We start from the raw sequence: 55891 nt of genomic DNA on the forward strand, positions 1-55891 counted from the left end.
GGTGGGCGATCCCCGCGGTGACCTGTGATGTTCACCCCACTGCGCGACGCCCGCCGGGGGCCGTCGCCTACCGTGAGAGTCGGCCTGATCCGGTGGAGAGGGCCCAGGAGCACCACACCGGCGCGAAGGAGCAGGCGATGGCGGAGCAGGCGTTGATCACGGGCATGGGCGGCAAGGAGCCGGACATCGACGTGGACGCTTATCTGGCCCCGACCTCCGTGGTGATCGGCGAGGTGACGCTCGCCGCGGGCTCCAGCGTCTGGTACCAGGCCGTGCTGCGCGCCGACTGCGGTCCCATCACACTCGGCCCGGACAGCAACATCCAGGACAACTGCAGCGTGCACACCGACCCCGGGTTCCCGCTCACCGTGGGCGCGCGGGTCTCGGTCGGCCACAACGCGGTGCTGCACGGCTGTGTGATCGAGGACGACGTGCTGGTCGGGATGGGCGCCACGGTGCTCAACGGCGCGCACATCGGCGCGGGTTCGCTGGTCGCGGCGCAGGCGCTCGTGCCGCAGGGAATGCAGGTGCCGCCGGGCTCGCTCGTCGCGGGGGTGCCGGCGAAGGTGAAGCGGCCGCTGACCGCCGAGGAGCTGGAGAGCATCCGCTTCAACGCGGCGGGGTACGTGGAGCTGGCGAAGGCGCACCGCGAGGCGCACGGCGGCTGACGCCCGCCCACAGGCCGCTGGAAGGCACCCGGGCCGTCGCCCCTCCCGTTCCCGGAGGGGCGGCGGCCCGGTCTCCTGTGCGTACGGCGGTGGTCAGCCGTTGGGGCGCAGGGTCCACACGACGGTCATCTCACCGGTGACCGCGCCGTCGGCGCGGGTGATCTCGATGGCGACGGGGAATTCCGGCCGCTGGCCGGCGTCCAGCTCGGCGACCACGTCGGCGATCGGGCGGCCGAGGGTCGCGGTGGCGGTGACGTCGCCCATGGCGAGCTTCTTGTAGCCGATCTCGGCCTTCACGGCGAGCGGCACGGCCCGCGACATCTGGTCGCCGAAGGCGGCGATGACGATCGCGCCGCTGGCGGACTCGGCGAGCGTGAACATCGCTCCGGCGTGCGGGCCGCCGACGTGGTTGTGGTAATCCGCCTGGTCGGGCAGCCGGACGACGGCCCGCTCCGGGGTGGTCTCCAGAAATGCGAGGTTGAGGGTCCGGGCCATCGGAACCGTCGCGACGAGCATCTCGCCGACGGTCATCTGTTCAGCGCTCATGCCCGAAGGTTACTCACCAGTAGAACCGTTTGGCCATCCCCTTGTGACGGCTCCGGTACAGGGCGGCCGTAGAAGTGGGCGCACGGCCCATCTATGGTTACTGGCCATGTGGCCAGGAACGCAGCCGCCCGGGGGCGAGCAGAACCCGCAGGACAAGAACCAGAACCCGTACCAGCAGCCGGGGTACCAGCAGCCGAATCCCTACCAGCAACCGGGATATCCGCCGCAGGGCCAGCCGGGGCAGCCCGCTGAGCCGGGCTACGGGTACCCGCAGGGCCCGCCCGGCGGGCAGCCGGGCTACCAGCAGCCCAATCCCTACCAGCAGCCGACGGTCCCGCAGTACGCCGTCCCGGGTCCGCCCGGCGGGCCGACGCCCGGCGACGACAAGAAGAAGACGACGATCGTGGCGATCGTCGCGGCGCTGGCCGTCGTGATCGCGGCGGGCGTCACCGGATTCCTCGTGCTCGGCAAGGACGACGACGACAGCAAGAACGTCGCCGACGACAAGAAGTCCGCGTCGCCGAGTGCCAAGCCCAGCGAATCGGCCACCGACGCCGCGCCTCCCGGGGAGAACCCACGGGGTTCCGACAGCGACCCCAAGCCGCTGATCCCGGGCTGGAAGGTCGTCACCAACCCCAAGTGGGGCACGCAGTTCGACGTTCCCGGTGACTGGGAGGTCGCCAGTTCGGGAACGTTCGCCGGCTTCGAGGACGCCAAGAAGGAGGACGGGTCGCCGGTCGCCGGCTTCTCCGCACCTGCCTACTACAAGAGCAAGTGGTGCGTCGACGACTCCGACGGGGACGGCAGCCAGGAGGACACCGGGCTCGCCGGCGTCGGGACGAAGGGTGCCCAGGGCGCCAAGAACACCGACGAGGCCGCGCGGAACGAGGCCGCCAACTGGGTGTGGGCCGCCTACTCCCAGCTGGACCCGAAGTCCAAGGTCAAGATCGGCAAGGCCAAGCCCTTCACCACGAAGTCGGGTCTCTCCGGCAGCGTCGCGCAGGCCACCGCCCTGGAGCTGGCCAACAAGGAGAAGTGCGACAGCGACGGGAAGTCGATCGCGTTCTCCTTCAAGAACTCCAAGGGTGACTTCTCGACCTGGGTCCTGTACGCCGCCACCGGCGTCAAGGACGAACTGCCGGACACCACCATCCAGCAGATCCTTAGCACGGTCCGCCTCGCGGGTGAGCCCACGAGCTGACACCCGCACCGCGTTCCCGCGCCACCCTTCCGCACCGCCCCGCCCGCCGGGCGCCTCAGCCCACGCTGAAGGCCCCGGCGGGCGGTTCGGGCGAGGCGACCGCGTCGGCGTCCGCCACCGGGCGGGCCCCGTCGATGAACCGGGCCAGCGCGGCACCGTGGGTGACCCGGGCGGGGAAGGCGTCCGCGGCGCAGCGGCGGACGAGCGGGTCCACATCGACGGGCGTGTACGAGGCGAGCAGCACGACGTTGCCGAAGCGCCGCCCGCGCAGCACCGCCGGTTCCCCGACCAGCGCCAGCTCCGGGAAGACGGCGGCGAAGTTCGCCAACTGCGAGCGGAGGAAGGCGAACGGCGCACTGTCGGCCAGGTTGGCCGCGTAGATCCCGTGCGCGCGCAGGGCCCGTCCGGCCGCCCGCGCGTACTCGACGGACGTGAGGTGCGCCGGAACCCGGGAGCCGCCGAAGACATCCGCGATCAGGAGGTCGGCGGAGGCGGGGGCCGCCGCTTCCAGCCGCGCCCGGGCGTCGGCCGCGTGCAGGGTGATGCCGCTCCCCTCAGGCAGCGGCAGATGTTCCCGCACCAGCCCCAGCAGCCCCCGGTCGGCGTCCACGACGTCCTGCCGTGAGCCGGGGCGGGTCGCGGCCACATAGCGGGGCAGGGTCAGCGCGCCACCGCCCAGATGCAGGACGTCCAGGGGCGCGCCCGGCTCCGCCGCACCGTCCACGACGTGGGCGAGCCGCCGCACGTACTCGAATTCCAGGTGGGACGGGTCGTCGAGGTCGACGTAGGACTGGGGCGCGTCGTCGACCGTGAGCAGCCAGGCCCGGTCGCGGTCCACGTCGGGCAGCAGCCGGGCGGTGCCGCAGTCGACCTCGCGGATGACGGGTATCGGCTCGTTCACCTCTCCATTGTCGCCGCCGTTGCCCGCCACCCCCGAACCGAGGGGTGGCAGGCAACGGGCGGTCTCAGAGCAGCTCGGTGACCGTCCCCGCGCCGACCGTGCGGCCGCCCTCGCGGATCGCGAAGCCGAGGCCGGACTCCAGCGGCACGTCACGGCCCAGCTCCACGGTCATGGTGACCGTGTCGCCGGCGCGCGCGACCGCCGCCTCGCCGAGGTCGACGTCACCGACGACGTCCGCCGTACGGATGTAGAACTGCGGCCGGTAGCCGGTGGCGACCGGGGTGGTTCGGCCGCCCTCCTTCGCGGACAGCACGTACACCTGCGCGGTGAACCGGCGGCTGGGCGTGACGCTGCCGGGCGCGGCCACGACATGGCCGCGGCGGACCCGGTCGCGCTCCACCCCGCGCAGCAGCAGCGCGACGTTGTCCCCGGCCTCGGCGGACTCCATCGGCTTGCCGAAGGTCTCCAGTCCGGTGACGACCGTCTCGACGTCCGCGCCCAGGACCTGCACCTTGTCGCCGACGCGGACGGTGCCGCGCTCGACGGCGCCGGTGACGACGGTGCCCCGGCCGGTGATGGTCAGGACGTTCTCGACGGACAGCAGGAACGGCGCGTCGGTGTAGCGCACCGGCATCGGTACGTACGTGTCGACGGCGTCCAGCAGTCCTTCGACGGCCGCCGTCCACCGTGGGTCGCCCTCCACCGCCCTGAGCCCGGAGACCCGGACCACGGGGACGGTGTCGCCGCCGTACCCGTGCGCGGAGAGCAGCTCGCGGACCTCCAGCTCGACCAGGTCGGTCAGCTCGGGGTCGCCCGCGTCGGCCTTGTTGAGGGCGACGACGATGTGGTCGACGCCGACCTGACGGGCCAGCAGGACGTGCTCGGCGGTCTGCGGCATGATCCCGTCGAGCGCGGAGACGACGAGGATCGCCCCGTCGAGCTGCGCCGCTCCGGTGACCATGTTCTTGATGTAGTCGGCGTGTCCGGGCATGTCGACGTGAGCGTAGTGGCGGGTGTCGGTCTCGTACTCGACGTGCGCGATGTTGATGGTGATGCCGCGCTGGGCCTCCTCGGGGGCCCGGTCGATCCGGTCGAAGGACACGTAGGAGGTGGAGCTGCCGCCGCGCTCGCTGAGGACCTTGGTGATGGCGGCGGTGAGGGTGGTCTTGCCGTGGTCGACGTGGCCCATGGTGCCGATGTTGAGGTGCGGCTTGGTGCGCACGTAAGCCGTCTTGGACATGGCTGATTCCTTCTGAAGCACTCGAAGCTGAGAAGAGATGAAGACCCCAGGGCCCCGCCGACCCTCCCCTTGCGGGGTCCGCCGGACTGTCGGGGGAGGGTCAGCTTCGGGCGCCGCCGAAGGGCGCTGCGGCAACGGCGAACGCCGATGCGACTGCTGCTGCGGCACCTGCTGCCGCGGCCGGGGCGAGTGCCTCGGCGACCGCGTCGTTCACGGCAGCCTTCGGCGCGTCCGCGACTGCGGACGGCGCTGCGAGGAAGGCGTACCGGAACATGCCCCTGATCATGGCCGGGCACGGCGGCCGGGTCGAATGGTTTTCGGACGGCTACGGGGTTTCTGAGGCTCAGAGGTTCTTGAGCGCCTCGCGCACGGAGAGCGGCGACAGGCGGGTCCGCGCGCCGTCGACGAAGTCGCGTACGGCGGCGGGGTCGGTCTTGGCGTACTCGCGCAGGGCCCAGCCGATCGCCTTGCGGATGAAGAAGTCGGGGTGGTCCGCGCGGCGCAGGCAGTAGCCGAACAGCCGGTCGGCGTCGGTGGCTTCCTTGTAGCGCAGCTGGTGCAGCAGGGCGGTCCTGGCGGCCCAGAGGCTGGGGTCGTCGATCCACCGGTCCATCGCCCGGACGAGCGCCGGGTCGGCGGCGACCAGGGGGCCCGCGACATGCGCGGCCAGCAGGTCGACCGTGTCCCACCAGGGGACGGTGGTCACCAGGTGGTGCAGGACGGGCAGGAAGGCGGAGGTGCAGCGGCCCGCGTGGCGGCGCAGATAGTCGACGGCGAAGTAGTGGTACTCGCGCTCGGGCAGCAGCCAGCAGCGCAGCGCGATCGCCGTGCAGTCCCGCTCGTCCGGCCGCCCGGTGCCCGCCAGCACGGTCCGTGACAGGGCCCGGCGCTCGGAGGTGGGGATCCCGAGAAAGGGTGCGACGTGCTTCATGTACGCGGCGGCGCCCTCGGCCCGTACGGGGTCGGCGGCGGGGGCGTAGGCGGCGACGAGCCGTTCCAGGACGGTGTCGGCGAGGGTGCTGACCGGCGGGGCGGGGGCGTCGGCGGCAGGGTCGGCGTCGGGGGTCACGCGACGCACATTACGGCGATCACACATCCTTTTCGGTTACTCTCCCCGAATGTTCGACCCCGTCCCCGCCGCCCGGCCCGCCTCGGGTCCGGCCCTGCGCCTCTCCCGGGCGCTGTTGTCGCCGTGGTCCCGGTTCTCGCTGCTCGTCGTCGTCCTGTTGGGCGCCGCGTCGACGATGCTGCTGTTCGAACCACAGCGGCTGCTGGAGTCGGGGTGGCCGACCCAGCTGACCGGCGGCACGGCCGCGATGCTCTTCGGTCTGGCGTACGGGGCGCTGACGGTGGCGTTCGTGCCGCGCCCGCTGCTCAACATCGCCGCGGGCGCGTTGTTCGGCGCGCAGACGGGTCTGGCGGCGGCGCTGGCGGGCACGGTGCTGGGTGCGGGCGTGTCGTTCATGCTGGGCCGGGTGCTGGGTCAGGACGCGTTGCGGACCCTGCTGCGCGGGAGGCTGCTCACCGCGGCGGACGGGGTGCTGAGCCGGCACGGCTTCCGGTCGGTCCTGGCGCTGCGGCTCTTCCCCGGCGTGCCGTTCGCCGCCGCCAACTACTGTGCGGCGACCTCCCGGATGGGCGCTCCGCCGTTCCTGCTGGCGACCGGTCTCGGGTCGATCCCGAACACGGCGGCGTACGTGATAGCCGGCAGCGAGGCCGCGTCGCCGACCTCGCCGGTGTTCCTGGCCGCCATGGGCTTCATCGTGCTGTCCGGTCTCGGCGGGGCGCTGGTGGCCTGGCGCCGACGCCATCGGCTGGGCCGGGCCACGCCGGAGGACTGAGCGTACGGCGGCAGGTGGATGACCGGTGCAGTCGGCCTGACGTTCACCTTCAGGCGATACGCTGCCCGCGACCCCGATGTCCTTGACCGCACTCCGCACTTTGCACGCAGCCGACGGGCCCCAGCCGCCCGTGGCCGATGCACGATCACCTCCGGGATGGCCTAAGCCCCATGAGCTGGTTCGAATCATTCGTCCTGGGACTTGTTCAGGGACTCACCGAGTTCCTGCCGATCTCCTCCAGCGCGCATCTGCGGCTGACGGCCGCGTTCGCCGGCTGGCACGACCCGGGGGCGGCGTTCACCGCGATCACCCAGATCGGCACCGAGACGGCGGTGCTCATCTACTTCCGCAAGGACATCGCGCGCATCCTGTCGGCCTGGTTCCGCTCCCTGACGGACCGTGCGATGCGCAGCGACCACGACGCCCAGATGGGCTGGCTGGTCATCGTCGGATCGATCCCCATCGGCGTGCTGGGCCTCACCCTCAAGGACCAGATCGAGGGCCCGTTCCGCGATCTGCGGCTGATCGCGACGACGCTGATCGTCATGGGCATCGTGCTCGGCGTCGCCGACCGGCTGGCCGCGCGCGACGAGACGGGCGGCAAGCACCGGGTGGTGAAGGAGCGCAAGACGCTCAAGGACCTGGGCGTCAAGGACGGTCTGATCTACGGGTTCTGTCAGGCGATGGCGCTGATCCCCGGCGTCTCCCGCTCGGGCGCGACGATCAGCGGCGGCCTGCTGATGGGCTACACCCGCGAGTCGGCCGCCCGCTACTCGTTCCTGCTGGCGATCCCCGCGGTGCTCGCCTCGGGCGCGTACGAGCTGAAGGACGTGGGCGAGGGACATGTCTCCTGGGGCCCGACGATCTTCGCGACCCTGGTGGCCTTCTTCGTCGGCTACGCCGTCATCGCGTGGTTCATGAAGTTCATCACCACCAAGAGCTTCATGCCCTTCGTCATCTACCGCATTCTGCTCGGCATCCTCATCTTCGCCCTGGTCTGGTCGGGCGCGCTGAGCCCGCACGCGGGTGAGTCGGCGGGCTGACCCGAGGGGTGTGCGCCCCGCCCGGGAGCAGCCGGGCGGAGCGATCCAGCAGCGCAGCAGCCAGCAGCGCGGATAGATGGTTCCACCGTACGGCGGGGGTCTGACAACGCCTGGGGGTCAGGGCCGGCGGGGCGTCAGGCCGGTGGCGGACAGGATCGCGTCGACCGTTTCGGCCACCGTCAGCTCCGCGCTGTCGATCCAGATCTTCTCGTCGGCCAGTTCGTCGCGCATCGCCGTCTCCAGGAACGACCAGTCCGTCGTGAGGGTCTTGTCCCGGGCGAGATTGCGCTCCCGGGCCTTCGCCGCGCCCGGGGCCAGGATGACATGGTGCAGCGGTCCGCCGGAGAGCGTGGCGCGGTAGAAGTCGAGGTGGGCGCGGCGTACGACGACGTCGTCGATGACCGGGAGGAAGCCCGCGGCGAGGAAACTGTCCGCCAGCAGGCAGGCGTTGCGGGCCCGGAGGAAGATCTGGCGGTCCGCCTCCTCGTCCCGGTCGGGCGAGGGCCAACGGCCGCCGGAGACGATGAGTGCCTGGAGGGCGTCCACCTCGATGTGGGCGGAGGCGGCGAACCGGGCGGCGAGCGCCGAGGCCACCGTGCTCTTGCCGCTGCCGGGGATGCCGGTCAGCAGGACCGCGCCCGCCGCCGGTGGTTTCGTGTCCACCGGTACTTCCGCCCAGGCCATCCCCGTACTCCCTCGTCCCGTCAGTACACGTCCCGTACGTATCTGCGGTCCGAGGCTAGCTGTTTGACCTGGGCGGCCGCGGTGTCGGGTTCGAGCCCCCCGTGGGCGACGGCGATGTCGCGCAGCGCCCGGTCGACGTCCTTGGCCATGCGGGAGGCGTCGCCGCAGACGTAGAGGTGGGCGCCGTCGCGGAGCCAGGACCAGAGCTGGGCTCCGTGCTCGCGCATCCGGTCCTGGACGTAGACCTTGGCCCGCTGGTCGCGGGAGAAGGCGGTGTCCAGCCGGGTGAGGGTGCCCGAGCGGCTCATCGCGTCGAGTTCCTCGCGGTAGTAGAAGTCCGTGGCGCGGTGCTGCTCGCCGAAGAACAGCCAGTTGGCCCCGGAGTGGCCGAGCGCTCGGCGTTCCTCCAGGAAGCCCAGGAACGGGGCGACCCCCGTACCGGGACCGACCATGATCATCGGGGTGGCCGGGTCGGCGGGCGGGCGGAAGCGGTCGTTGCGCTGGACGAACACCGGTACGGGGCTGTCCGGTTCCGCGTCCGCGAGGAACGTGGAGGCGACGCCCTTCCGTATCCGGCCGAGGGCGCTCTCGTAGCGGATCACGGAGACCGTGAGACGCATCCGGTGGGGGTCCTCCAGAGGGCTGGAGGCTATGGAGTACAGCCGGGGGCGCAGCGGTCCCAGCACCTCGGCCCAGGCGGCGGCCGTGGCCCGTACCGGGTGTTCGGCCAGCACGTCGACGGCCTGCCGCCCCCACGTCCACCGGTCCCGCTCGCCCTTGTTGTCGGGGCGCAGCAGCTTCTTCAGGGTCCGGTCCCCCGTGTGGTCGGCGACCAGGCGCAGCAGGTCCGGGGTGATGCGGGTGATGTCGAGGTGGCGGTGCAGGGCCGTCTCCAGCGCGACCGGGCCGTGCCCGTCGATGTCCACCTCGGCCGCCGGGTCGAGCCCGGTGACCGCGAGCCACTCGGCCACCAGGTCCGGGCAGTTGAGCGGCCGTACGCCGAGGGCGTCCCCGGCCGTGTACGTCAGGGGGGTGTCGGCGTGCCGCGTGTCGATCGTGAAGGCGCGCACCTCCTTCGTCGCACCGGGCAGGCTCAGGAGGCGGTTCCCGGTGAGGAGAGCGGTGACGGGCTCGGGCCTGGAGGGGCGGGCGGGCTGCTTCTCGGCCGGTGACGCCGGTGCCGCTGTCGGTGTGGCTTCCGGCCCCGTCGTTCCTTCCGGTGTCGTCGTCTCCAGTGCCGCCCTGACCTCCTCGAACCACTGGTCGAAGGGCTGCTCGTACTCCGGTTCGCAGTCGGTGCGCGGAACCAGCCGCTCCGCGCCCAGTTCGCCGAAGCGTTCGTCCAGGCGACGGCCGTGGCCGCAGAAGTCGTCGTACGTGGAGTCGCCGAGCGCCAGTACGGCGTAGCGGACGCCTTCCAGGCGCGGGGTCCCGGGCGTGTTCAGCGACTCCCAGAAGCCGGAGCCGTTGTCGGGGGCGTCGCCGTCGCCGAAGGTGCTGGTCACGACGAGGAGGTCGGCCGGGCTCGGCAGGGCGTCGGGCGTCCCTTCGTCCATGCCGAGGAGCGTGGTGCGGTACCCCTCGGCGGCCAGCGTCCGGGCGGCCGTCGCGGCGACCTCCTCGGCGTTGCCGGTCTGCGAGGCCCACAGCACGACGACCGGGCGGCCGCCCTGTTCCACCGGGGCGCTCTCCGGCGCTGCGGGCGCGACCCCGGGGCCCGAGGGCTCCGGGAGCCGCGAGTGGGCGCCGGCCAGCATGCCGTTGACCCACAGGGCGGTCTCCGGGGCGAACGGGGCGCCCGCCGGGAGGACCGGGGTGCCTGCCGGGCGGGCGCCGAGGCCCGCCAGGAATCCGGCGAGATAGCGGCGTTCCGCGTCGCTGAGGACGGGCGGGGCGATCTCCGCGAGCCCCAGGGCGTCCACGAGTTCAGAGGTGTGCGCGAGACCTGAGGTGCCCGCGAGGTCCGAGGTGTCCGGCAGGCCTTCTGTGATGACCGCCGGGGCCGCGACCTTCGCCAGCCGGACCGCGCACACCTTCAGCTCCGGCTGGAACGAGATCGGGTCGACCGCGTCGTTCGTCACCGCGTTCACACCGAGGTACTCGCCGAACAGGTCGTTCCAGTGGAACGGCGCGAAGCACTCCCCCGCCGCGACCCGGTCCGTGATCCGCGCCGGGAGCACCGCGCGCCCGCGCCGCGAGGCGACCTCGACGCCGTCGCCCTCGGCCAGCCCCAGGGCGGCCGCGTCGTCGGGGTGGATCTCCACGAAGGGAGCCGGGTCCAGCCGGTTCAGTTTGGTGATCTTGGCGGTCTTGGTGAGGGTGTGCCACTGGTGCTGGAGACGGCCGGTGTTGAGGACGAACGGGAAGTCCTCGTCGGGCATCTCCGCCGGCGGCAGGTGCGGGCGGGCGCGGAAGACGGCCCGGCCGTCCGGCAGGGGGAAGGCGAGCCTCGGGACCGTTCCGTCGGGTCGTACGGTCAGCTCCTGGCTGACGCCGTCGTTGAGGTAGCGCACGGAATTGCGGGCCGGGCCTTCGGCGTCCGCGCTCGGCCACTGGACGGGCGTCCCGCGCAGTCGCTCGTACGTCACGCCCCGCAGGTCGTAGCCGGTGTGCGGGTTCCAGGCCCGGGTGATCTCGGCGAAGATCTCCTCGGCGCTCGTGTAGCCGAAGGCCTCCTCGTACCCTAGGGCGCAGGCGACCTCCGCGATGATCCGCCAGTCCGGCCACGCCTCCCCGGGCGGGTCGGTGGCGCGGCGGGAGAGGGTGAGGGTGCGCTCCGAGTTGATCATCACGCCCTCGGACTCGGCCCAGAGCGCGGCGGGCAGGACGATATCGGCGTACGCGTTGGTCTCGGTGTCGGCGAACACGTCCTGGGTGACGACGAATTCGGCGGCTTCCAGGCCCTCGATGACGGTCCGGCGGTTGGCGACCGAGGCGACGGGGTTGGTGCAGATGATCCAGCAGGCCTTGATCTCCCCCTCGGCCATGCGCCGGAACATGTCGACGGTGCCGCTGCCCGAGCCGTCCGCGCGCAGGGTGCCGGGCGGGACGCCCCACAGCTCCTCGGTGAAGGCGCGGTCCTCGTCGGACAGGACCGATCGCTGGCCGGGCAGCCCGGGGCCCATATAGCCCATCTCGCGGCCGCCCATGGCGTTGGGCTGGCCGGTGAGGGAGAACGGGCCGCTGCCGGGGCGGCAGATCGCGCCGGTCGCCAGGTGCAGGTTGATCAGGGCGTTGGTGTTCCAGGTGCCGTGGGTGGACTGGTTGAGCCCCATCGTCCAGCAGCTCATCCACTCGCCCGCCTCGCCGATCCAGCGGGCGGCCTGCCGGATGTCGTCCTCCGGAATGCCGGTGATCTCGGCGACCACGGCGGGCGGGTAGTCGCGGAGGAAGGCGGGCATCTGCTCCCAGCCCTCGGTGTGCTCGGCGATGAACGCGGAGTCGGTGTGCCCGTTCTCGACGAGGAGGTGCAGCAGGCCGTTGAGGAGGGCCAGGTCGGTACCGGGCCGGATCCGCAGGTACAGGTCCGCCTTGGCGGCGGTGGCGTTGCGCCGGGGGTCGACGACGATCAGCTTCGCACCCGCCTTGACACGCTCCATCATCCGCAGGAAGAGGATCGGGTGGCAGTCGGCCATGTTGGCGCCCGTGACGAGGAAGACGTCGGCGTGGGCGAAGTCCTCGTACGAGCCGGGCGGCCCGTCCGCGCCGAGGGACAGCTTGTAGCCGCTGCCCGCACTCGCCATGCAGAGCCGGGAGTTGGACTCGATGGTGTTGGTCCGCAGGAACCCCTTGGCCAGCTTGTTGGCGAGGTACTGCGCCTCCAGCGTCATCTGGCCGGAGACGTAGAGGGCCACCGCGTCCGGGCCGTGGGTGTCCAGCACGGACCGCAGCCGGCGCGCCGTCTCCGCGATGGCGGCGTCCCGGCCGAGCGGGGCGGGCTGCTCGCTGCGGTCGGCGCGGGCCAGGGCGGTCGTCAGCCGGCCGGGGGCGGCGAGGAGGTCCGCGCCGGTCGCGCCCTTGGTGCACAGCCGGCCGGCGTTCGAGGGGTGCTCCTTGTCGCCGGACGCCTTGACGACGGTGCGGCGGCCGTCGGGTCCGGCGGCGATGTCGAGGACGATCCCGCAGCCGACACCGCAGTACGAGCAGACCGTACGCACCCGGTCGGTGGCGGGGGCGTCCGGCGGCGGGGTCGGCACGGTCATGTGCGGGGCCCTTCGGGGGCGGGCGTTCCCGGAGGGACGCGGGGCGGGCGGCGGTCGCTCCCGAATCTAGGAAAGGCCCGTTACCCAGGGATGACACCGGGCGGACAACGCCGGTTACGTCGCCTGCACACCCGCCGGGAACCTCCGGTGAGGCTGCCCGGCAGTGGGCCCCCGGCGCCGGGAACCTCCGGTGAGGCCTCCTGGCAGCGGGCCCCGGCGTCGCCCGGTGATCACGGGGAAGGGCCGGGCAGGACATCGGACGGTGATCACGCGGGAACTTCCCGGCCGGGGCGGCCGACTACTGGAGAGACACCGGGTGCGGACGACGTCCCGGTGACGGAAGCGGCGGCCGGTGCGACTGCACGGCCGCCGGGATGACCGCCGCAGTACACCCACGGGGCCCCGGGCCCGGGAGGAGACCGCGAGGCATGCACTGGTACGAGGACGACGCGCTCTGGTCGGATTTCGCCGCGACGATGTTCCCACCGGCACGGGCCGAGTCCGCCGCCGCCCTGGTCGCGTCCTCCCCGCTGCTGGACTTCCCACCGGGTACGAGAGTCCTGGACCTGTGCTGCGGCCCCGGCCTCTTCGTGGTGCCGCTGGCGGGGCGCGGATACGAGGTGACGGGCGTCGACCTGTCCCCGTCGATGCTGGAGAGCGCCCGTACCGCCTGCGACGCGGCGGGCGCAGCGGTCCGGCTGGAGCGCGCCGACATGCTCACGTACCGGGAGCCGGGCGCCTTCGACGTGATCCTGAACGTCTTCACGTCGTTCGGCTACTTCGACGCGGCCGAGGACAACCTCCAGGTGCTGCGCAACGCCCACGAGAGCCTCGCGCCGGGCGGGCAGCTGCTGGTGGACGTGATGGGCAAGGAGGTGCTGGCGGGCTGGATCGGACGGCCGAAGGCGGTCGATCTGCCCGACGGTGCCTACGTCGTCCAGCGTGACACCGTGCTCGACAGCTGGCGGCGCCTGCGCACGGACTGGACGCTGGTGCGCGGCACGACGGCCCGCACCGCCTCCATCACCTCCTGGCTCTACTCGGCGGCCGAGCTGCACGCCCTCTTCGAGAGCGCGGGCTTCACCGACGTTGAGTGCTTCGGCGGGTTCGACGCGTCCGGCTACGACCAGCGCTCGGACCGGCTCATCGTGCGCGGGCGGCGCAAGTGAGGGCGGGGGCGGACGCCCGTCCGCGCACCGCGACCACGCCTGCCGCCACCGTGCACGGCCACATCACCGACGCGGTGAAGACCCCGGACCTGATCCGGCTGACCGACGACATCGTCCTCGCCCGCTTCGAGACGATGAAGGTGTACGCCGCGCTCGGCGCGGTCCGCTCGCTGCTGCGCCGGGGCCGGGTGGTCGCCGGGCAGACCCTGGTCGACAGCTCCAGCGGCATCTACGCGCTGGCCCTCGCCATGGCCTGCCACCGCTACGGGCTGCGCTGCCACATCGTCGCCTCCACCACGGTGGACGCCACCATGCGGGCGCAGTTGGAGATCCTCGGCGCGACGGTGGACGCGATGCCGCCCTCGCAGAGCCTGCGCCTGGACCAGGAGCTGCGCGTCCGCCATGTGCGCCGGCTGCTCGCCGAGCGGCCCGACTTCCACTGGATGCGGCAGTACCACGACGGGGTCCACCACGAGGGCTACCGGGAGTTCGCGGAGCTGCTGGCCGGGGCGCTGCCGGACGGTCCGCTGACCGTGGTGGGCGCGGTGGGCACGGGTGCGTCGACCGGTGGACTGGCGCGTGCGCTGCGGGAGTCGGGGAGGTCGGTGCGGCTGGTGGGCATCCAGCCGTTCGGCAGTGTGACCTTCGGCAGCGAGCGGTTCGAGGACCCGGAGGCGATCATCGCGGGAATCGGCAGTTCGATCCCGTTCGGGAACGTCCGCCACGAGCTGTACGACACCGTCCACTGGCTGGACTTCCGCCATGCGATGGCCGGGGCGGTCGGACTGCTGCGGGAGCACGCGGTGTTCGCGGGTCTCTCCACCGGGGCGGCCCATCTCACGGCCTCCTGGGAGGCGGCCCGTGATCCCGGGCGGCTGCATCTGGTGCTGGGCGCCGACACCGGGCACCGGTACGCGGAGCGGGTGTTCGCCCGCCATGCCGAGGCGCTGGACCCGGCGGGGCTGCGACCCCGGATCATCGCGTCGCCGGACGAACTGCGGCCGCCGTGGTCGGTGCTGGAGTGGGCCGGGCGCGCCGCTCCGGAGGCCGCCAGGACCGCCGAAGGCTCCTGGACCTCCGAGGGCGGTATCCCCTCCCCGTCCCCGTCTCCCTCCCCTTCCTCCGTACCGAGCGTGGAGCTGCTGCCATGACGATCGTCGCACTGGAGTCCCTGTCCTTCGGCCTGGGGCGGATGGCGGAGGCCGCCGCGGATGCGGGGCACCGGCTGTGCCTGCTGACGGGTGACCGTGCGGTCTACCGGCACGAGTTGGCGGTGCTGCCGCCGGAGGCGCTGGACGTCGTCGATGTCGACACGTGGGACCAGGACGCCGTCCGCCGGGCGCTGGCCGCCGTGCCGGACCTGGCCGGTCTGATCAACACGACGGACACCTGGAGCCTGCCGGCCGCCGAACTGGCCCGCGAACTCGGGCTCCCGGGGCCGGATCCGGAGTCCGTGACACTGCTGCGGGACAAGCGCCGGGTCCGGGAGACGCTCCACGCGCACGGGCTGAGCCGCAGTACGGCCCTAGCTGTCCCGCCGGGTCCCGAAGGCGCCGGGGAGGTGCTGCGGGCAGTGGGGCTGCCCGCGGTCCTGAAGGACTCGGCGGGCACCTCGTCCCGCCATGTGTGGATCGTGCACGACGAGGAGGCCCTGCACCGGGCCCTGGCGGAGGCGGCCGAACAGCGCCTGACAGGAACGCTGTTCGCCGAAGGGTTCCTCGCCGGGCCCCTGTACAGCGCGGAGACCCTCAGCTGGGACGGGACCACCCGGCTGCTCGGGGTGCTGAGCCGCCAGACGTCCCGGGCGGCGGTGGTGCGGGAGGAGACGGCGGCGTTCCCGGTGGCACTGCCGGAGGCCGAACGGGCCGGGATCGAGGCGTGGGCGGGCCGGGTCCTGGCGGCGGCCAGGCATGAACGGGGCTTCGCCCATGTGGAGTTCATCCTGACGGCCGACGGGCCCGAACTGGTCGAGATCAACCGGAGGATCGGCGGCGCTCTGGTCGGCGAGGTGCTGTGCCGCACGCTGCGGACCAACGTCTACACGGCGATGACGGACGAGGCGCTGGGCCGCCGCCCGGCGCTGCTGGACGCCCCGCTCGACACCGAAGGCCCCGCTTACGGCTTCGTGTTGGTGTACCCGGAGCGGCCCGGGGTGCTGAAGGGCTGGCTCGGCATCGACGAACTCGCCGCGTTCCCGGGGTCGGTGGAGTGGTTCCCGGTACGCGAGCCGGGCGAGAGCGTCGTCCACGTCGGCGACCAGCGGGGCTGTACGGGCATGGTGCTGGCCGAGGGGCGGACGGCGGAGCTGGCCCAGCACCGGGCATGGAGCGCGGCCGTCCGGGTCCGCCCGGTCGTCGCGGACGAGCCGTGAGCCCGGGGCGGTGAGGCCGCTGCGCGCGGAGGCGCCCCCCGGGTCCCGCGTACGGCAGCCGTTCTCCGGTCCTCAACGGTTCCTGCTGGCGGGCTCGTTCCTGATCACGCTGGGCAGCTTCGCCGTGCTGCCCTACATGTCGGTGCTGCTGCACCAGCGGCTGGGTATCGGCCTCGGCACGGTCGGTCTCGTGCTGGCGGTGGCCTCGCTGATCCAGTTCGCCGGGGGTGTCGTCGCGGGTCCGGTGGTGGCGCGGATCGGGCTGCGGCGCGCGATGCTGCTGGCGCTGGCGCTGCGTACGGCGGGGTTCGCCGCGTTCGTGCCCGGGCTGACCAGTCCGGTCCTCGCGGTCGGGGCGCTGCTGCTGGTGTCGGCGGGCGCGGCTCTGTATCTCCCGGCGAACAAGGCGTACTTGGTGGAGGGGGTGCCCGAGGCGGGCCGCCCTCGGCTGCTGTCGGCGAGCAGTTCGGCGTTCAACGCGGGGATGGCGCTGGGCCCACCCGCCGCCGCGCCGCTCGTCCTGGGCTCCCCCGGGGTGCTGTTCACGTGCGTCGCCGGGCTGTTCGCGCTGATCGGGGCCGGGCACGCGCTGCTGCCGCACGGGGTGCCGGACCGGCCGCCGGGCGATGCCGAACCCACCCCAGCGGAGGCACGCGACACCGGTGAACGGGCCTCCGGACTCTCGCCGTTCCTGGTGACCGTACTCAGCGTGTACGCGTTCATGTTCTTCCAGCACTACCTGGCGTTATACGCGGTCCCTCGGACGTCGGCCGCCTTCTACGGGGCCGTTCTGACGGGGTACGCGGCCCTCCTCGTCGTCGCCCAGCCACTGCTGGCGGAACGGGTCGCCGCGCTGAGCCACCCGGCCGCGCTGCGGTGGGGGTTCGGGGCCATGGCGGCGGGGATGGCGGCGATCGGGGTCGGCGGACACGCGGGGATCGCGGTGGGCGGGGTGCTGCTGTGCCTCGGGGAGATCGTGCTCTTCCTCAAGAACGACCTGGAGGCGCTGGCCCGTTCGACCGCCGCCCCGGCGAGCGTCTTCGGGCGGCAGCGACTGGCGGCGGGCATCGGTGCGTTCGCCAGTGGGGTGGTGGGCGGTCAGCTGTACGGGGCGGCCGAGGCGGCGGGCTCGGCGCGGGCGTTCTGGGCGGTGGTCTGCCTCCAGTGCCTGCTGCTGCCGTCGGCCTTGCTGCTCCGCCGCCGTACCGCCCGGGGCCGTGCGGGGCCCCGGGCGGAGGGTGTCTGAACCTCAGTGGGGGTGTCCGGCCCTGATCCGCCGGACCCGTCCTAGCCCGCTCGGACGAGGTCGGCGGGGTCGGCCGGTTCCGCGCGCCACTGTCCGGCGAGTTCGCGGCGGGCTCGCGCCACCCGGGAGCGGACCGTACCGATCGGGCAGCCCGCGGCGGCCGCGGCCTCCTCGTAGGACGCGCCCAGCAGTTGGGTGAGGACGAAGGCCTGGCGGCGGGCCGGGTCCAGTCGGCGCAGCGCGTCCAGCACCGCGGCGGACTCCTCGAACCCGGGCAGATGGCGGGGCTGGGCGCGTTCCGCCGCGGTCTGCCAGTCCGCGGTGTCGGCGGTCCGGGGGCGGACGGCGGCCGCCCGGTGCCGGTCGATGACGACGCGCCGCGCGATCGACATCAGCCAGGTCCGGGCGCAGGACCGCCCCGCGAACCGGGCCAGTCCGCTCATCGCCCGCAGGTAGGTCTCCTGGGCCAGGTCGTCGGCGCCCGGGGCGTCGGAGCTGAGGTAGGCGACGAACCGGCGGACGTCCTCGTAGGTCGCCCGGACGAACCGGTCGGCAGCCTCCTGGTCCCCGCCGCCCGCGGCCAGCGCCCAGTCGGTGATCTGCCCGTCGTTCTGCCGGGCGGCCGGGAGACGGGGGTGGGGCGGCCGGGTGGCGGACACCTGGAGGACCGGCGGCCGGGAGACGGTGGGCCGGGCGGGCGGCACGGCGGGCGGTGATGCGACGGCGGGCGGTGATGCGACGGCCGGCCGGACGGCGGTCAGGGGCACGGCGGCGGGTTGCGCGGCGGCGGCCGACAGGGCGGGGGGCCGGACGGGCGGCGCGGCAGCCGGTGATGCGGCGGCGGCTGGTAGTGCGGGAGCAGGAAGTGTCACAGCAGTCCTTCGCGTCCTTGCGGAGCCGCGGCAGCGGTCGCCCGGCTCCGGTGACCGGTTCGGTTCCGGGCGCGCCGCTGGGGGCGGGCCCGGGGAACCGGCATGCCTGTCACGGGTGTGTGCGAGGGCGCACACCCGTACCGCCTCCGGCGCGCAGAGGCCGGAGGGCGGATGGAGGTCAGAGGAAGCGGAGGGAGAGCGGGGGCCCGCGCCGGGAGATGCCGTGCAGGGCGAGAAGGTCCTGGGGGCGGCGGCCGGCCCGGCGTCGGGTGCGGCGCCGGGCGGGCGGCACCGGGGCGGGCGGCGTCGCGGACCACAGGCGCCAGGCGGTCCGCAGCGGGGCCCGAACGAACAGCACCAGGCAGCGGCCCAGTCGGGCGAGCGCGACCTCGCCGCGCCACAGCCACCAGCCGCAGACCAGCCCGGCCAGCGCGTGGGCGACGGCCATGCCGAGGGTGAACACCGTTCCGTCGAAGGCGGCCAGAAGCCCCATCAGGTCCGACGAGCCGCCGATCGGGACCTCGTGCGCGGAGTGGCCCATCGCCCCCGCCCCATGGTGTCCACCGCCCGCGTGGTGCGCGCCGGCGCCGGACGGCAGCCAGGATCCGGCAGTGGAGAAGTAGGCGTGCAGCCCCAACTGGCCCAGTACATGGGCGGCGACGGTCGCCGGAGCGCTCCGTTCCCACGCGGCGAGCCACCATCCCGCCCCGCACACCGGCAGCAGCGCGGCGGCCTGGACGAGCAGGGGCAGGGGCGCGCCGGACATCAGCGCGTGGCCGAGCCCGGACACGGCGACGCACACGACCGCGAACAGCGCGGTGCGCCCGAGTCGGAGTGCGGTTCCGGCTCCCATGGCAGCCATGGTGCCAGCCGTACCCACCCCGGCGAGAAGAGCACCAGATGCCGAAACAACGGGAGTTCGCCTCGTTTGCCCCACCAGCACCACGTGTGATCCATGTCACATGAAGCTGCGGGGAACTTTTCCTCCCCGCCGCCCGACTGCTCCAACAACGCGTCTGCGTACGCCTCGTGGCCCGGGGCCGCCGCATCCGCCCCCATCCCCGCCCCGAAGAGGCCGCATGACGAACCCGCCCCCCGCCCCCGAACCGGCAGCGGCCACCGAGACGCCTGAAAGCACCGCATCCGGCGATCCTCAGGTCCCCGGCCCCCGGCGGCCGGGAGAGCCGAGACGGCCGACGCTCCGCTCCGACCTGCGGGCCTCGTGGCCCGACGGTCTTGTGGCGCTCGTCATCACCGCCGCGGTCTTCGTCCTGCTCTACATACGCATCCGCAACAAGACCTCCTCCACGGTCACCGTGATGCCGTTCATGGCCGACGCGGGCGGCTTCTGGATGTACTTCCTCAGCCAGGCGTTCGGCTGGTCCGCCCTGCTCTGGGCCTGGGGCACGGTCATCCTCGGGCTGATGCTCTCCGGACCGCGGCCGGGCCGCCTGCCGCTGTCGGGCCCCCGGCTGGAACGCCTGCACCGCACCACGAGCCTCAACACCATCGCCCTGATCGCGGCCCACGCCCTGCTCTTCGCGGCCGAACTGGTCCGGCACGACACGGCCGCCTGGAACTCCGCCGTCGCCACCGCCTTCGTGGAGGTCTTCGTCCCCGGCGGCTACGACTCCGGGACCGGGCGGATCGCCATCCCCGTCGGCCAGGCGGCGCTCTACCTCGCGATCCCGCTCGGCCTGCTCTTCTACGTACGCCACCGCATCGGCCCCAAGACCTGGCGGGTCCTGCACCGCTGCGTGATCGTCGTCTACGTCCTCAGCGTCTGGCACACCCTGCTGTACGGGACCAACGTCTGGTACGACGGCTGGTTCCGCACCGGTGTCTGGCTGCTCCAGCTCCCGATCGCCGCCCTGCTGCTCCTGCGGCTGCTGCGGCCCGCCCGCCGCTCCGAGAAGCTGCCGGGCAGGCCCGGGGAGACCGCCAAGGCCCGTACGGGGTGGGCACTGCGACTGGGCGGGCGGCTCGCGGTGGTGGCGATCGTGGTGGCCCTGGTCGCCGTCGTGGCCAGCGGCAGGGACGGCGGGCGCAGCGTGCCCCCGGACGACACCTCCTCCACCCACAACCACGACTGACGGGCCGCCGGACCACCGGGGGCCTCTCGGGCACCAGGGACGAGTGCTGTCGGCCCGGCGACGTACGCTCGGGGTCATGACCACCAACGATCTTCCCGTGATCGCCGCCGTCGACGGCTCCACGCACAGCCGGCAGGCGCTGGACTGGGCCACCCGCGAAGCCGCGCGGCGCGGACTGCCGCTGCTGATCGTCCACGTCCGCCCGCTCACCCGGCAGGTCGACGAGGAGACCGGACGGCGCGAGGCCGAGGCGCTCCTGGCCGAGTCCGTACGGCGGAGCGCGCTCATCGCCCCCGAGCTGCGGCCCTCCACGCTGGCCCCGCTGGACTTCCCGTCGGCGGCGCTGGTCTCGCTGGGCCGGGACGCGTCGATGGTCGTGGTCGGATCGCGCGGACTCGGCGGCTTCCGCTCGCTGATGATCGGTTCCAACAGCCTCGCCACCGCGTCGATGGCGAGCTGTCCCGTCGTCGTGGTGCAGGACGACCGCCCCGAGGGGGACGAGGACCGGGGCTCCGACGCGGACGCCTTCACCGACATCGTGGCGGGGGTCGCCGCCGACGAGAGCAGTGAGGCGGTCCTGGAGTTCGCCTTCGCCACCGCGGCCTCCCGGCCGGGCGCCCGGCTGCGGATCGTCCACGGCTGGACGATGTTCTCCTCGATGCTCGCGGGCGGCCCCGTCCTCGACCGGCAGGAGGCGGCGGGGTCCGCCGCCCGGACGCTGGCCGAGCTGACCTCGGGCTGGCACGAGAAGTACCCGCAGGTGGAGATCGTCCGGGAGCCGGTCAACGGTTCCGCCTCGCGCACCCTGGTGACCGCGTCGGCGACGGCGGCCCTGACGGTGATCGGCCGCCGCAAGGGCGGCGAGTCGCTCGGGCTCGGGCTGTCCCCGGTGGCGCAGACGGCGGTCACGCACGCGCTGGGACCGGTCGCCGTCGTCCCCTGCTGAGGCTGTTCCGTTTCTGGGGCTGTTCCGTTTCCGGGGCTGTTCCGTATCTGGGGCTGTTCCGTCTCCTGTCGGCGCAGGACTCTTGGCCTGGCGGGCGGCTTGACCGAGACTTGACCGATGACACAGCGTGTGGCGCTCGCGACCGTGCTGGACCGGCTTGCCATCGACGCGTTGATCACCGGGTATGCGGTGGCCGTCGACGACGGGGCCTGGTCGGACTACGGTGCCCTGTTCACTCCGGACGGCCGTGTGGACTACCGGGGCGCGGGTGGCGTGGAGGGCCCGGCCGAGGAGGTCGCCCGGTGGCTGGAGGAGACGATGCGTCTCTTCCCCGTACGCCAGCACCTGATCGTCAACCGCCGGGTCGATCTGGAGGACCTGGGCGGCTACACGGGCGACCGGGCCGAGGTGCGGGCCGACTACCTCAATCCGATGTGCCTGGCCCGGCAGGCGGCGAGCGGTCCGGACGCGGGCGCGCCGGGCGAGGCGGGTGCCGCCACGCCCGACTTCGTGACCGGCGGCCGCTACACCTTCACGCTGCGCCGCGCCGAGCCGGGCTGGCTGATCCGTACGGTCACCGTCCGCGAGAAGTGGCGCCGGGCCCCGTAGAGCCTGCCGTCGTCCGAGTCCCGCCTGCCGGGCCGCCGCCCGGCCCTGGAGCCTTCTGCCGTGCCCCGCTCGGCCCGCGTCCTGTGTCCGGCGGGGATCACCTCCCCCACACTGGGTATCCAGGGGTCGACGCGGCGCGGGCGATCGCCCGCCCGCGCAGGACCGAGGAGGGCACGGCATGCGAATCCGGGGCGGGCGTCTCCCGGTCGGCCGGAACGCGGCCGACCCCTCCGGAAACGGCGGCTCCGGCACGCCCGGCGGCAGCGCCTTCGGCGATGGCACGTCCGGCGGCGGCACGTCCGCAGGAGGCGCGCCCGGCGGCGGGTCCACACAAGGCGGCCGGGACTCCACCGGTGCCGGGCGGCTCGCGTCCCCCTGGACCCGGGCGGCCGTGCTTCTGCTCGCCGGGGCGCTGCCCGCGCTCACCTTCCCCGCACCCGGGCTCTGGTGGTTCGCCTACGTGGCGCTGGTCCCCTGGCTGTTGCTGATCCGCACGGCACGCACGCCGCGCCGCGCGGCGCTCGACGGGTGGATCGGCGGCATCGGGTTCGTCATCGCCGTGCACCACTGGCTGATGCCGAGCCTCCATGTCTTCATCGTGCTGCTGGCCGCCCTGCTCGGGCTGCTCTGGGCCCCCTGGGGCCTGCTGGTGTCCCGGCTGCTCGGCGGCTCCCCCTCCGCGCGGCGCGCCGTCGCCGCCGTGGTCGTCGTGCCCTCGGGGTGGCTGCTGATCGAACTGGTCCGGTCCTGGGAGGGGCTCGGCGGTCCCTGGGGGCTCCTCGGCGCGAGTCAGTGGGAGGTCTCCCCCGCCCTGCGGGTCGCCTCGGTGGGCGGGGTGTGGCTGGTGAGCCTGCTGGTACTGGCGGTGAACACCGGTGTGGCGCTGCTGATCGCCGTACCCCGCGCCCGCACGGCCGCCGGGGTCGCGCTCCTGGTGTGCGCCCTGTCCGTGACCGCGATGTGGGCCTGGGCGCCCCGGCCCGAGAGCGCGGGCACGGTCAGGATCGCCGTCGTGCAGCCGGGGGTGGTGGAGGGTCCTGGAAGCGTCGCACGCCGCCTCGACCGGGGCGAGGAACTGACCCGTCCGCTGGCGGGCCGGGGCGTGGACCTGGTGGTGTGGGGCGAGAGCAGCATCGGGGCCGGGGCGTGGGAGAACCCGGAGACCGCGCGGCGGCTGGCGGAGCTGTCCCGTCTGGTCGGCGCGGATCTGCTGGTCAATGTGGACGCCCGGCAGACGGACGGTTCGGGGCGGTCGGGGATCTTCAAGTCGGCCGTGCTCGTCGGTCCTGACGGGCCGACCGGGGACCGTTACGACAAGATGCGTCTTGTCCCGTTCGGCGAGTACGTCCCGGCCCGCTCCCTGCTGGGGTGGGCGACCTCCGTGGGCAAAGCGGCGGGCGAGGACCGGCTGCGCGGCGACCGCCAGGTGGTGATGACCCTGCCGGACGGGGCACGGGGGCTGCGGATCGGCCCGCTGGTCTGCTTCGAGACGGCGTTCCCCGACATGAGCCGCAGGCTGGTGCGCGACGGTGCGCAGGTGCTCGTGGCCCAGTCCGCCACCTCGACGTTCCAGGAGAGCTGGGCCCCTGCCCAGCACGCGTCGCTGGGGGCGCTGCGGGCCGCCGAGAACGGCCGCCCGATGGTCCACGCCACGCTCACCGGGATCAGCGCGGCGTACGGGCCCCGGGGCGAGCGGGTGGGCCGCCCGCTCGGCACGGACGCGAGCGCGGCGGAGGTCTTCGACCTGCCGCTGGCCCGCGGGGAGACGCTCTACGGCCGGTTCGGCGACTGGCCGGTGTACGGGGCGTTCGCGGCGCTCGCCGCGCTGTGCGCCGTCGAGGGGCTGCGGGCGCTCAGGCGGCCTGCTCCACGGCCTCCCGGACCACCCGCTCGCACAGCTCATGGGTCGCCAGGGCGTCCCGGGCGCTGAGCGTCTCGCCCCGGCGTACGGCGTCCAGGAAGGCGTGCACACAGGCCTCGATGCCGCGCTGCCGGGCCACGGGGACCCAGTCGCCGCGCCGCCGCACCGAGGGCTCGCCCTTGTGGTCGACGATGTCCGCGAGGTTGAGGACCTGGCGCTTGGTGTCCTGGCCGGAGACTTCGAGGATCTCCTCGGTCGATCCGTTCAGCCGGTTCATCATGCCGATCGCGGTGAATCCGTCGCCGGACAGCTGGAGCACCACGTGGTGCATCAGTCCGTCCACGATCCGGGCCCGCACGGTGGTGTGGTCGACGGTGCCCGGGGCCAGGAAACGCAGGGTGTCGACGACGTGGATGAAGTCGTCGAGGATCATCGTCCGGGGGTCCTCGGGCAGCCCGACCCGGTTCTTCTGCAGGAGGATCAGCTCGCGCGGGTGCTCCGCGCACTGCGCGTAGCCCGGGGCGAAACGGCGGTTGAAGCCCACGGCGAGGCTGACACCGCGTTCCTCGGCGAGGTTCACCAACCGCTCGGACTCGGTGTACTCGTAGGCGATCGGCTTGTCGACATAGGTGGCGACGCCGGCGTCGAGGAGGCGTTCCACGATCTGCGGGTGCACGGCGGTCGGGGCGTGCACGAACGCCGCGTCCAGCCCCGCGTCGAGAAGGGAGTCGAGGGTCTCGTGACGGCCCTCGGCCGGAACGCGGTGGGCGTCGCCGACCGCCTGGAGCGTGGCCGGTGTGCGGGTCTGCAGATGCGGTTCGACCCCCGGTACGGCGGTGAGCACCGGCAGGTACGCCTTCTGCGCGATATCGCCGAGTCCGATGCAACCGATCTTCACGAGGGTCTCCCTGTCGCCGTGCCGGGCCGCTGTGCGCGGCTGTTCGCGCCCCGGCAGCATACGTCGCCGCCGCCCGGGGCCCGGCTGCCGGTCCGTTGACAAAACCCCTGGCCAGCCTCATGATCATGGGCCACGATCGGGCAAGCCGTTCCATCTGCGGTGGATATGCACGCACATGATCGAGGAGTACGCCCGGCACAACGGCGACGCCGACCTGGTGCGCGAGCGCGTGGGCGGAGCCACCCGGGCCTGACCGTCCCGAGCCGTCGGCGAACGCCGCCGGGCTCCGGTGGCCCCGGGTCAGCGCGGTGGGGGGCGCCGTGCTGACCGGGTCACTCGTGCGGGCCATTCCCCGCCCACCGGGCCCACCGGGGCCGGGCCGCAGCGCAGAGTTGGCCGGGTGCAGAGAACCAGAATCACCGCGAGACTCCTGGTCGGGTTAGCGGTCACCGCCGTCTCCGGATGCGTCTCGGTGGCGCCCGGGACCGTTTCTTCCCCGCCGCCCGGCCCGGGCGCCACCGGGCCCGCCCAGGACGTGGCTCCGCAGATCGTGCAGCCTCCCGCCCGTGAGGGGCTGGAGGTCGTGCCGGATCCGAGCCGCCCGCCCGCTCGGCCCTCCTCCCCCGCTCCTCCGGCCACCGGCTCCCCCGCGGAGGCCCGGCCCGCCGGGCCGGTGGGGGCCGCCCGGCGGCCCGAGCGCGCGGACCCGCCGCGGCGGGCGCCCGAACGGGCCCCGAGGGTCCCGTCCGTCACGGTGCCCGCCCTCCCCCGCGTCCCCGGCGGCGGCGCGGACGTCTGTGCGCTCGGCCGGGGGTACGGCGGCTGGCCCGCGGGCAGCCCGCAGGCCCGTATCTGCTCGGAGGCGTACGGCCGCTGACGCTCCTGTCCCCCGAGGGTCCAGCGGGGTCCCCGGGGGTCACTGCTCCCGCAGGCGCAGCTCCAGGCGGTCGATGGCGGCGCGGACCCCGCCGCCGTACCCGTCGTCCGCGAGGGACTCGGCCGCGGCGCGGGCCCGCTGGAGGTGGATACGGGCGGAGTCGGGGCGCTGGAGCTTGAGGTAGTCCGCCGCGAGGTTGAGGTGCAGCGAGGGGTAGAACGCCCGGACGGCCGGAAGGTCCCGGTGCTCCGCCGACCACCCGCCGCCCGCCCCCTCGGCGGCCGTCAGGGCGCGCAGGTCCCAGGCCAGCTCGTCGCCGGGGTCGTCCTGGGTGTCGGCCATGTAGTGCGCGAGGGTGCAGCGGTGGAGGGCGTCGCCGTCCGCTCCGAGCTCCGACCAGAGCGCGCCGAAGCGGTTGCGGGCCTCCTCCCGGTCACCTCCGTGGAGCAGCATGATCGCCTGGCCGATTCTGGTCATGACGGCGTCCTCGGACGCCTCCTGCTGCTCCACCACTGCGCTCTCCTCGTCGCCCGTCCGGCCGGTCACCCGTCCGTCCGACGCTAACGCCGGCCTTCCGCATAACCGGTCAGACACGGGCGGCGGGCCCCGTCAGCCGAGGTCGGGGATCCGCCAGTCGATCGGCTGGTGCCCCTGGGCGGCCACGGCCTCGTTGATCTGCGTGAAGGGGCGGGAGCCGAAGAACTTCTTGGCGGAGAGCGGCGAGGGGTGCGCGCCCTTCACCACGATGTGGCGCTCCTCGTCGATCAGGGGCAGCTTCTTCTGCGCGTAATTGCCCCAGAGCACGAAGACCGCCGGATCGGGCCGGTCGGCGACGGCGCGGATCACGGCGTCGGTGATCTTCTCCCAGCCCTTGCCCTTGTGGGAGTTGGCCTCGCCGCCCCGGACGGTCAGCACGGCGTTGAGCAGGAGAACGCCCTGTTCGGCCCAGGGCATCAGATAGCCGTTGTCCGGGATGGGCAGGCCCAGCTCCTGGTGCATCTCCTTGTAGATGTTGCGCAGCGACGGCGGCGTCTTTACGCCGGGCCGCACGGAGAAGCAGAGCCCGTGCCCCTGGCCCTCGCCGTGATACGGGTCCTGGCCGAGGACGAGGACCTTCACCTGGTCGTAGGGCGTGGCGTCCAGGGCGGCGAAGACCTGCTCGCGGGGCGGATACACCGGGCCCTTGGCCCGCTCCTCCTCGACGAAGTCCGCCAGCTCCTTGACGTACGGCTTCTGCAGTTCTTCGCCGAGGACGCCGCGCCAGGACTCGGGCAGCAGGTCGATATCGGTCACGTCCACAACCTCCGGTGAGCAACAGGTTCTTGATCCCAGAACCTACCGTTCACCACTGACAACGGGCCCCCGAGGAGGCCCGTCGTCCCTGCCACCAGGTACTACCAGCTGGCCTTGCGGTACAGCTCCCACATCTGCATGACGGTCTGCGGGTCCAGTGCCCGCTCGCCGCCGCCGATGTCCTCGCCCGCGGCGACGTACAGCTTGCCCTGCCACAGCGGCAGCAGGCGGACGTCGTCGACGAGGATCTCCTGGGCCCGCTCGAACTGCTTGCTGACCGCGCCCCGGTCGCTCTCCTGCCGCGAGGCGGGGATCAGCTGCTGGGTGATCTCCTTGTTGATGTACGGGCTGCCGGTGACGGGCTCCTGGCCCACGAACGGGGCGACGAAGTTGTCGGGGTCCGGGAAGTCGGGGAACCAGCCGCGGCCGAAGACCGGGTACTCGCCCTTGTTGAAGCCTTCCTGGAACTTCCGCCAGGGCTCGCCCCGCAGCGTGATCTTGAACAGTCCGGACTCCTCCAGCTGCCGCTTGAGCTCCTCGAACTCGGGCTCCGTGGCGGAGCCGTAGCGGTCGGTGGTGTACCAGAAGGTCATCTTCACGGGCTCGGTGACACCGGCCTCGGAGAGGATGTTCTTCGCCTTCTTCACATCCGGGTCGCCGTAGGTGTCGAAGAAGCTCGTGGTGTGTCCGGCGATGCCCTTGGGGATCATGGAGTAGAGGGGCTCGGCGGTGCCCCGGTAGACCTTGTCGACCAGCGCGTCGCGGTCGACGACATGGGCGATGGCCTTGCGGACGGCGGGGTTCGCTGCGGCCGGGTCCTTCGGGTTGAAGACCAGGAAGCGGATGTCCGCGCCCGTGCTCTCGACGATCTGGAGGCCGGCGTTGTCGTCCTTGTTGTCCTCCAGGCTGACGACCTCCTCGGCGGTCAGACCCCGGTAGGTGGCGTCGATCTCGTCGGCCTTGAGCGCGCTCACCATGTCCGCGGACTTCTCGAAGTAGCGGATGGTGACCGCGTCGTTCTTCCGGTTGGCGAAGCCCTTGTAGTCCGGGTTCTTCTTCAGCTCGGCGGTCTTCTGGCCCTCGTAGGACTCCAGGAGATACGGGCCGGAGCCGGTGACCTTGCCGTCGTCGCGGATCTTGTCCTTGCGGTAGTCGCCGGGGGCGACGAGCGACATGGCGGGCGTGGCCAGGATGAACGGGAACGTGGCGTCGGACTTGTTCAGGTGAAAGACGACCGTGTCGTCGCCCTTGGTCTCGATCCGGTCCAGCGAGCCGAGCATCCCGGCCGGGCCGCCCTTGAAGTGGATGTCCACGATGCGGTCGATGGAGTACTTCACGGCCTCGGCGTCGAGCTTCTCGCCGTTGGAGAACTTGAGGTTCTTCTTGAGCGTGCACCGGTACGCCATGCTCGTGGCGTCGGTGAACTTGCATTCTTCCGCCGCGTCCGGCTCCGGGCTCGTACTGCCGGTGGGGAAGCTCACCAGGGTCTGGTAAACGTTCCGCATCAATTCCCAGGAACCGTCCCAGGCCGCCGCCGGATCGAGCGTGGACGGGGAACTGGTCGTCCCGACGGTTATCTTCTGGTTCGTTTCCGATCCGCTGTCGGAAAGGAGACCGCAGCCGGCCAGCAGAGAAAGGGAAGCTAGGGCTGCAGCAGCCTGCAGACTGGCCCGGTAGAACACGCGCACGCTCCTCGATCAGCCATGGGTCGGCAGACCATACCGCAGCGCCCCACCAGGTCAATCCGCAGACCCGGCGGGGCACTTGACTCAATCAGGGCCAAATCGGTCCAGGCCGCTCTCAGCCCACGCCCGCGTTGAGGAGGATTCCTCCGTCGACCACGAGGGTCTGACCGGTGATCCAGTCGGACTGCGCGGAGGTCAGGAAGGCCGCCGCACCTCCGATGTCCTCGGGCACACCGAGCCGGCCCAGCGGATAGGCGGCGGCCGCCTCCGCTTCGCGGCCCTCGTAGAGCGCCTCGGCGAACTTCGTCTTGACCACGGCCGGGGCGATCGCGTTGACCCGGACGACCGGGGCGAACTCGTGCGCCAGCTGGGCGGTCAGGTTGATCATGGCCGCCTTCGACATCCCGTACGCGCCGATGAACGGCGAGGGGGCGACGCCGGCGACGGAGGCGATGTTCACGATCGCCCCGCCGTTCTCCTTCTGCCAGGCCTTCCAGGTCTGCTGGGCGAAGCCGAGCGCCGAGATCACATTGGTCTCGTAGACCTTGCGGGCCACGTTGAGGTCGAGCTCGGCCATGGGGCCGAAGACCGGGTTGGTCCCGGCGTTGTTGACCAGGAAGTCGACCCGGCCGAACGCCTCCATCGTGCGCTCGACCGCCGCGGCCTGGTGCGCCTCGTCGTGCGCCTTGCCGGGGATGGCGATGACCCGGTCGGCGCCGAGCCGCTCCACGGCCTCCTTGAGGGCGTCCTCGCCCCGCCCGGTGATGGCGACCCGGTCGCCGCGGGCGACGAGCGCCTCGGCGATCCCGTAGCCGATGCCCCGGCTGGCTCCCGTGACGAGGGCGACCTTTCCGCTGTCCTGCACCGTCATGATGTCCGCTGCCCTTCGGATCAGTTGAGGGGTCCGCCGGCCACGTACATGACCTGGCCGGAGACGAAGCCCGCGTCGTCGCCCGCGAAGAAGGCGATGGCGTTCGCGACGTCCTCGGGACGGCCGACGCGCTGGACCGGGATCTGGGTGGCGGCCGCCGCCTGGAACTCCTCGAAGCCCATGCCGACGCGCTCGGCGGTCTGCGCGGTCATCTCGGTGACGATGAAGCCGGGCGCGACGGCGTTGGCGGTGACGCCGAACTTGCCGAGCTCCTTGGCGAGCGTCTTGGTGAGGCCCTGGAGCCCCGCCTTGACCGCGGAGTAGTTGGCCTGGCCCCGGTTGCCGAGGGCCGAGGAGGAGGAGAGCGAGACGATCCGGCCGAACTTGGCCTCGACCATGTGCGCCTGGACGGCCTTGGCCATCAGGAACGCGCCCTTGAGGTGCACGTTCATCACGATGTCCCAGTCGGACTCGCTCATCTTGAACAGCAGGTTGTCGCGGAGCACGCCCGCGTTGTTCACGAGGATCGTCGGCGCGCCCAGCTCGGCGGCGACCCGCGCGACGGCGGCTTCCACCTGACCGGCGTCCGACACGTCGCAGCCGACGGCCAGCGCGGTGCCCCCGGCGGCGGTGATCTTCTCGACCGTGTCCTTGCAGGCCGCCTCGTCGAGATCGAGTACGGCGACGGCGCGGCCCTCGGCCGCGAGGCGTACGGCGGTGGCGGCGCCGATGCCCCGCGCCGCTCCCGTCACGATGGCGACGCGCTGCTCGGTGGTGGACATGCTTGGTTCTCCTCGCCCTTGGATAGCGGCTCAGCGGACATCGGGGCGCTTCCCCGCCAGCCCTGACACTCCCTGGCGGAGAGACCTCCGATTGCTGAGCAACCGCTTAGTACCTTCAGCAGACGAGACGCTAGAAGCCCTGGCACCCGGTGTCAACGGCGCACGCCCCGGCGGGCCCTACGTCACACCGGGCGGGAGCGTTCGCCGCTGTGCCGTCGTGGTCCCACCGGGGCGCGGATCAGCGCACGAGGAGGTCGAGGAGCCGTTCCACCTCACCGGCCGGGTCGGTGGTCAGCCCGCTGTGCACCGCCCCGGGCTGGACGACCGTGGAGCGCGGGGCGATCAGCCAGCGGAACCGCCGGCCGGCGTCGTCGCCCGCCGCCTGACCGGCCTCCGCACCGCCGCCGCAGACCCCTTCGACGGCGCGCAGGGCGGCCCGCACCCCGACGACGTCGGCGTCCGGGTCGAGCGCCTTCAGCTTCGCCTCGTCGAGGTAGGTCCGGGCGGCCACGAACGAGTGGGCCCGGCAGTAGACGAGCACCCCGGCGTTGAAGCACTCCCCCCGCTCGACCCGGGGCACGACGCGCAGGAGCGCGTACTCGAAGACATCCCGCCGCGTCATCGGCCGCCCTCCTCGCCGGTACGGGCGGCCGCTGCGGCGCGGTCGTCGCCCGCGGCCTGCTTCCGCCGTGGTGGCAGCCGGTCGGTGAGCCAGCCCGGGGCCTGGGAGGGCCGGGTCACCGTGGGCGCGTCCAGCGTGATCCGCTCGTGAATGGTCGCGGCCCGCGCGAGCAGCGGGGCGACATAGGCCCGGCGCACCTCGTCGGCGGAGTCGAACCCGGGCTCGTCGGCCAGCCAGACGTCCGGTACGTCGGCGGCCACCTCGGTGAGCAGCTCCTCGGTGACCAGCGGGGCGAGCTCGGCGGCAGCCGCCGCGATGTCCGGCCCGAAGAGGGCCAGGACGTGGTCGGAGGCGTTGTACGGCTTGGCGGCGGAGGCCTGGGCACCCGGCCAGTTGTGGTGCCAGATCATGGTCGCGCCGTGGTCGATGAGCCAGAGGTCGCCGTGCCAGACGAGCAGGTTGGGGTTGCGCCAGGAACGGTCCACGTTGTTGATCAGCGCGTCGAACCAGACGATCCGCCCGGCCTCGGCCGCCCCGACCTCGTAGGCGAGCGGGTCGAACCCGAACGAGCCCGGCAGGTAGTCCATCCCGAGGTTCAGCCCACCACTAGCCCGGAGCAGCTCCTGCACCTCCTCGTCGGGCTCGGCGAGTCCGATGACGGGGTCGAGCTCGATGGTCACCAGCTCGGGCACCCGCAGTCCCAGCCGCCGGCCGAGCTCCCCGCAGATGATCTCGGCGACGAGCGTCTTGCGGCCCTGTCCGGCCCCGGTGAACTTCATGACGTACGTACCGAGATCGTCGGCCTCGACGATGCCGGGGAGCGAGCCGCCCTCACGCAGGGGCGTGACGTAGCGGGTCGCAATGACCTCTTCTAGCATTTCTTCGGGCCACCCATCCCTTGTGAAGTGAGCATCTTAAACCGGGGGTGATCACCGGGCGGGCCGGCCTCGGCACCGGCTCCCCCGGCGAACGGTTCGGTTCGTGCCGCGGTGGTGTCGGCGTTTCGGCCACTTCCTGCCCGGGCGCGCTCCGGGCCCCACCAGGGGTCCCGCGCCCGCGGGTTCCTGACGCCGGGGATCACGGGCCTCACAGCACGACCGGATGACGTGTGTTCGATATTGCGGTCGCCTCGTTGTACCTCGTGACTCTGCCGCAGCGACCGTCCGAGGGGGAACGATGACGTCGGCCATCACACAGGAGCAACCGCCGCAACGACCGCGAGGGGGCTCGCCGGACGGCCCGCCGGAGGAGGCCGGTGTTCGAGAGGAGGAGTATCTCTACCGGGACGAGTCCCGGCTCGGGGCCGGATCCCAGCTGACCTCACGGACCATGGCACGGCGCCTGCCCGCCCTCGTCCGGCGCTCGGTGCGGATGGCCTGGCACGTGGACCGCGGCGCGACCGTCGGCCTGCTGGTGTGCCAGATCGGGACCGGCGTCCTCGCCGCTCTCGGCCTGCTGGCCGTCACGGGCACGATCACCGCGCTGGTCTCCTCGGGCGACATCACCGAGCGCCTGTGGGACGCGGCCCCGCAGCTCGCCGTCATCGCCGCGGCCGCCGGTCTGCGCGCGCTGCTGGGCATCACCGTCGTCTGGCTCACCGGCCGGCTGCGCCCGGTGCTCGGCCGGGCCGCGGAGCTGACGATGATCGAGGCGGCACTCGGCGCGGAGCTGGCCGCCAACAACAAGCCCGGTTACAACGACGCCTACGACATCGCCGACCGTGGCGCGCAGGTCACCCCCGACCTCGTCGAGGAGGCGCAGGACGTCCTCGCGGCCACCGCCACCCTCGCCGCCGGGGCGACCGTGCTGACCGTCCTGCACCCGCTGCTCCTTCCCCTCCTCCTTCTCGCGACCCTGCCGCAGGCCGCCGCCTACGTCCGCTCGGCCCGCGTGATCTACCTCGCCGGCCTGGAGACCTCCGGGCGGCGCCGGATGCTGAGCAAACTGCGCTGGCACATGGCCTACATGGAGTCCAGCGAGGAGATGCGGGCCTGTCTGGCCGGTCCCTTCCTCACCGGCCGCTACCGAAAGCTGGCGGCCACCGTCAACGCGGCCGAACGCAGCGCCGCGAACACCGGTGCCTGGATGGGACTGGCCGGGGCCGCTGCCGGCGGAGTCGCCTCGATCGCGGTGTGGGCGGCGCTGCTGTGGCTCCTGGCCTCGGGGCGGATGGACCTGGCGGCGGGCGGCGGCGCCGTCTTCGCTCTCCAGACCGCCACGGGCTCGGTGCGGGGCATCATCAGCGGCGGGGCCCGCCTGGTGCGCACCGGCTGGTACGTGCAGGACTGGCAGAACTTCCTCGACAACGCCCACGGCCAGGCCATGACCGACTCCCGTGGCACCGCCTCTCCGGCCGCCGCCCCGCGGCGCTTCGAGGTCCGCGACGTCACCTACCGCTACGACGGCGCCCCCAAGGACAGCCTGCGCAACGTCTCGCTGCGGGTGAAGCGCGGCGAGATCGTGGCGCTGGTCGGGGAGAACGGCTCCGGCAAGTCCACGCTCTCCCGCCTGCTGTGCGGGCTGCTGCTGCCCACCGAGGGGGACGTGGCCTGGGACCACGCCTCCACTGTGGACCTCGATCCGTGGGCGGCTTGGGAGCATGTCGCCCTGGTGCCGCAGAAGTTCACGTATCTGCCGCTGACGATGCGCGACAACATCACCTTCGGCCAGGGCGACACCGGCGACGCGGCCGTGCTCGCCGCGTGCGAGTCGTCCGGTGCTTCCGAGATCCTGCCGGAGCTCCGCTCCGGCCTGAACACCCTCCTCACCAGCGAATGGTTCGGCGGGCAGCAGCTCTCCGGCGGACAGTGGCAGCGCCTGGTCCTCACCCGCGCCTTCCACCGGCAGGCCGCACTGCTGGTGATGGACGAACCCACGGCCGCGCTGGACGCCCGCGCGGAGCACCGGATCTTCACCGGCCTGCGCGACCTGGCCAAGGACCGCGCCGTCCTGCTGATCACCCACCGCCTCACCAACGTGGCGGTCGCCGACCGGATCGTCGTCCTGGACGAGGGCCGGATCGTTCAGGAGGGCACCTACGCCCAGCTCACCCGGGAGCCGGGGCTCTTCCGGTCCCTGTGGGAACTGCAGCGCCGTATGAGCGACGGCACCACCTGACGGCCCCGGCCCGCCTCACCGGGGGACGCCGGGGGGGGACGCCTCTTCACCAGGGCACAGGGCCCTGGTCATCGAAGAGGCCCCCGGTCGGCCCGTCGTCGGGGAGGGTCGCGAGCCTGATCGCGACCCGTGCCCCTTCCTCGGCGGTGCGGGTCCCGCTGAAACCGTTCAGGTCGGTGGCCACATAGCCGGGGCACGCGTTGTTCACGAGGATCGGGGTGGAGCGCAGCTCCGCGGCGTACTGGACGGTGACCGCGTTGAGGAAGGTCTTCGTCGGCGCGTAGCCCCCGCTGATCCCTCCGAGGTCGGTGCCGGGGTCGGTCTGCAGGGTCAGGGAGGCGACGTGGCTGGACTGGTTGACGATCCGCGGATGCGCGGAGCGGTGCAGCAGGGGCAGCATCGCGTTGGTGACCCGGACGACCCCGACGACGTTGGTGTCGACCAGCCGCAGGAGGGCGGCGGGATCGAGCGACGTCGGCTCGTCGGGCCAACCACCCGCCGCACCCGCGTTGTTGACGAGTACGTCGAGCCGGCCCGCGCGCTCCTCCACGAGCCGGGCGGCGGCCCTCACGTCGGCGTCGTCGGTGACGTCGAGCGGGACGGCGAAGGCGTCCACCCCCCTCGCGCACAGCGCCGCGACGGCCTGCGCGCCGCGCTCCCGGTCCCTGGCACCGATGCCGACGCTCCAGCCGAGCGCGCCGAGGCCCGCAGCGATCTCGTATCCGATTCCCTTGTTCGCGCCGGTGACCAGCGCGATCGTCTGTTCGCTCATGTCCGCCAGCATCGGCGGCCTTGCGCCGGGGACCAACACCGTACGGGCCTGACAGCGATGCCTTCACGGCATCGGTCGTGGTGCGGGCGGGTTACGGTGCCGACATGGAGATGCGTGAGCTGCGGTACTTCGTCGCGGTCGCGGAGGAACTGCACTTCGGCAGAGCGGCCGAGCGGCTGGGGATCGCCCAGCCGGCGCTGTCCCGTGCGCTCGCCGGCCTGGAGGGACGGCTCGGGGTGGTGCTGCTGGAGCGGTCCAGCCGCCGGGTCCGGCTCACCGATGCGGGAGCGGTGCTGCTGACGGAGGCGCGGGCGATCCTCGCGGCGGCGGAGGCGGCCGAGCGCCGTACCCGGGAGGCGGTCGAGCGGCGGCCGCGTATCGCCCTGGCGGTCAAGGCCGGTACGGCGGGCGAGCTGCTGGCCAAGGTGCTCGACGCGTACGCCGCGCATCCCGGCGCGTGCGCGGTCGATCTGCTGCTGTGCGAGGCGCACGAGCAGCGGGAGCTGTTGTGCTCGGGGCGGGCGGACGTGGCGCTGCTGCACCTGCCGTTCGACGCCGTCACCGGACTGGACACGGAGGCCCTGCTGACCGAGGGGCAGGTCGCGGTCCTGCCCGGCGACCACCCGCTGGCCCGCCGGACGGCGGTGTCGCAGGCCGAGGTGTCCGCCGCGCCCGGTCCTCCCCCGGCCCGCTGGCCCGCCCCGGACGGCAGCTGCCCCGAGGGCCCCGGGGTCGCCGTGCGGAACCTGACCCAGCTCTTCCAGCTGATCGCCCTCGGCCGGGCCACCGTGGTCCTGCCCGCCTCGGCCGCCGTCGACCTGCGGCGGGACCTGGTCGCCGTGCCGGTGACGGACGCGCCGCCGGTGACGGCGGTGCTCGCCTGGCTGCCGGAGAGCCGGTCGCGGCCGGTGGCCGATCTCGTCCGGGTGGCGGCGACGGTCTGAGCCCTGATTCCTCCGAGGTCCGTCGCGGAAGGCGCCCCGCGCCATGTGGCGCAGCGGGTGTCCGGCGCCCCGGAGGAACGCGACGGTCCCGTGCGGCTGCCGGTCCGCCGGACGCCCCCGGCCCGGGCCCGGCATACCCCGTCCCGGTGGCGGGTAGTGGCCTGTTCTCCGCCGGTGCGGCGAGCGGGTCAGTGGTCCGTTCCCCGCCGGTGTCCGCACGGCTGGTCCCTGCCAGGTCGCGGGCACGTGCAGCCGACCGGGCCGCGTGTGCGGTGGCCCGGCCCGCCTTCCCATGGAGCGTCCATGCTGCGGATCCACTTCACCCCCGAGGACCTGACGCGGGTCAGGGTGGCCCCGGGGCCGGACTTCCTGTGGGAGATCACCAACAGCGTGCAGACCCTGCAACGGACAGACGGGGAGCGGGTGTTCGGCGCCTGGCGGCGCTGGGTGCGGCCGCGTCTCCCGGAGAGCCGCCGGTTGCTCTCCCCGCTCCTGCCGCCCCATGGGTACTCCCCCGACTTCCTCACCCCCACCTCAGGCGACCGCACCACGCTCGGGGCCGCCATCGACGCCCTGCTCGGTACCCCGCGCCCGAGGCTGCGGGCGGAGCTGACCCGGCTGGCCGGGACGAGGCGGCTGCCCGACTGGGCCGCCGCGCTGGCCGAGGGCGACCCGGACACGCTCGCACGGCTGGGCAAGGCGCTCCACGCCTACCAGGTCGAGGCACTCGTACCGCACTGGCGGCATGTCCGCGTGGCGCTGGAGGCCGACCGGGCGCTGCGGACACGGCATCTGATGGACGGCGGAACCGAGGCGCTGCTGACCGGTCTCGGGCCCGACGTCCACTGGCGGCCGCCCGTGCTGGAGGTCACCTACCCGGTCGACCAGCACCTGCGGCTGAACGGGCGCGGCCTGGTGCTCCAGCCGTCGTTCTTCTGCTGGCCCACCCCGACCACCCTGGCGGACAGTGACCTGCCGCCCGTCCTGGTGCATCCGATCCAGCACGCGGCCGGCTGGGCGGACACCGCGGGCGCCACGGAACCGGCGACCGGCCGGAGCCCTCTCGGCCGCCTCCTCGGGCAGACCCGCGCCGATCTGCTGCGGGCCACCCGCACCGGATGCTCGACCGTGGAGGCGGCCCGGATGCTCCAGGTGACCCACCCGGCCGTCAGCCAGCACATGAACGTCCTGCGCGGTGCGGGGCTGACCACCACCGTCCGCACGGCCGGCCGCGCCTTTCACGTCGCGACCGCCGAGGGGCGTGCGCTGCTGGCCGCCGAGGACCGCCGGGCGGGACGCGGGCCCGGCGCCAACCCGCGCCCGTAAGACAGGACTTACAGCGCTTGTGCCCGTCGCCGCCGGGCCACCACGCTGTCCCCTGGTCACCGCACCGCCCGGCCGGACGGCCCCACCCTCCCGGCCCCGCACGGCGACGTTCCCGTACGGCCCCGCCCCCCACAGGAGCCCTCATGCGCGCGAGACTTGTCCCCGGTGTGATCGCAGCACTCACCCTCGGAGCACTTCTGCTCCCCGGCACCGCTCAGGCCGCCCCCGCCCCCGCCGTCCCGGTCGTGGACGTACGGGCCCACGACTCGACGGCCGGCACCGCCCTCGCCTCGGGATACGACGAGCCGGGAACGGAACTGCGCGTCGACGCCGGGCGGACGAGCGCCGCCCGGTGGCTGGAGATCGACTACCAGGTCCAGCAGACCGGCTACTGGTGCGGTCCCGCCGCGACCCGCATCGCGCTCTCCGCCCGCACCGCCGCGCCGAGCCAGGGCGAACTGGCGGCGCAGCTCGGCACGACCGAGGCGGGCACCGATCACATCGGCCAGGTCACCGCCGTGCTCAACGCCCGTCTCGGCGGGGGCTGGTACGAGACCAAGGAGATGCCGAACGACCCGCCGACCCAGGCGCAGCGCGATCTCCTGTGGCACGACATCGTGTTCGACATCGACCGCAACTATCCGCTGGTCGCCAACATCGTCGCCCCGCCCGGCAACCAGCCGCCCGGTTACCCGCCGGACCAGACGATCTACCACTACTTCACCGTCTTCGGCTACGACGCGGTCGACCGCACGGTCCTCATCGCGGACCCCGCGTCCTTCGGCGGCAACCAGATCTACTGGATCTCCTTCGACCAGCTGGCCACCCTGATCCCGCCGAAGGGCTACTCCGCCTGACGCCCCGCACCCCACACCTCGCATCCCGCACTCCCCTGACCAGGAGGTCACGTTGAGCACCCGACGGCCCACCCGCAGAGGCGTCCTGAAGGCCGCCGCCGGAATCACCGCGACCACCGCGCTCGGCGCGGGAGGCGTCCTGGCGTCGGCGTCCGCCGCCCATGCGGTGGGCGACGGCTTCGGTCTGCGCATCGTGGACCGCGACGAGCGCGATCCCCGTATGCGCTACTTCCGCTTCGCGACCGACGCGATCAGCTGGAACCCCGGCGTCAACGTCCTGCTGCCGGACGGCTACCACTCCGGCGGGCGCCGGTATCCGGTCCTGTACCTGTTCCACGGAGGGGGCACCGGGCAGGACTTCATCACCTTCGACCGGATGGGCATCCGCGCCTGGACCGCCGGAAAGCCGCTCATCGTCGTGATGCCGGACGGCGGCGCCGCGGGCTGGTACTCCAACCCGGTCGCCTCCAACGTCGGCCCCCGCAACTGGGAGACCTTCCACATCGCTCAGCTGCTCCCGTGGGTGGACGCCAACTTCCGTACGTACGCGGAGTACGACGGCAGGGCCGTCTCCGGCTTCTCGATGGGCGGATTCGGCGCGCTGAAGTACGCGGCCAAGTACTACGGGCACTTCGCCTCGGTCAGCTCCCACTCCGGCCCGGCCAGCCTGCGCCGTGACGCCGGACTCGTCACCCACTGGGCCAACCTCTCGTCCGCCGCCGTGGAGTTGGGCGGCGGTACGGTCTACGGGGCGCCGCTGTGGGACGAGGCGCGGGTCAGCGCCGACAATCCGGTGCAGCGCGTCGGGAGTTACCGGAACAAGCGGGTGTTCCTGGTGGCGGGCACCAGCCCCGACCCGGTCAACTGGTTCGACACGGTCAACGAGACACAAGTCCTCGCCGGGCAGCGGGAGTTCCGGGGCAGTCTGGGCGCGGCGGGGATTCCGCACGAGTGGCACGAGGTGCCCGGCGGCCACTTCGTCCGCCCCGATCTGTTCCGGCGGGACCTGGACGGGATCGTCGCCCGCCTCCGTAAGGCCTGACGGGCTGAGGCCTGACGGCCCGGGCCACCGGCGTACGGCGCGGTCGTCGGCGTGAACACCGCGGTCGCAGGGCACGTACCTCTGACCGACGTGCCCGAGACGGGGACACCGACGAAGGGAATGCCGCGATGAGCACAACGCAGGAGCACCGGAGCCTCCTCGGACGCCGCACGGTCGTCGCCGCGGTGGGAGCGGCCGGAGCGGCTGCCGCCCTCACCGCGTGCGGCGGCGGATCGGACGACAAGGGAGGCTCCGACACGGTCGAGCAGCCCGGCAGCGGGGGCGAACAGCAGGGCGGTGCGGTGCTCGCCGCCACCGCCGACATTCCGGAAGGGGGCGGAAAGGTCTTCGCGCAGCAGAAGGTCGTGGTGACCCAGCCGAAACCGGGCGAGTTCAAAGCGTTCTCGTCCACGTGCACCCATCAGGGCTGCGCGGTCAAGGACGTCTCGGCCGGGACGATCACCTGCCCCTGCCACAACTCCACCTTCGACGCCGCCACGGGCAGCCCCACCGGCGGGCCCGCCACCCAGCCGCTGCCCGCCCGTGAGATCACCGTCGAGGGCGACTCGATCAGGCTGGCGTAGCCGCCGCCCCCTGTCTGCGGGGTCGCTTCCAGCCGCCGAGGACCGCGTCCGTGGTGGTGACGGTGGCGACCAGGGCCAGAGTGTTACGGACGATGGCGGGGGTGTACTCGGCGGGCACCCCCGCGATGGCGTCGGCCGGGACGACGGCCGTGTAGCCGAGGTTGACCGCGTCGAAGACGGCGTTGGGGATGGCGATGTTGGCCGAGACGCCGGTGACGACGAGCGTGCGGCAGCCGAGGTTGCGCAGCAGCGGGTCGACGTCGGTGCCGGCCAGGGGCGAGAGTCCGTGCAGCCGGCGGACGACGAGGTCCTCGTCGGCGACCTCGATGGGAGGTGCGACCCGGACGGCGGTGCTGCCGGTGTGCTGCTGGACGGGCAGCCGGGCGGCGGCGCGGAAGAGCCGGGCGTTGCGGTTGCCGCCGCGCCCGTCGGGCCGGCTCTCGGCGACCGCGTGCATGACCTGGACGCCGCTCTCGTGGGCGGCGGCGACGAGGCGGGCGATGTTGGCCAGCGCGCCCGACGAGCATGCGGCGGAGGCGAGTTCGGGCAGGGCGCTGTCCGGGCCCACGACGCCCTGCTGGCACTCGACGGTCAGAAGAACGGTGGTGGCGGGGTCGAGCAGCGCGGTGAGCCGCTCATGCGATTCCCTCGACGGCACGGGCACTCCTCTTCTGTCTCCGGGGCCGGTTCGGTCACCGGACCGGGCGCGCGAGAGTAGCGGCCATTGCGCCATGAAGGAAGAGCGTCCATGATTTCTGACACCCGGTCAGCACCATGGACTTCGAGGAGAGGGCGGCCATGACCGACACCCAGCGACGAGGCCGCCGGATCATGATGACGCCCGAGGAGCGGGACGCCTATCTCGGCCAACAGCGCACCTGCCGGGTGGCGACGCTCGGCGCGGACGGCGCTCCGCACATCGGCGCGCTGTGGTTCGTCTGGGACGGCGGCTCGCTCTGGCTGTACTCCATCACGCGCAGCCTGCGCTGGTCGCAGCTGCGCAAGGATCCCAGGATCGCCGTGGTCGTGGACGACGGCGAAGGGTACGAGGAGCTGCGCGGCGTGGAGCTCACCGGCCGGGCGGAGTTCGTCGGCGAGGCGCCCCGCACGGGCGAACCCTGCACCGAACTGGTGGAGCCGGAGCGGCTGTTCCCGGTGAAGTACTTCGGCATCACGGAGATGCCGCACGACGAACGGCACGCCTGGCTGCGGCTCACCCCGGAGAAGATCACCTCCTGGGACTTCCGCAAGCTCGCCGGTCTCGCCTGAACCCGGGGGCCGCTGCCCTTCGGGCTTCCTCTCAGGGGCTCACCCGCCTGCGGCCGCCACGCCCGCACCCGCCGCACGCAGCGCCGCCACCGCGGCCCGGACCGACGGACGGCGGTCCGCGTCCGTGCGCCAGACCACGTGGACGTGCCGCCGCATCGTCTGTCGCACCGGGACCAGCCGCACCCCGTCGGGAACCGGGCCGCGCCCGAGCCGCGGGGCCACGCAGACGCCGAAACCGGCAGCGATCAGGGCGAGTTGCGTGTGGTGCTCACCGGCCAGGTGGGCGATGCGCGGCTCGATGCCCCGGGAGCGGAGGGTGAACATCAGCCAGTCGTAACAGAATTCGCCCTCGGGCCAGGACACCCACGGATCGTCCGCGAAGTCCTCCAGGTCCACCTCGTCGCGGTCCGCCAGCGGATGCCCGGCGGGCATGGCGATGTCCGGTGCGTCGTCGAGGAGTTCGGCCTTGGTCAGCCCACCGGGCACGGGCAGCCGCTTGTTGCTCCAGTCGAGCACGACGGCCAGGTCGACGTCTCCGCGGAACACCGCGCGCAGCCCCTGCTCGGGCTCCAGCTCCCGGGTACGGACGGTGAGATCGGGGTGGTCCGCGCGCAGGGAGGTGAGCGTCGCGGGGAACAGCCCCCGGGCCGCGGTCGGGAAGGCGCAGATCCGTACCTCGCCGACGACCTCGCCCCGCTGGGCCTCGATGTCGGACTGGGCGAGCTCCACCTGCGACAGGATCCGCGCGGCGTGGTCCGCGAGCAGCCGGCCGGCGTCGGTGAGGCGGACGCCGCGGCCGTTCTTGGCGAGCAGCCGCTGCCCCACCTCGCGCTCCAGCTTGGCCATCTGCTGCGAGACCGCCGACGTCGTGACGTGCAGCCCGTCGGCCGCCCCGCTCACCGAGCCGTGCCGGGCGAGGGCGTCCAGGGTGCGCAGCCGCTCCAGGTTCAACATGTAAGCGATGCTACGCGATCCACCGCAGTAACATTCGCTTGTCCTACGACGTCGTCTTCGTCAGGCTGGACCGCATGAGCGCTCCCTGCGAGCCGAGGGCCACGGCCCCGGCGTCAGCCCCTCCCGTCCCGCCCGTGCCGTCGGCGACGACCACGGCATCGGCGTCGGCCCCGGCCGCCCGGCGGCCGGCTCTCGACTGGCGGATCCGGTTCGCGGGGCTCTCGCTCATCTGGGGGTTCAGCTTTCTGCTGATCAAGGTCGGGACCGAGGGGTACGCCCCGTTCCAGGTCACCTTCGGCCGCCTGCTGGCCGGTACGGCGGTGCTGGTCGCCGCCATGGCGATGCGCCGGGAGCGGCTGCCGCGTTCGGCCCGGACCTGGGGCCACCTCACGGTCGCGGCGCTGCTCCTGAACGCGCTGCCGTTCTCGCTCTTCTCCTACGCGGAGCTGACGATCCCCTCGACGCTGGCCGGGATCTGCAACGCGACCTCACCGCTGTGGGGGATGGCGCTGTCGGTGGTCGCTCTGTCGGAGGACCGACCGACCCGCCGCCGGGTGGCCGGCCTGGGCGTCGGCTTCCTCGGCGTCCTCACGGTGCTGGGCGCCTGGCAGGGCTTCTCCGGCCTGGACCTGCCGGGCACGGGCATGGCCCTGCTCGCCTCGTTCTGCTATCCGGTCGGCTGGATCTACGTCCGCCGCACCCTGGCCGGGACCGGCTCGTCAACACTGGCGCTGACGGGCAGCCAGCTGTGCCTCGCCACGGTGCAACTGGCGGTGGTGACACCGCTGTTCACCTCCGCCCCCACCTCCCTCCCGCTTCTGCCCACGCTCTCCGTTCTCGCCCTGGGGGCGCTGGGCACGGGCCTCGCGGTGCTGCTCCAGTACGGCCTGGTCCAGGAGGTCGGCCCGACGACGGCCCAGATGGTCACGTACTTCATCCCGGTGATCGCGACGGCGGCGGGCGTCGCGCTGCTCGGCGAACAGCTGAGCTGGAACACCCCGGTCGGGGCACTGGTCGTCCTCGTCGGGGCGGCCCTCACCCAGAGCCGCCCCCGCCGGACCGCAGCCACCGCCCCGATCCCGACCCCCGCCCCGGAGGGCAGCCTGCCCGCCGCTCCGGCCCCGGGATCGCCTCCGGTCGAGGCCGCCGGACGCGGCCCCCGCCCGCCTCAGCCGTAACTGACCGGCCGCGCGGGCTCCGCCGCGGCGGCCACCGCGTCCGCCAGGGGCCCGATGTCCGCCGCGGTCAGCGGGGAGACGGTGAGCCGGACGGCCTGAGGCGTGTTCAGCCGGAAGCGGGCGCCGGGGGCGGCGGCCCAGCCCGCGTGGAGCAGCCGGGCGACCGCTCCGGTCTCGTCGCTCACGGGCACCCACACGTTCATCCCGCTGCGACCCCGGGCGCCGACACCGCGTTCCGCCAGTGCCTGGATGAGCGCGTCCCGCCGGTCACCGTAGGACCGGGCGACCGTACGGGTGTCGACGGCGCCCGAGGTCCACAGTTCGAGCACGGCGCGCTGGAGCAGGCGGCTGACCCAGCCGGGCCCGAGCCGGTGCCGCCCCTCCACCCGGTCGACCGTGACGGCGTCCCCCGTGAGCGTGGCGACCCGCAGATCCGGACCGTACGCCTTGGCCGCCGAGCGGATGAACGCCCAGTGGACCGTCGCCCCGGCCAGCGGGTGCAGCGGCAGGTCGACGATGGCGTGCCCGTGGTCGTCCTCGATCAGCAGCACGTCCGGGTGGCGGGCGAGGACCGCGCGCAGCTCCCGGGCGCGCCGGGCGTCCACCGAGGCGCCGGTCGGGTTCTGCGCCCGGCACGTGACGACGAGGGCCCGCGCCCCGGACCGCAGCGCCCGCTCCACATCCGCGGCCAGCGGCCCGGAGTCGTCCACCCCGACCGGTACGGCACGGAGCCCGAGCGCCGGTACGAGGTCGAGCACGCTGCCCCAGCCGGGGTCCTCCACGGCCACCGTGTCACCCGGCCTGAGGTGCGCCGCGAGAACCCGCTCGATCGCGTCGAGGGCACCGGAGGTCACGGCGACCGGCCCGGCGGGAACCCCGTCGGCGTCCAGCGCGGCGCGGGCGTACGCGGCGAACTCCGGGACCACGGGGGCCTGCCCGTACAGACCGCGGCTCACCGCGTCGGCGGCGGCGGCCGCGGCGAGCGCCGGCCCGGGGTCGGGCAGCAGCTCCGGATCGGGATTGCCCTCGCCGAGGTCCCGGACGCCCGGCGGCGCCTCGATCCGCAGGGAGCCACGCGAGGTGCTGGCCGGGGCGGCCCGCACCCGGCTCCCCCGGCGGCCCGCCGTCTCGATCACCCCGCGCTCGCGCAGCGTCCGGTAGGCGGCCGCCACGGTGTTGGGGTTGACCTCCAGCCGCGCGGCCAACTCCCTCATGGGCGGCAGCACATGGCCCGGCGGAAGGTCCCCGGAGCCGACCCCGCGCTCGACGCTGGCGGCAATCTCCGATGCACGCCGCCCACTGATCCGATACTCTCCTAGCACAAACCACATTATGCACTAGTGCAATGGAGTTCAGCACATGCAGCACACCGCAACGCCCGACAGCGCGGGACAGGACGTGGCCGCCCCCTACCTGCCCACCGACCGCACGGTCCCCACCCGGTCCAGGGACCGCGCCTCCTACGACCGGGAGCTGGTCCACTCGATCCTCGACGAGGCCTACCTCTGCCATCTGGGCTTCGTGCGTGACGGCGCCCCGGTCGTCCTGCCGACCCTCTTCGGCCGGATAGGCGAGCGGCTGTACGTCCACGGCTCGACGGGCTCGCGACCGCTGCGGGCGGCGAAGAGCACGGCCCCGGGACTGCCGGTCTGCCTGACGGTCACCCATGTCGACGCCCTCGTGCTGGCCCGGTCCGCCTTCCACCACTCGATGAACTACCGCTCGGTGGTGGTGCACGGCACGGCCGTGACGGTGACCGACCCCGAGGAGTTGCGGCTCGCCCTGGACGCGATCGTGGACCAGGTGGTGCCCGGCCGCTCCCAGGACTCCCGCCCCGCCAACGGCAAGGAGCTGGCCGCGACCGCGGTGATCCGGCTGGACCTGAACGAGGTGTCCGCGAAGGTCCGCACCGGCGGCCCCAACGACGAGCCCGAGGACGGCGCCCTCCCGCACTGGACCGGCATCGTCCCGCTCACCCGGGGCTACGCCCCGCCGGTCCCGGCGGACGACCTGGACCCGGCCATCGGCGTACCGGACTACCTGTCGGCGCTCTGACGGCGGCGGAGGCCGACCGCAACGGCGCGGAGGCATCCGCCGACGTCATCCGGCTCCGGCCGGGCCCGTCACACGGCCACGGGCTCCTTCCGGCGGGCGACCGCCGCGCCGCGCGCCTCCGCGAGGGCCAGTCCGGCCACGGCGGCCAGCAGAAGCAGCGTGCCGAGGACCGTGGCCGCCGTCAGCCGCTCCCGCAGGACGGTCACCGCGATGACGGCCGCGCTCACCGGCTCCAGGAGCATGATCACGGATACGGTGGCCGCGCGGACGGCGGCCGCTCCGGCGAAGTACAGCGCGTAGGCGAGGGCGGTGGGGACCGCCGCCACATAGACGATCAGCCACAGCACCTGCCCGGTCTCGGCGGTGTGCGGCACCAGCCCCTCGGCCAGGGCCATGGGCAGCAGGCCCACCGCTCCGATGCCGAACGCCCAGGCGCTGGTGGTCAGCGCGTCACCGCCGCCGCCGTCGCGCCCGAGCCACCGGGTGAGCAGCGTGATCGCCGCGTACCCGGAGGCGGACAGCAGCGCGAGCAGCACCCCGGCCGGTACGACGTCGCCGCCCTCACCGCCCAGGACCAGCACGGCGAGCCCGGTCAACGCCCCGGCAACGGCGGCCAGTCCGCCCAGGCCGAAGCGTTCGCCCAGCAGCACACGCGCCCCGACGGCGATCAGGACCGGCCCGGCGCCGAGCGTGACGACGGTGCCGACGGCGAGCCCGGTGACCTCGACCGCGGCGAAGTACGCGCTCTGGAACACGGTGAGCCCGATCCCGGTGCCGAGGATGCGGAGCAGCCGGCGTCGCCGGGGTTCGGGTTCCCGGGGCGTGCGGCGGGGGCGCAGCGCGAGCGCCCCGGCGAGCAGGACGAGACCGCCCGCGCAGCGCCAGAAGGACAGGGCGAGGGGGCCGAGATCGCTGACCCGGAAGATCAGGGACGCGGCCGCGCCGGCGGTGCCCCAGGCGACTCCGGCGATGACGAGGTACAGCAGGCTCCGCCCGACGGGCAGCGCGGACGGGACAGGGAAGGACATGTGACTTCTCCAGCGGAAGACAGGGGTTCGACGGATCGCTCGGCTCCGCACGCGGGCAGCGACGAACCGCTCGGGGACTGCCCGAGCCCGGTCTTCGTCAGGAGTGGCCGCGCGCGCTAGGCGGCAGGCGGCGGCAGCACAGTCAGATGCATGGTCGGCACACTAATGCGGGGCCCGGCCGTGGGACAACTCGTCCTCGACCGGCCCGGCGACCGCCCCGGTGCCGGCCCCGGCGGCGACCGGACCGGAAGGAGGCTTCGGCGCGGCGGACTGGGCGATGAACGCACCGGTCAGCACGACGAATCCACCGATGAGCTGCGGCGCGGAGAGATGCTCGCCGAGGAGCACCCAGGCCAGCCCGGTGGCGATGACCGCTTCGAGGCAGGCGACGACCCCGGCCACCTGCGGCGAGAGCATCCGGACCGAGACGACCCCGGTGGCGTACGCGAGGACGGTGGCGAGCAGCACGATCCAGCCGAGCAGCAGCCAGGCGGGGACCTCGTCGCCGTTCATGCCCGCGCTGCCGCCCAGCAGCGCCCAGTCCATGCCCCAGGGGCGGGCGACGACCGTGAGGACGGCCGCGCCGACGATCAGCCCGTACGCGATGACGCCGACGGGGTGCGGGGGTTCGGCGCCGTCACCGGACCGGCCGTCCTGCCCGCCGTGGTCGGACAGGACGAAGTACCCCACCTGGCAGCAGGCGGCGCCGAGGGCGAGCAGCAGTCCGAGGAGATCGAAGCTGAGCCCGGCCCAGACCTCGACGACACACGCGAGTCCGCCGACGGCCAGCACCACACCGACGGCGGCGGCCCGGGTGACGGGCCTGCGCTGCACGAAGCGGACCCAGCCGAGGACCAGCGCGGGCGCGAGATATTCGACCAGGAGTGCCACCCCGACCGGGATACGGGAGATCGAGGCGAAGTAGAACGCCTGGACCCCGGCCACCGCGAAGAGGCCGAACCCGGCGAGCAGGGCGGGGCGTTCCCGTACGAGGCTCCGGTGGCGCCAGGCGACCGGCAGCATGATGAGGGCGGCGCCCGCGACGCGGAGCCAGACCACGTGCAGCGGGTCGAGTCCCGCCTCGATCAGCGGCTTGGCCGCCACTCCGGAACCGCCGAACGCAAAGGCGGAGAGCAGGGCGAGTCCCAGCCCTGCGCTTCTGCCCTGGAACCTCGAAGACGCGTGCATCGGCACATCATGGCAGCAGTCGACAGCACCGTCACCCTCGTGACACCTGTCGAGACGACGCCCTCGGGGGCGAGCACCACGAAACCTCAGCCGCGCCGCGACTCCTCGGCCGCGAGCACCCCCGCGACGCGGTCGGCCAGCCACCGGGCGTCCACGCCTCCACGGGCGAGCACCTCCACCGCGCGCGACTCGGCGTCGGCGGCCAGCGCGGCGAGCAGGTCGAGACCGGCGGCCCGGTCCTCGCCGCGCGACGCCGCGCGGTACAGCGCGTCGTCCAGCGCGGCCAGCGCGGAGGGCGACCAGCCGTCGGCGGCCGGGTCGCGCACCACGGGAACGGCACCGGAGTCCTCGACGGAGCCCTGCCAACGGAGCCCGTAACCGATGCTGCGCTGAACGAGATAGCCGAGCACCCTGGCGAGCTGCGGCCCGCCGTCGAAGGCCTCACGGACCTCGGGGTCCGCCTCGATCAGCGAGTGCAGAAGGTGGGCGGTGTCGATCTGGCGGTCCCCGTCCCGCAGCGCACGCCTGCGCGCACCGGTCAGCACCGCTGCCAGTTCGTCGGTGAAACGGGCATCGAGTTCGGGGGGGTTCGGTGCGGGCTGCTCAAGGATCCGCGGCGTCCGGTTTTGCACCTCTCTACCCCATCAGTCCCGGGGCCGGAATGCATCGCCGGAGCGACCCATTGAGCATCCCACCGAAGTTGGGGACGGCCGTGCGATCCGTCATCCTTGCGGATGAGATCGCCCCGAGGGGACACAAGCATGAGACGCCCGGGGCGCGCCGCCTTGCACCGCACGCCCCCCTGGCAACCGCGAACCCCCGCGCGCACGTCCCAGACGCCACAGCGCACGAGCGGGGACGGGAGGGGAGGAACGGGTGTTCTGGATGGTCGCCCTGCTCGCCCAGGACGGGCTGCAGTACGTCTACCGCGTGTACGCACCCGACGACGCCCTGCCCGCCGATCTCTTCTGGACGGCCTTCCACTGCCACGACGACGGACCCCATCCCCGCGCGTCGGACCGCTTCGACGCCGCGGTGATCTGGCGGCACCGGCAGCCCCAGCAGATCTGACGGTTCATCAGTATTGAATGTTGGCGCGGCCCCCGCTACGTTCCGCGAACCGATACCGGACGAACCAGGGGTGGTCGCATGGCTGAAGTCAGCGCCGAGGCACGGATCGAGGCACCCGCCGGGAAGGTCTGGGACCACCTCACGGACTACGGGTCGTACGGGGAGTGGAACGCCACTCACACCAGCTTCCCCGGGGGCGGGCCGGCCGAGCTGAAGCTCGGGGCCGCCTACGAGGAGAACATGAAGCTCATGGGCTTCCCCGCCGAGGTGACCTGGACGGTCGACGCCCTGGAGCAGGGCCGCCTGCTGGCGACCCGGGGCAAGGGCCCGATGGGGGTCAACCTGGCGATGCGGTACTCCCTGACCCCGGAGGGCGACGCCACGACGGTACGCATCGACGGGGAGTTCACCGGCGCGGCGGTCTCGCTGATGGGCGGCAAACTCACGGACTCCGCGACGGCGGCGCTCCAGGAGTCGCTGCGGAAGCTCGACGGTCTCGCGACCGCGTGACCCACGCCTGAACGGTACGCAAAGGGCCCCGGGGGGAATCCGTTCCCGCGGGGCCCTTCACGTACCACCTGCCGCGCCGCATACCTTCCGCGCCGCATAACCGCGCACGGCTCAGTGCTCGTCGGCGAGGATCAGGTAGAGCTTCTTGCGCGCGTCATTGATGACGGTCAGCGCCTTCTGCCGCTGATCGGCGGAGCCGGTCTTCCAGACCTGCCCGAACGCCTCCATCAGACCGAACCCAGCCTGCCGGATCTCGTTGACGCCTTCCCAGTCGACACCACGCCCCGCCTCCTCCCAGGGAGCCTCGGGGCCGGTCTCGGCCTCGCTCCGCCCGGATTCGGTGAGCGTGAACAGCTTCTTGCCGCCCTCGCTGGCGCTGACGATCAGGCCCTCGTCCTCCAGTAGCTGGAGCGTCGGGTAGACGGAGCCCGGGCTGGGCCGCCAGGCCCCGCCGCTGCGCTCGCCGATCTCCTGGATCATCTCGTAACCGTGCATCGGGCGGTCCTTCAGCAGAGCCAGGATCGACGCCCGCACGTCACCGCGCCGCGCCCTCCCCCGACCGCCGCCGCCCCGGCCGCGCCCGCCCCCGAAGGGACCGCCCCCGAAGGGACCGCCGCCGAAGGGCGGCCCGAACGGCCCGAAAGCGGCTCGCCGGCCGTCACCCTCGCCTCGACCGTGATGACCGGGCCCGCAGTGCCCCGGCCCGTGCTCGTGTCCATGTCCGTGTGAACGCATCGCTACGCTCCTTCCACCGTTGATCTGTCGCGATGCGTCAACGATATATCGGAAACTATCGGATGACAAGACCGTCGGGGCGTGGACCGCCCGTGCTGCCCGCCCCGCCCCCTGACAGAAAAAATCAAGGTCCGCCCGGCGGCCGCTGCGACACAATCGCGGGATGATCGGCAGACGGATCACCTATCGCATCGCGGACGGCGTCCGCATACCCGGTACCTGGCGGCACGCCTTCATCCGCAACGGCAGGTACTTCCTCACCGACCTCTTCATCTACGCCGACGGACTCATCGACTGCTGGGGCCTGGTCACGATCGAGGAGTTCGAGGAGAAACTGCGGACCGGCTGGGTGGCCACCACACTCCCCGACGGCGCCGAGGCCTCCGCACACCATCTGGCGAGCTGGAGGTTCAGCGAGCCGCAGAGCCGGCTCACCCCCGAGCTGGTCATCGCCGAAGTCCGCGACACCATCGATCAGTTGAACAAACGGCCCGACTCGACCGGACGCGCTCTGGCCGCCGTCGACGTCTTCCTCGCGGACCGGACCGAGGAGAACCGAGCCGCGGCGGAAGCCGCGTTCCTCGCCGTCCCGGCTTCCCAGCGCCGCTACGCGCTGGGCGACATGGACAGCAAGGACTGGCCGCTGCGGGTCCTGGTGGCAGGGCCCGGGGGCCGGACCTATCTGCCGGGCGACCCGCCGGTCTCCCAGGAGGACCACGACCGGGCCCTCGCGTACTTCGAGGAGCGCGCCCACTGGAGGCGGGAGTACGACACACGCGTCCCGGCGGACGGACCGGCAACCCCGCACGCCCCCGCGATCCAGCTCTACCAGTCGTATCCGGACAAGCCGGAGGCCGACCCCGGCCACCGCGGACTGCGCAACGACTACCCCGCCCCCATCACCGTCGGGGAAGTCCTCCACCCCTCCGTCGCCCACGCCTACTGGGCCCTGTCGGTCGCGCAGCCGGAGATCAGCAGCGCGATCACCGCGGCGGACACCGCTCACACGGCACGCGAGCTCGCGGCCGCGGCACCCCGCCGTGAGGGCTGGGAGCACGTCCGCACCGCCGTCATGACCGGCCTGCTCCGCGCCAAGTACGACCAGCATCCCGAGCTGGCCGAGATCCTGCTGGCGACGGACGACGCCACCCTGATCTACGACGACATGGACTCGACCTTCTGGGGCGACGACGCCGGTCGCGGCCGCAACTGGACCGGCCGTCTCCTCGAACTCGTCCGCTCCGAACTGCACCTGCGGCGAAACGGGATCCCCGGACTGTGATTGGGCGGACCGTCTCCTGCGGGCAGGCCGGGCAGACCGGGCCCGCAGGAGACGGCCCGGTGAGTCCCCTCTCTCAGGGCGCGCCCCGGTAGCGGGCCACGATCGTGGCCGCGCGGTCGCGCAGGGCGGTACGCAAGGACTGCGGAGACAGGACTTCCGCGTCCGTGCCGAGCTGCCATACCGCCCATTCGGCGTGCCGCGCGTCCTGGAAGGTGACCTCGAGGCGCGACCAGCCGTCCGCTTCCGGGCCCTCCGCGCGGACGGCCCGGACGGTGCCCAGCAGTTCCTCGCGTCGCATCGGGCTCACCCGTACCAGCGCGGTGATGTGGTCGTCGGAGAGGAACCGCGCGGAACGTTCCCGCCAGATCCGGTCCAGGTCGACGCGGTCGGGCCGCTCCGCCGGATCGGGCAGTTCCTCGGCCGCCAGCACACGCGACAGCCGGTAGGTGCGGTCCTCGCCGGATCGCGTGGCCAGCAGATAGCCCCGGTCCCGTACGGTCACCAGGCCGATCGGGTCCACCGTGCGCCACTGCGGCGCCCGGCCCGCGGGCGCGTAGTGGATACGCAGCTTGTGCCCGGCGAGCACGGCGCGGCGGACCGCCAGCATGGTGGTGTCGGGCACCTCGTCGGTGACCGTGCGGCGGGAGAGCAGATCGGTCTCCGGGTCGACGAGGAACCGCTGGGCCGCGTCGCCCGCGGCGGCCTGATGGCTCTCGGGCAGCGCGTCGACCACCTTCCGCATGGCCGAGGCGAGCGCCGCCCCGAGGCCGAACACCTGCTCCCCGCGCCCCGATCCGGCGGCCAGCAGGGCGAGGGCCTCGTCGTGGTTCAGCCCGGTGAGCTCGGTCCGGAAGCCGGGCAGCAGCGCGAACCCGCCGTGCCGGCCGCGCTCGGCGTAGACCGGGACGCCGGCCGAGGACAGCGCCTCGATGTCCCGCAGCACCGTGCGGGTGGACACCTCCAGCTCGCGGGCCAGGGTGTCGGCGGTCAGCCGGCCGCGCTGCCGCAACAGCAGGACCAGCGAGACCAGTCGGTCGGCACGCATGCGGGAACCCTAACGAAATACCTGACCAAGGGCGTCATCATTTGTTGGAAGGCTCCCCTCGTACCTTCTCGGTCGAATCGAATGGAGCTGAAGTGGCAGTGGACCGAACCGCCGTCAACCCGGTGACCTGGTCGGTGGACCTGGGCTTCAACCAGGGCGAACTCGTCTCCGGACAGTCGCGGACCCTCTACATCGCGGGGCAGACCGCTACGGGCAAGGACGGCAAGCCCCAGCACGACGGTGACATGGCGGCCCAGCTGGCGCTGAGCGTCGACAATCTGGAGGCCGTCCTGAGCGAGGCCGGCATGTCTCTCGCGAACCTCGTCCGGCTCAACGTCTACACGACCGACGTCGGTCTGCTCTTCCAGCACTACGGCATGCTGGCGGGACGGCTGGGCGCGGCCGGGGTGGCGCCGGCCAGCACGATGCTCGGGGTGACGCGGCTGGCGATCCCCGGGCTGATGGTCGAGCTGGAGGGCACCGCCGTCGCCTGACGCGACCTCGTCCGACGGTCCGGCACGAGCCGGGCCGGACCGTCGGGCGAGAACGCCTTCCTGCGGCGAGCACTGGCGCCATCTGATCGCCAACAACGGCCCGGTCCTGCACCTCCAGTGCCCGCGCTGTACGCACACCTGGTCGCTGGACACCCGGCCCGGCCTCCCCCACCGCAACGACGGCACCTCCTGCCTGTGAGACGCCGGCCGTCTCGGAGCCGCGTGAGGCCCAAGAGCCTCCGGCCGTCTCGGAGCAGCCGGAATCCCAGGAGCCAGACACCGCGAATTGGCCTTGGCCGGTCCCCGTTCCGGCGCTCTACGGTCGGCGTATGAGGATTCGCATCGTCGACGCGTTCACCGACCGCCCCTTCTCCGGCAACCCCGCCGGCGTGCTCCTGCTGGAGGGCGGTGCGTTCCCGGCCGCCGAACGCCTTCAGGAGATCGCCGCCGAGGTCAACCTCTCCGAGACGGCCTTCGCCCACCCGCTGCCGCCGGGCGGCACGGCCGACTGGGCGCTGCGCTGGTTCACCCCGGTCGCCGAGGTCGACATGTGCGGGCACGCGACGCTCGCCACCGCCCACGTCCTGCACACCACGGGCCTGGCCACCGGCCCGGTGCGCTTCACCGCGCGCTGCGGGATCCTGAGCGCGACCGCCCACCTGGACGGCAGCCTCACCCTCGACTTCCCCACCGCCCCGCTGTCCGAGGAGCCGGTGCCGTACGGACTCGCCGACGCCCTCGGGGGCGACCCCGTCTCGGTGCACGGAACCGGCGAGCACGTCGGTGACCTGCTCGTCGAACTCCGCGACGAGGCGGCCGTACGGGCGCTCGCCCCGGACTTCACCGCCCTGGCGGCCCACTCCCGGCGCGGCGTCATCGCCACCGCCGCGGCCGAGGACCCCGCCCGGGGCTACGACTACGTCTCGCGCGGCTTCTTCCCGGGCGTCGGCATCGACGAGGACCCGGTCACCGGCAGCGCCCACACCGCGCTGGCCCCCTTCTGGTCGGCCCGCCTCGGCCGCGACGACCTCACCGGGCTCCAGGCGTCGGCCCGCTCGGGGCTGGTCCGCACCGCGCTGCGCGGCGAGCGCACCCTCCTGACGGGCACCGCGGTCACCGTGATCGACGGCGAACTGCTCACCACCTTCTGAACCCGGGAAGCATCTGAACCGCGGAACCTTCTGAAACCCGGAGCAGGCCCCTAAGGCGTCGGCAGCCAGCCCACCCGGCCCGCGAGCAGCGCGTACCCGACGAACGCCCCGATGTCCAGGAGCGCGTGCGCGACGACCAGCGGGCCCACCCGGCCCCAGCGCCGGTAGAGCAGCACGAAGACGACGCCCATCACCACGTTGCCGATGAAGCCGCCGATCCCCTGATACAGGTGGTAGGACCCGCGCAGGACGGAGCTGGCCACCATGGCGGCCATCGGCGTCCAGCCCAACTGTCCGAGCCTGCGCAGCAGATACCCGACGACGATGACCTCCTCCACCACGGAGTTCTGGATCGCCGAGAGGATCAGTACGGGGAACTTCCACCAGACGTCGGGCAGGGATTCGGGAACGACCGTCAGGTTGAACCCGGTGGCGCGGGCCACGAGGTAGAAGGCGAGGCCGGCGCTGCCGATACCGGCCGCGACCAGGGTTCCCCGGCCGAGGTCGAACCAGGGCTTCGTACGGTCGAAGCCGATGGCCCGCAGGCCCGCCCCCTCCCGGATCAACAGATGCGCGACCAGTGCGACCGGCACCAGAGCCGTTGCGATCCCGAACATTTGCCAGGCCAGATCCAGCCATGGACGGCCCGGAGCGTACGAGCCGTTGAGCGTCGCCGCCTGGTCCTTCAATCCTCCCGGTTTCGTCAGGGATCCGACAAAACTGATGAGGGCCGACAGTGCGCTGGCGCCCAGGGAGAGCGCCAGGACCAGCACCACCTCGGACCGCAAGATCCTTCGTGACACGGCCTCTTGGGGATAAGAATCAGCCACGCGCCCGACCTCCACCTGCACACCTGCCTTTTGTTCTGCAATCGCGTCTCATCCCACCGACCGTCCCGCTAGGGTCTCGAATACAGGTACGAAGATCATGCGCGACAGGCCGGGGGACGACCACCATCGCTGATGGTCGGGTCCCCTTTTTCCTTGTTTGATCCTCAAGGAGGGGTACCACCGACATGGGACGTCATAGCTTGCCCGACAGCCACGCGGCGGAGGGACGCCGGGGCCACCTGAGCACCCGGCGTCGGCGTCGTACGGTCGCCGTCGCCACCCTGCTCGTCCTCGCCGTGGCGACGGGAACGGCTGTCGCGGCCAAGGGCGGTCTGTTGTCGTTCTCCGAGTCCTGCGAGGACTCCGCGGTACACCTGTCCGTGGTCGCGTCCCCGGACATCGCCCCCGCCGTACGTTCCATCGCCGAGCAGGCCCGCGCCGACGAGCTGAAGGCCGACGGCCGCTGCCTCGTGGTGGAGGTGCTGGCCCGCGACGCGCACAAGGTCGCCGAGGCCCTCGCGGCAGGGGACACGGAACCCGGCTTCCAGGTCTGGCTGCCCGACTCCGACCTGTGGCTGGAGCGGGCCAAGGGGCTCGGCGACGGCGTCCCCGTCTCCCCGTCCGACTCGGTGGCCTCCTCCCCCGTGGCCCTGGCCATGGTTCCCTCCGCCTCGCGGGCCCTGGGCTGGCCCCGTAAGACGTACACCTGGGCCGAGCTGGTGGCCGGGGCGCTGGGCTCGGACCGGGTGCGCCTCGGCGCCGCGGACCCGGCCCGCAGCGCCACCGGGCTGCTGGCCCTCGCCGGCATCGGCGCCTCGTCCGCGCGGCAGGGCGGGGACAGTGACACCCGGGTCGCCCAGACCGCGAAGGTGCTCGCCGAGCGGATGTCGGACGGCGACGCACAGGTGCTGGAGACCCTGGCGCGGAGCACGTCCGGGGCCGAGGAGGGCAATCCGAAGCGCAACCAGGCGGTCCTGCTCTCCGAGCAGGCGGCCTTCACGCACAACGCGGAGGCGACCGGCGCCAGCAAGCTGGATCTCTTCTACCCGGAAGACGGCACACCGCTGCTGGACTACCCGTACACGCTGGTAAACGAGGCGCGGCTGAGCACCCCGGAGTCCCGCGCGGCCCTGCGCTTCATGAACCTGCTGGGCGACCGGGAGGCTCAGGCCACGTTCGCCGAGCACGGCTTCCGGGCCGGTGACGGCCGCGCGAAGGAGTCCCTCGTCGCGGCGGCCGGCGGCAGGAAGCCCCAGCCGTACGCGGAACCGGCCGCCGAGGCGCCCTCGGCCGAGGAGCTCCGGGAGACCCTCGGGATGTGGACGATCACCGTGCAGAGCGCACGGCTGACCACGGTGGTCGACGCCTCCGGTTCCATGGCGACGCTCGTGCCGGGCCGGAACCAGTCCCGGATGGACGTCACCAAGGAGTCGCTGATCCAGGCGCTGGACCAGTTCACGCCCGACGACGAGATCGGGCTGTGGGAGTTCGCCACCACGCTGGACGGCCAGAAGGACTACCGGCGGCTCATGGAGACGAAGCGGCTCGGCGACCGCTCCGCGGACGGCGGGACACACCGGGAGAAGCTCACCGCCGCCTTCGCGGGACTCCAGCCGGTGCCCGGCGGGGCGACCGGGCTGTACGACACGACGCTGGCCTCGTACAAGGAGGCCCGGTCGACGTATGTGAAGGGGAAGTTCAACGCACTGGTGATCCTCACCGACGGCTCCAACCAGGACACGGACGGCATCTCGCGGAGCGGGCTCGTCACGGAGCTGGAGGAGCTCGTCGACCCGGAGCGCCCCGTCCCGGTCATCGCGATCGCGGTGGGCCCGGACGCGGACCGCGACGAGGTCGCCGAGATCGCCCGGGTCACCGGCGGCGACGGCTACGAGGTCAGCGACCCGGCGGAGATCCAGGCGGTGATCCTCCAGGCCA

55 protein-coding genes and 1 pseudogene (1 of these 56 cut by a window edge) are annotated in these 55891 nt (G+C 72.8%); 29 read left to right on the plus strand and 27 right to left on the minus strand.

Annotated features, from left to right (window positions below):
• Positions 1-137 precede the first annotated feature (137 nt).
• Positions 138-668: a gamma carbonic anhydrase family protein gene (locus WQO_RS04375; RefSeq protein ID WP_010062277.1), complete on the plus strand. Its 531-nt coding sequence runs from the start codon at positions 138-140 to the stop codon at positions 666-668.
• A 93-nt stretch (positions 669-761) separates the two neighbouring features.
• Here the strand turns inward: WQO_RS04375 and WQO_RS04380 are convergent, their stop codons facing one another.
• Positions 762-1199, minus strand: coding sequence for a DUF4442 domain-containing protein (locus WQO_RS04380; RefSeq protein ID WP_010062276.1), 438 nt, complete (start codon positions 1197-1199; stop codon positions 762-764).
• 121 nt (positions 1200-1320) lie between these two features.
• On the opposite strand from WQO_RS04380, the gene WQO_RS04385 reads away from it, so the two are divergent.
• On the plus strand, positions 1321-2415 hold the full coding sequence (locus WQO_RS04385) for a DUF8017 domain-containing protein (RefSeq protein ID WP_010062275.1): 1095 nt from the start codon (positions 1321-1323) through the stop codon (positions 2413-2415).
• A gap of 55 nt (positions 2416-2470) precedes the next feature.
• Here the strand turns inward: WQO_RS04385 and WQO_RS04390 are convergent, their stop codons facing one another.
• The 4 genes from WQO_RS04390 to WQO_RS04400 form a co-directional block, all read right to left on the minus strand.
• Positions 2471-3316 (minus strand): spermidine synthase, encoded by an 846-nt coding sequence (locus tag WQO_RS04390; RefSeq protein ID WP_058953872.1) that lies wholly within the window; start codon positions 3314-3316, stop codon positions 2471-2473.
• A gap of 64 nt (positions 3317-3380) precedes the next feature.
• Positions 3381-4556: an elongation factor Tu gene (gene tuf / locus WQO_RS04395; RefSeq protein WP_010062273.1), complete on the minus strand. Its 1176-nt coding sequence runs from the start codon at positions 4554-4556 to the stop codon at positions 3381-3383.
• Positions 4557-4656: 100 nt separating this feature from the next.
• Positions 4657-4830: a hypothetical protein gene (locus tag WQO_RS35605; protein ID WP_193407164.1), complete on the minus strand. Its 174-nt coding sequence runs from the start codon at positions 4828-4830 to the stop codon at positions 4657-4659.
• A 69-nt stretch (positions 4831-4899) separates the two neighbouring features.
• Positions 4900-5652, minus strand: a complete 753-nt coding sequence (locus tag WQO_RS04400) for a DNA alkylation repair protein (RefSeq protein ID WP_050992333.1) — start codon at positions 5650-5652, stop codon at positions 4900-4902.
• A gap of 22 nt (positions 5653-5674) precedes the next feature.
• Here WQO_RS04400 and WQO_RS04405 point away from each other — a divergent pair, with 22 nt between their 5' ends.
• Positions 5675-6397: a TVP38/TMEM64 family protein gene (locus WQO_RS04405; protein WP_010062270.1), complete on the plus strand. Its 723-nt coding sequence runs from the start codon at positions 5675-5677 to the stop codon at positions 6395-6397.
• 170 nt (positions 6398-6567) lie between these two features.
• Positions 6568-7440 carry an undecaprenyl-diphosphate phosphatase gene (locus tag WQO_RS04410; RefSeq protein ID WP_010062269.1) on the plus strand — a complete coding sequence of 291 codons (873 nt, stop codon included), beginning with the start codon at positions 6568-6570 and terminating at the stop codon, positions 7438-7440.
• 117 nt (positions 7441-7557) lie between these two features.
• Here WQO_RS04410 and WQO_RS04415 read toward each other — a convergent pair whose 3' ends face one another.
• Complete coding sequence (locus WQO_RS04415; protein WP_010062268.1) at positions 7558-8124, minus strand: AAA family ATPase; 567 nt, start codon at positions 8122-8124, stop codon at positions 7558-7560.
• Positions 8125-8144: 20 nt separating this feature from the next.
• Positions 8145-12326, minus strand: a complete 4182-nt coding sequence (locus tag WQO_RS04420) for a bifunctional nitrate reductase/sulfite reductase flavoprotein subunit alpha (RefSeq protein ID WP_010062267.1) — start codon at positions 12324-12326, stop codon at positions 8145-8147.
• Positions 12327-12754: 428 nt separating this feature from the next.
• Here WQO_RS04420 and WQO_RS04425 point away from each other — a divergent pair, with 428 nt between their 5' ends.
• The 4 genes from WQO_RS04425 to WQO_RS04440 are packed head-to-tail and all read left to right on the plus strand — an operon-like array spanning position 12755 to position 17112.
• Positions 12755-13495, plus strand: coding sequence for a class I SAM-dependent methyltransferase (locus WQO_RS04425; protein ID WP_010062266.1), 741 nt, complete (start codon positions 12755-12757; stop codon positions 13493-13495).
• The gene (locus WQO_RS04430) at positions 13492-14646 is read left to right on the plus strand and encodes a pyridoxal-phosphate dependent enzyme (protein WP_010062265.1); all 1155 of its coding nucleotides are present in this window, start codon (positions 13492-13494) and stop codon (positions 14644-14646) included. Before WQO_RS04425 ends, WQO_RS04430 begins: the two co-directional genes overlap by 4 nt.
• The gene (locus WQO_RS04435; RefSeq protein WP_010062264.1) at positions 14643-15866 is read left to right on the plus strand and encodes an ATP-grasp domain-containing protein; all 1224 of its coding nucleotides are present in this window, start codon (positions 14643-14645) and stop codon (positions 15864-15866) included. Before WQO_RS04430 ends, WQO_RS04435 begins: the two co-directional genes overlap by 4 nt.
• A gap of 10 nt (positions 15867-15876) precedes the next feature.
• Positions 15877-17112 (plus strand): MFS transporter, encoded by a 1236-nt coding sequence (locus WQO_RS04440; protein WP_010062262.1) that lies wholly within the window; start codon positions 15877-15879, stop codon positions 17110-17112.
• Positions 17113-17153: 41 nt separating this feature from the next.
• Here the strand turns inward: WQO_RS04440 and WQO_RS04445 are convergent, their stop codons facing one another.
• Together WQO_RS04445 and WQO_RS04450 are read right to left on the minus strand one after the other, a co-directional pair.
• On the minus strand, positions 17154-17771 hold the full coding sequence (locus WQO_RS04445) for a sigma-70 family RNA polymerase sigma factor (RefSeq protein WP_032748897.1): 618 nt from the start codon (positions 17769-17771) through the stop codon (positions 17154-17156).
• A 391-nt stretch (positions 17772-18162) separates the two neighbouring features.
• Positions 18163-18837, minus strand: a complete 675-nt coding sequence (locus tag WQO_RS04450; protein ID WP_010062259.1) for a hypothetical protein — start codon at positions 18835-18837, stop codon at positions 18163-18165.
• 226 nt (positions 18838-19063) lie between these two features.
• Between WQO_RS04450 and WQO_RS04455 the strand changes: the two genes are divergently transcribed.
• From WQO_RS04455 to lnt, 4 genes are all read left to right on the plus strand, one after another.
• Positions 19064-20077 carry a ferric reductase-like transmembrane domain-containing protein gene (locus WQO_RS04455; RefSeq protein WP_010062258.1) on the plus strand — a complete coding sequence of 338 codons (1014 nt, stop codon included), beginning with the start codon at positions 19064-19066 and terminating at the stop codon, positions 20075-20077.
• A gap of 76 nt (positions 20078-20153) precedes the next feature.
• Positions 20154-21023: a universal stress protein gene (locus WQO_RS04460; RefSeq protein WP_010062257.1), complete on the plus strand. Its 870-nt coding sequence runs from the start codon at positions 20154-20156 to the stop codon at positions 21021-21023.
• 117 nt (positions 21024-21140) lie between these two features.
• Entirely contained in the window at positions 21141-21632 is a 492-nt protein-coding gene (locus WQO_RS04465; RefSeq protein WP_032748871.1) for a nuclear transport factor 2 family protein, read from the plus strand.
• 178 nt (positions 21633-21810) lie between these two features.
• Positions 21811-23562, plus strand: coding sequence for an apolipoprotein N-acyltransferase (gene lnt / locus WQO_RS04470; protein WP_010062255.1), 1752 nt, complete (start codon positions 21811-21813; stop codon positions 23560-23562).
• On the opposite strand, the gene WQO_RS04475 is transcribed toward lnt, so the two are convergent.
• Positions 23486-24391 carry a Gfo/Idh/MocA family protein gene (locus tag WQO_RS04475; protein WP_010062253.1) on the minus strand — a complete coding sequence of 302 codons (906 nt, stop codon included), beginning with the start codon at positions 24389-24391 and terminating at the stop codon, positions 23486-23488. The two genes, lnt and WQO_RS04475, sit on opposite strands and share 77 nt — an antisense overlap.
• A 136-nt stretch (positions 24392-24527) precedes the next feature.
• On the opposite strand from WQO_RS04475, the pseudogene WQO_RS34760 reads away from it, so the two are divergent.
• Positions 24528-24644, plus strand: a pseudogene (locus WQO_RS34760) (mycothiol transferase); the annotation flags it as partial.
• A gap of 147 nt (positions 24645-24791) precedes the next feature.
• Positions 24792-25268 (plus strand): hypothetical protein, encoded by a 477-nt coding sequence (locus WQO_RS04480; protein WP_029182460.1) that lies wholly within the window; start codon positions 24792-24794, stop codon positions 25266-25268.
• A 39-nt stretch (positions 25269-25307) separates the two neighbouring features.
• Here the strand turns inward: WQO_RS04480 and WQO_RS04485 are convergent, their stop codons facing one another.
• The 7 genes from WQO_RS04485 to WQO_RS04515 all read right to left on the minus strand — a co-directional run bounded on the left by WQO_RS04485 (position 25308) and on the right by WQO_RS04515 (position 31399).
• Positions 25308-25781, minus strand: a complete 474-nt coding sequence (locus WQO_RS04485) for a hypothetical protein (protein ID WP_029182459.1) — start codon at positions 25779-25781, stop codon at positions 25308-25310.
• Positions 25782-25877: 96 nt separating this feature from the next.
• A complete protein-coding gene (locus WQO_RS04490; protein ID WP_058954199.1) occupies positions 25878-26561 on the minus strand; it encodes a uracil-DNA glycosylase in 684 nt (227 codons plus the stop codon).
• Between the two features lie 101 nt (positions 26562-26662).
• On the minus strand, positions 26663-28243 hold the full coding sequence (locus WQO_RS04495; protein WP_029182458.1) for an ABC transporter substrate-binding protein: 1581 nt from the start codon (positions 28241-28243) through the stop codon (positions 26663-26665).
• A 118-nt stretch (positions 28244-28361) separates the two neighbouring features.
• On the minus strand, positions 28362-29117 hold the full coding sequence (locus tag WQO_RS04500) for an SDR family oxidoreductase (protein WP_010062246.1): 756 nt from the start codon (positions 29115-29117) through the stop codon (positions 28362-28364).
• A gap of 20 nt (positions 29118-29137) precedes the next feature.
• Positions 29138-29899 (minus strand): 3-oxoacyl-ACP reductase FabG, encoded by a 762-nt coding sequence (gene fabG, locus WQO_RS04505; protein ID WP_006122981.1) that lies wholly within the window; start codon positions 29897-29899, stop codon positions 29138-29140.
• Between the two features lie 238 nt (positions 29900-30137).
• On the minus strand, positions 30138-30521 hold the full coding sequence (locus WQO_RS04510; RefSeq protein WP_010062244.1) for a DUF3037 domain-containing protein: 384 nt from the start codon (positions 30519-30521) through the stop codon (positions 30138-30140).
• On the minus strand, positions 30518-31399 hold the full coding sequence (locus WQO_RS04515) for a HipA family kinase (RefSeq protein WP_010062242.1): 882 nt from the start codon (positions 31397-31399) through the stop codon (positions 30518-30520). The genes WQO_RS04510 and WQO_RS04515 overlap by 4 nt, the downstream gene beginning before the upstream one ends.
• 298 nt (positions 31400-31697) lie before the next feature.
• Between WQO_RS04515 and WQO_RS04520 the strand changes: the two genes are divergently transcribed.
• Entirely contained in the window at positions 31698-33638 is a 1941-nt protein-coding gene (locus WQO_RS04520; RefSeq protein ID WP_010062241.1) for an ATP-binding cassette domain-containing protein, read from the plus strand.
• Positions 33639-33684: 46 nt separating this feature from the next.
• Here WQO_RS04520 and WQO_RS04525 read toward each other — a convergent pair whose 3' ends face one another.
• Complete coding sequence (locus WQO_RS04525; protein ID WP_029182457.1) at positions 33685-34422, minus strand: SDR family oxidoreductase; 738 nt, start codon at positions 34420-34422, stop codon at positions 33685-33687.
• Between the two features lie 92 nt (positions 34423-34514).
• On the opposite strand from WQO_RS04525, the gene WQO_RS04530 reads away from it, so the two are divergent.
• The 5 genes from WQO_RS04530 (at position 34515) to WQO_RS04550 (ending at position 39163) form a co-directional block, all read left to right on the plus strand.
• Complete coding sequence (locus WQO_RS04530; protein ID WP_010062239.1) at positions 34515-35354, plus strand: LysR family transcriptional regulator; 840 nt, start codon at positions 34515-34517, stop codon at positions 35352-35354.
• A gap of 303 nt (positions 35355-35657) precedes the next feature.
• Positions 35658-36680, plus strand: coding sequence for a winged helix-turn-helix domain-containing protein (locus tag WQO_RS04535; protein WP_010062238.1), 1023 nt, complete (start codon positions 35658-35660; stop codon positions 36678-36680).
• A gap of 143 nt (positions 36681-36823) precedes the next feature.
• On the plus strand, positions 36824-37537 hold the full coding sequence (locus WQO_RS04540) for a C39 family peptidase (protein WP_029182456.1): 714 nt from the start codon (positions 36824-36826) through the stop codon (positions 37535-37537).
• Between the two features lie 52 nt (positions 37538-37589).
• Positions 37590-38579 (plus strand): alpha/beta hydrolase, encoded by a 990-nt coding sequence (locus WQO_RS04545; protein WP_010062236.1) that lies wholly within the window; start codon positions 37590-37592, stop codon positions 38577-38579.
• A 128-nt stretch (positions 38580-38707) separates the two neighbouring features.
• A complete protein-coding gene (locus tag WQO_RS04550) occupies positions 38708-39163 on the plus strand; it encodes a Rieske (2Fe-2S) protein (RefSeq protein ID WP_010062235.1) in 456 nt (151 codons plus the stop codon).
• Here the strand turns inward: WQO_RS04550 and WQO_RS04555 are convergent.
• On the minus strand, positions 39150-39821 hold the full coding sequence (locus WQO_RS04555; protein ID WP_010062233.1) for a cysteine hydrolase family protein: 672 nt from the start codon (positions 39819-39821) through the stop codon (positions 39150-39152). The two genes, WQO_RS04550 and WQO_RS04555, sit on opposite strands and share 14 nt — an antisense overlap.
• Positions 39822-39961: 140 nt before the next feature.
• Between WQO_RS04555 and WQO_RS04560 the strand changes: the two genes are divergently transcribed.
• Positions 39962-40432: a pyridoxamine 5'-phosphate oxidase family protein gene (locus WQO_RS04560; RefSeq protein WP_010062231.1), complete on the plus strand. Its 471-nt coding sequence runs from the start codon at positions 39962-39964 to the stop codon at positions 40430-40432.
• A gap of 39 nt (positions 40433-40471) precedes the next feature.
• On the opposite strand, the gene WQO_RS04565 is transcribed toward WQO_RS04560, so the two are convergent.
• Positions 40472-41386: a LysR family transcriptional regulator gene (locus WQO_RS04565; protein ID WP_010062230.1), complete on the minus strand. Its 915-nt coding sequence runs from the start codon at positions 41384-41386 to the stop codon at positions 40472-40474.
• Between the two features lie 74 nt (positions 41387-41460).
• Here WQO_RS04565 and WQO_RS04570 point away from each other — a divergent pair, with 74 nt between their 5' ends.
• Positions 41461-42564: a DMT family transporter gene (locus WQO_RS04570; protein ID WP_193407165.1), complete on the plus strand. Its 1104-nt coding sequence runs from the start codon at positions 41461-41463 to the stop codon at positions 42562-42564.
• Here WQO_RS04570 and WQO_RS04575 read toward each other — a convergent pair.
• Positions 42555-43886 carry an aminotransferase class I/II-fold pyridoxal phosphate-dependent enzyme gene (locus WQO_RS04575; protein ID WP_079055523.1) on the minus strand — a complete coding sequence of 444 codons (1332 nt, stop codon included), beginning with the start codon at positions 43884-43886 and terminating at the stop codon, positions 42555-42557. The two genes, WQO_RS04570 and WQO_RS04575, sit on opposite strands and share 10 nt — an antisense overlap.
• A gap of 37 nt (positions 43887-43923) precedes the next feature.
• Here WQO_RS04575 and WQO_RS04580 point away from each other — a divergent pair, with 37 nt between their 5' ends.
• On the plus strand, positions 43924-44619 hold the full coding sequence (locus WQO_RS04580; RefSeq protein WP_010062227.1) for a pyridoxamine 5'-phosphate oxidase family protein: 696 nt from the start codon (positions 43924-43926) through the stop codon (positions 44617-44619).
• A gap of 68 nt (positions 44620-44687) precedes the next feature.
• On the opposite strand, the gene WQO_RS04585 is transcribed toward WQO_RS04580, so the two are convergent.
• The 3 genes from WQO_RS04585 to WQO_RS04595 form a co-directional block, all read right to left on the minus strand.
• Complete coding sequence (locus WQO_RS04585) at positions 44688-45647, minus strand: DMT family transporter (RefSeq protein WP_010062226.1); 960 nt, start codon at positions 45645-45647, stop codon at positions 44688-44690.
• A gap of 162 nt (positions 45648-45809) precedes the next feature.
• Entirely contained in the window at positions 45810-46835 is a 1026-nt protein-coding gene (locus WQO_RS04590) for an EamA family transporter (RefSeq protein WP_029182454.1), read from the minus strand.
• Positions 46836-46921: 86 nt separating this feature from the next.
• Complete coding sequence (locus WQO_RS04595; protein ID WP_010062223.1) at positions 46922-47467, minus strand: Clp protease N-terminal domain-containing protein; 546 nt, start codon at positions 47465-47467, stop codon at positions 46922-46924.
• A 244-nt stretch (positions 47468-47711) separates the two neighbouring features.
• On the opposite strand from WQO_RS04595, the gene WQO_RS04600 reads away from it, so the two are divergent.
• Complete coding sequence (locus tag WQO_RS04600; protein ID WP_010062222.1) at positions 47712-47906, plus strand: hypothetical protein; 195 nt, start codon at positions 47712-47714, stop codon at positions 47904-47906.
• Positions 47907-47984: 78 nt separating this feature from the next.
• On the plus strand, positions 47985-48416 hold the full coding sequence (locus WQO_RS04605) for a type II toxin-antitoxin system Rv0910 family toxin (RefSeq protein WP_010062221.1): 432 nt from the start codon (positions 47985-47987) through the stop codon (positions 48414-48416).
• Positions 48417-48527: 111 nt separating this feature from the next.
• Here WQO_RS04605 and WQO_RS04610 read toward each other — a convergent pair whose 3' ends face one another.
• The gene (locus WQO_RS04610; RefSeq protein ID WP_079055524.1) at positions 48528-49151 is read right to left on the minus strand and encodes a PadR family transcriptional regulator; all 624 of its coding nucleotides are present in this window, start codon (positions 49149-49151) and stop codon (positions 48528-48530) included.
• Between the two features lie 163 nt (positions 49152-49314).
• Here WQO_RS04610 and WQO_RS04615 point away from each other — a divergent pair, with 163 nt between their 5' ends.
• Positions 49315-50433, plus strand: coding sequence for an NADAR family protein (locus WQO_RS04615; RefSeq protein WP_058953873.1), 1119 nt, complete (start codon positions 49315-49317; stop codon positions 50431-50433).
• 73 nt (positions 50434-50506) lie between these two features.
• On the opposite strand, the gene WQO_RS04620 is transcribed toward WQO_RS04615, so the two are convergent.
• Positions 50507-51478, minus strand: a complete 972-nt coding sequence (locus WQO_RS04620) for a helix-turn-helix transcriptional regulator (RefSeq protein ID WP_010062216.1) — start codon at positions 51476-51478, stop codon at positions 50507-50509.
• 98 nt (positions 51479-51576) lie between these two features.
• On the opposite strand from WQO_RS04620, the gene WQO_RS04625 reads away from it, so the two are divergent.
• On the plus strand, positions 51577-51972 hold the full coding sequence (locus tag WQO_RS04625; protein ID WP_010062214.1) for a RidA family protein: 396 nt from the start codon (positions 51577-51579) through the stop codon (positions 51970-51972).
• A gap of 329 nt (positions 51973-52301) precedes the next feature.
• A complete protein-coding gene (locus WQO_RS04630) occupies positions 52302-53123 on the plus strand; it encodes a PhzF family phenazine biosynthesis protein (RefSeq protein WP_010062213.1) in 822 nt (273 codons plus the stop codon).
• Between the two features lie 50 nt (positions 53124-53173).
• Here WQO_RS04630 and WQO_RS04635 read toward each other — a convergent pair whose 3' ends face one another.
• Entirely contained in the window at positions 53174-53974 is an 801-nt protein-coding gene (locus tag WQO_RS04635) for a CPBP family intramembrane glutamic endopeptidase (protein WP_079055525.1), read from the minus strand.
• A gap of 164 nt (positions 53975-54138) precedes the next feature.
• Here WQO_RS04635 and WQO_RS04640 point away from each other — a divergent pair, with 164 nt between their 5' ends.
• Positions 54139-55891: the 5' portion of a substrate-binding and VWA domain-containing protein gene (locus WQO_RS04640; RefSeq protein ID WP_193407167.1), read on the plus strand. It continues 41 nt past the right edge of the window; the window shows 1753 of its 1794 coding nt (coding positions 1-1753); the start codon lies at positions 54139-54141; the stop codon falls past the right edge of the window.

This window comes from Streptomyces globisporus C-1027, assembly GCF_000261345.2.
Classification (GTDB): domain Bacteria; phylum Actinomycetota; class Actinomycetes; order Streptomycetales; family Streptomycetaceae; genus Streptomyces; species Streptomyces pakalii.

Excerpts from the sequence above, each read along its gene's own strand:
- WQO_RS04375 (WP_010062277.1), top strand. The coding sequence starts at position 138 with ATGGCGGAGCAGGCGTTGATCACGGGCATGGGCGGCAAGGAGCCGGAC.
- WQO_RS04380 (WP_010062276.1), bottom strand. The coding sequence starts at position 1,199 with ATGACCGTCGGCGAGATGCTCGTCGCGACGGTTCCGATGGCCCGGACC.
- WQO_RS04385 (WP_010062275.1), top strand. The coding sequence starts at position 1,321 with ATGTGGCCAGGAACGCAGCCGCCCGGGGGCGAGCAGAACCCGCAGGAC.
- tuf (WP_010062273.1), bottom strand. The coding sequence starts at position 4,556 with ATGTCCAAGACGGCTTACGTGCGCACCAAGCCGCACCTCAACATCGGC.
- WQO_RS35605 (WP_193407164.1), bottom strand. The coding sequence starts at position 4,830 with ATGTTCCGGTACGCCTTCCTCGCAGCGCCGTCCGCAGTCGCGGACGCG.
- WQO_RS04400 (WP_050992333.1), bottom strand. The coding sequence starts at position 5,652 with ATGTGTGATCGCCGTAATGTGCGTCGCGTGACCCCCGACGCCGACCCT.
- WQO_RS04405 (WP_010062270.1), top strand. The coding sequence starts at position 5,675 with ATGTTCGACCCCGTCCCCGCCGCCCGGCCCGCCTCGGGTCCGGCCCTG.
- WQO_RS04410 (WP_010062269.1), top strand. The coding sequence starts at position 6,568 with ATGAGCTGGTTCGAATCATTCGTCCTGGGACTTGTTCAGGGACTCACC.
- WQO_RS04415 (WP_010062268.1), bottom strand. The coding sequence starts at position 8,124 with ATGGCCTGGGCGGAAGTACCGGTGGACACGAAACCACCGGCGGCGGGC.
- WQO_RS04420 (WP_010062267.1), bottom strand. The coding sequence starts at position 12,326 with ATGACCGTGCCGACCCCGCCGCCGGACGCCCCCGCCACCGACCGGGTG.
- WQO_RS04425 (WP_010062266.1), top strand. The coding sequence starts at position 12,755 with ATGCACTGGTACGAGGACGACGCGCTCTGGTCGGATTTCGCCGCGACG.
- WQO_RS04435 (WP_010062264.1), top strand. The coding sequence starts at position 14,643 with ATGACGATCGTCGCACTGGAGTCCCTGTCCTTCGGCCTGGGGCGGATG.
- WQO_RS04450 (WP_010062259.1), bottom strand. The coding sequence starts at position 18,837 with ATGGGAGCCGGAACCGCACTCCGACTCGGGCGCACCGCGCTGTTCGCG.
- WQO_RS04455 (WP_010062258.1), top strand. The coding sequence starts at position 19,064 with ATGACGAACCCGCCCCCCGCCCCCGAACCGGCAGCGGCCACCGAGACG.
- WQO_RS04460 (WP_010062257.1), top strand. The coding sequence starts at position 20,154 with ATGACCACCAACGATCTTCCCGTGATCGCCGCCGTCGACGGCTCCACG.
- WQO_RS04465 (WP_032748871.1), top strand. The coding sequence starts at position 21,141 with ATGACACAGCGTGTGGCGCTCGCGACCGTGCTGGACCGGCTTGCCATC.
- lnt (WP_010062255.1), top strand. The coding sequence starts at position 21,811 with ATGCGAATCCGGGGCGGGCGTCTCCCGGTCGGCCGGAACGCGGCCGAC.
- WQO_RS04500 (WP_010062246.1), bottom strand. The coding sequence starts at position 29,117 with ATGACGGTGCAGGACAGCGGAAAGGTCGCCCTCGTCACGGGAGCCAGC.
- fabG (WP_006122981.1), bottom strand. The coding sequence starts at position 29,899 with ATGTCCACCACCGAGCAGCGCGTCGCCATCGTGACGGGAGCGGCGCGG.
- WQO_RS04510 (WP_010062244.1), bottom strand. The coding sequence starts at position 30,521 with ATGACGCGGCGGGATGTCTTCGAGTACGCGCTCCTGCGCGTCGTGCCC.
- WQO_RS04515 (WP_010062242.1), bottom strand. The coding sequence starts at position 31,399 with ATGCTAGAAGAGGTCATTGCGACCCGCTACGTCACGCCCCTGCGTGAG.
- WQO_RS04520 (WP_010062241.1), top strand. The coding sequence starts at position 31,698 with ATGACGTCGGCCATCACACAGGAGCAACCGCCGCAACGACCGCGAGGG.
- WQO_RS04525 (WP_029182457.1), bottom strand. The coding sequence starts at position 34,422 with ATGCTGGCGGACATGAGCGAACAGACGATCGCGCTGGTCACCGGCGCG.
- WQO_RS04530 (WP_010062239.1), top strand. The coding sequence starts at position 34,515 with ATGGAGATGCGTGAGCTGCGGTACTTCGTCGCGGTCGCGGAGGAACTG.
- WQO_RS04535 (WP_010062238.1), top strand. The coding sequence starts at position 35,658 with ATGCTGCGGATCCACTTCACCCCCGAGGACCTGACGCGGGTCAGGGTG.
- WQO_RS04540 (WP_029182456.1), top strand. The coding sequence starts at position 36,824 with ATGCGCGCGAGACTTGTCCCCGGTGTGATCGCAGCACTCACCCTCGGA.
- WQO_RS04550 (WP_010062235.1), top strand. The coding sequence starts at position 38,708 with ATGAGCACAACGCAGGAGCACCGGAGCCTCCTCGGACGCCGCACGGTC.
- WQO_RS04560 (WP_010062231.1), top strand. The coding sequence starts at position 39,962 with ATGACCGACACCCAGCGACGAGGCCGCCGGATCATGATGACGCCCGAG.
- WQO_RS04565 (WP_010062230.1), bottom strand. The coding sequence starts at position 41,386 with ATGTTGAACCTGGAGCGGCTGCGCACCCTGGACGCCCTCGCCCGGCAC.
- WQO_RS04570 (WP_193407165.1), top strand. The coding sequence starts at position 41,461 with ATGAGCGCTCCCTGCGAGCCGAGGGCCACGGCCCCGGCGTCAGCCCCT.
- WQO_RS04580 (WP_010062227.1), top strand. The coding sequence starts at position 43,924 with ATGCAGCACACCGCAACGCCCGACAGCGCGGGACAGGACGTGGCCGCC.
- WQO_RS04585 (WP_010062226.1), bottom strand. The coding sequence starts at position 45,647 with ATGTCCTTCCCTGTCCCGTCCGCGCTGCCCGTCGGGCGGAGCCTGCTG.
- WQO_RS04590 (WP_029182454.1), bottom strand. The coding sequence starts at position 46,835 with ATGCACGCGTCTTCGAGGTTCCAGGGCAGAAGCGCAGGGCTGGGACTC.
- WQO_RS04605 (WP_010062221.1), top strand. The coding sequence starts at position 47,985 with ATGGCTGAAGTCAGCGCCGAGGCACGGATCGAGGCACCCGCCGGGAAG.
- WQO_RS04610 (WP_079055524.1), bottom strand. The coding sequence starts at position 49,151 with ATGCGTTCACACGGACATGGACACGAGCACGGGCCGGGGCACTGCGGG.
- WQO_RS04615 (WP_058953873.1), top strand. The coding sequence starts at position 49,315 with ATGATCGGCAGACGGATCACCTATCGCATCGCGGACGGCGTCCGCATA.
- WQO_RS04620 (WP_010062216.1), bottom strand. The coding sequence starts at position 51,478 with ATGCGTGCCGACCGACTGGTCTCGCTGGTCCTGCTGTTGCGGCAGCGC.
- WQO_RS04630 (WP_010062213.1), top strand. The coding sequence starts at position 52,302 with ATGAGGATTCGCATCGTCGACGCGTTCACCGACCGCCCCTTCTCCGGC.